Raw genomic sequence first — 51,178 nt, 5'->3', positions numbered from 1 at the left:
AGTTGGCCTCCTTGTCGCAGTTCTAGTCGGTGTCCGAGTTCGAGTAACAGTTGCCGCCGCTAATTCGGAAGCCGATGCGCCACCGAATGAAGCAATGGCAAATGAAAAGGCGGATAGCAGAACAAGAAATACAAACATCTGGCGTTTCAAAGATTTGTGTAACGTGTTCACCTCCAAGCGAAACAAGAATATATGGTGGCGATATCAGCCGCCCAACATGAAGTAGACCGACCGCCTCCGCCTATTCCAGCCAGTACTACGTTAGACGGACAACCATCCGTCTCAACCCGCCCGGTACGGTGTTCGGCCGCCCTTCGTCCGGCTATGCACGCCTGCGCCACATGAGACGGACAACCTCCGTCTCAACCCGCCCGGTACGGTGTTCGGCCGCCATGCGTCCGCCTATGCCCGCGCATGCCCCGATAGACGGATAACCTTCGCTCCTGAAACTCACGTGCGATGAAGCCGCATCGCTTGGGTGCGTTGCGCGGTACATTAGTTGTGATGAGTATAGTTCACTCCATATCCGATGCAAAGGGGTTTCCAGATGTCCTCTTCCGGCCATCCGCCCAGACTGCTCGATCAGGTGCGCGGCGCGCTTCGCCACAAACACGATTTAATCCGCACCGAAGCCGTGCGCTGAGCCTGCCGAAGCGATGCCTATACCGTTTGGGTGCGCCGGTTCATGCACGTTCACCATATGCGTCCTCTGTTGAATGTGGGCAGGCGGCAGGCAGGGGCGCGCCGCCGCGCCCGCGCGGGTGCGCGATACCCGGTGAACGTGGGCAGGCGGCAGGTTGCAGGTGCAAAGGCTGAAGGTGAAGTGAGACAAGAGGCGAGAGGCGAGAGGTGAGAGGTGAGAGGCAAGATGTGAGAGGTGAGAAATCTAACCCCTAACTCCTAACCCCTAACCTCTAACTCCTAATCCCTAACTCCTAACTCCAGGTTCTCGGTTCTCCCTCTGAAACCCGCTCTCTCCCGCTGCGTAGATTCAGTGCTGCAACCAAATCGTCAACGAGTTGATAACTCGCCCTTGATGAGAATAGAGTAGACTGAGGAGCGGAATGCCGTGTAGGAGCAGGAGTGGAATATGCAATCAGTCACGCGCGCCATTGGTATAGGCTATCTGCTGATCTGCCTGCTGGCGTTGCTTGCCACTGCGTTCATCGGTCCTGTCGGTTACGCCCCCTTTCCGCTTCCCATCGGTCCGGCGCAGGAGCCGGTCGTCGTGACCATCTGGTACGGCACCGAAAAGAAACTCTGGCTCGAAGACGCTGCACAACGGTTTGCCGCAACCAACCCGCGCGTCGGCAACCGCCCGATTCAGATCGTGCTGCGCGGCATTGGTTCGCGTGAACTTTCGCTGCGCGCTGCGCGACAGGAGTTCGGCAACTACGGGCAGCCGACCGTCATCAGCCCGGCGAGCAGTATGTGGGTTGAAGTCGCCAAAGCCGACTGGGCGGCGTTTAACCCCGGCAGCCCACCATTCATCATTAATCGTCCCGATCAGGCGGCGCCGCTGGCGCTGACGCCGCTGGTGGCCGTTGTATGGAAGGAGCGCGCCGAAGTGCTCTGGCCCGAAGGTCCCGACAGTTTCTGGCAGAACCTGCACGACGCACTGTCGAACGACGAAGGATGGGTTGGCGTCGCCAAGGCGAATAAATTTGCTCCCGGATCGCCGGAGTATGAGAAAGCGAAATCGTGGGGATTCGTGAAATTCGGGCATACCTCGCCGCTGACCTCGAACAGCGGTCCCCAGGTGCTGATCCTGATGGCGTATGGCTACCACGAAAAGAGCAAAGGGTTGACGAGCGCCGACATCATCGATCCCGGATTTCAGCAATGGATGCGCGAGATCGAGATGGCGGTGCTCGAATTTGGCGACAGCACCGGCACCTTCATGACCAGTATGGTGCAGTTTGGTCCCAGCAAATACGACATCGTGCTCGTCTACGAGAACCTGGCGCTCGAAAACATCGAAGCCGCGCAGCGGCGCTGGGGCGACATCCGCATCTACTATCCGCCGGCGACGATGTTTAGCGACCATCCCTATGCCATTCTGAACACCCCCTGGGTGACGCCGGAGCAACGTCAGGCGGCGGAGACGTTTCGCGATTTTCTGCTGTCGCAGCCAATCCAGGAGATTGCGTTCAAGCAGTATGGATTCCGTCCGGCAAATATAGAAGTTCCTGTATTGACGGATGATCCCGCCAACCCGCTCAACCGATACCGCGCCTATGGCGCACAGAAGGAAACTCCGCCGTCGGTTGAAACCCCGTCGGCTGATGTGGTGACCACGTTGCTCGATCTGTGGCGCCGTCAGATCAACCGATAAAAGAGGCAAGAGACAAGAGGTGAGAGGCGAGAGGGTAAGCGCCCGATCATTCGCTTCTTCTAAACCCGGCGCCTCTATCCTTTGAGATGAGAGGAGATCATTACGTGCGACATCCTTTCCGATGGCTTCTGATCCTGGTTCTGTTGACGCCGCTGCTGGCAGCGTGCGGCGCCGGCGGCGGCGACGGAGGGTTCCTGAGAGGCAATACCGTCGAAGTCAGCATTGCCTACGGCAGCGAAAAGCGCGCATGGCTCGAAGAGGCGGTTCGACAATTCAACGCTGCCGGGCAGAAAACGGCGAGCGGAGCATCCATTCAAGTGGTGGCGACGCCGATGGGTTCAACCGACTCGATGAACCAGATTCTGAGCGGCGCCATCCAGCCGACCGTCTGGAGTCCCGCGAGCAGGATTCTGCTGCCGGTCGCCAACGATGAATGGGGCAAACGCAACAATGGCGCAACGCTCGTCGATGAAAATGCGCCGCTCCTGGTGCTCAGCCCGGTTGTCATCGCCATGTGGAAGCCGATGGCGGAAGCGCTCGGCTGGCCCAACAAACCGCTCGGCTGGTCCGACATCGCCGAACTGTCGGCAAGCGGCAAAACCTGGGCGGACTTCGGTAGACCGGAGTGGGGTCCGTTGCAGTTCGGTCACACCCATCCTGATTATTCGAACAGCGGGGTAGCGACGATTATTGCGATCAGTTATGCCGCCGCCGAAAAAACCCGTGGCTTGACCGTCGCCGATGTGCAGAATCCAAAAACGGCGGAGTTCATGCGGAATATCGAGAGCGGCGTCATTCACTACGGCGAAAGCACCGGCTTTTTCGCCGACCAGATGTTCAACCGGGGACCGGGATACCTCTCGGCGGCGGTGCTGTACGAAAATCTGGTGATCGAAGCCTACAATCGTGATCGCTATCCCTACGTCTCTCTCCCGGTCGTTGCCATTTATCCGAAGGAAGGCACGTTCTGGACTGACCATCCCTACGCGATCCTGAACGCGCCGTGGGTGACCGATGAGCAACGCGAAGCGGCGAATGTCTTTCTCCGCTATCTGCTCGACCGTCCGCAGCAGGAATTGGCGTTGCGCTACGGCTACCGGCCCAGCAACACCGATGTAACGGTCGGCGCGCCGATCACGCCGGAGAATGGCGTCGATCCGCAGCAGCCTCAGACCTTGCTCGAAGTGCCGCGCCCGGATGTGCTGAACGCCATCCGCAGCGTCTGGATGCAGAACAAAAAGCGGGTCGATGTCATGGCGGTGCTCGACGTATCCGGGAGTATGGAAGACGAAGGGCGGCTAGAGCAGGCAAAGGCAGCGCTGCGCATCCTGGTCGAGCAGTTGGAAGACGACGATGGGTTCGGGCTGACGATTTTCAGCGATCAGGCAACGGTGCTGACACCGGTCTCGCCGATTGGTCCCAAGCGCGCCGAGATGCTCAACCGGATTGGCGGACTGACGCCGCGTGGCGGGACGCGCCTGCTCGATACGGTGCTCGAAGTGTACCAGGAACTGAATGCCACTCCGCCTGGACAGCGCATTCGTGCAGTTGTTGTTTTGACCGATGGGCTGGACAACAGAAGCCAGCGCTCGGCTCAAGACGTGCTCGGTCTGCTCAGACAGGACCGGGAAGGATACAGTATCAAAGTGTTCACGGTTGCATTCGGTGGCGATGCCGATGTAAACTTGCTGAATGAGATCGCCGGCGCTACGGGAGCGAAGAGTTACGTTGGCAAGCCCGGCGAGCGTGGCAGCATCGAGCGTATCTACCAGGACATTGCAACATTCTTCTGAGATGAGGGCGTCTGTATGAACACGACAACTCTTCTGCTGGCGGCGCGCCAGTCGCTGGCACTCATTGTCCTGATCGTCGCACTCGCCGCCGGGTTGACCGTAGCAACCTGGCTGCTCCCGCTCGGAGTGCTGGCGTATGTGCTCATGGTCTTCTTCGGTATGCGCGATCCGGTGCTGATCGATGCGGCGCGCCGCCCGCCGCCAACGCCGCGTCCACGCCTCGCCAGCCCTACATTCCGCGCGCAGATTGAAGCCATCGAACGTACCCAGCAGGAGATCTCCCGGAGCGCCGCGCAGTCTGGCGGCCCGCTGGCGCGCCTGCTGCTGCCCATCGCCGATCAGGGGCGCGAACTGGTTGAGGAGGCATACATTCTGGCGGACAAAGGGCAGATCATTGAGCGCTACCTGGCGTCTGTCGACCGCCGTAAACTCGAGCAGGATGTTGCATCCATCGATCAGCAGATGCGCGCGACGCAGGACCCGTATACCCTGTCGCAGTTGGCGGAGACGCGCCGGGCGCGGCTGGAAAAAATCCAGAATGTGCGCGACCTGGACACCTACATCGGGCGTATCAGTGCGCAATTGCAGAATATCAACGCCAGCCTTGACAATGTGCTAGCAGAGACGGTGCGTCTGCGCACTGCCGATGCCGCCAGCGCCGACAGCACCACCAGCCAGGTTGCGCGCCGCCTGGCGGATCTCAAATCGGACATGGACGCCTTCCAGTCGGTGCTCGATACCGCCCTGGCACGCAGCGGAGCAGTGTAACAACGGGCAGAGGCACGTCGCCGACGGATGGATTGGACGGATTGATTGATCGTCGGGGCGGGTCTGTGACCCGCCCGCGTGCCGGTGACGCGCCGCCGATGGATGGATTGTCGGGGCGGGTCTGTGACCCGCCCGCGTGCCGGTGACGCACCCGCGTAGGATTTTTACATGACAAGGAAAAACGATGCGATCCTGCACATCACTCATTCTCCTGATCATTGTCGGATTAGTTGCCTCAGCATGCGGCGACCTGATCGGTGGAGGAGGAGGTGACGCGCCCTCCAATGCGATCACGATCACCATCACCTACAGCCCTGAAAAGGACGACTGGTTGAAGGATCGCATCGCCGCCTTCAACCGTTCACGCACACAGGTTGAGGGACGCCCGATCATGGTCGAAGGTATCAACAAGTCGAGCGGTGAGGCGCGCACCGAGATCCGAAATGGGCGATTGCAGACTACCGTCTGGTCACCTTCGGCTTCCACCTGGCTGGAGGTCTTGAAGTACGAGAGCGGCAACCCGAACGTGGCAGCGTCGAATCAGCCGTTGGTTTTGACGCCGGTGGTCATTTCGATGTGGCGCCCGATGGCGGAGGCAATGGGTTGGCCCGACAAACCGATCGGCTGGTCGGACATGCTGGCGCTGATCGAGAACCCGCAGGGTTGGGGCGCCTATGGGCATCCTGAGTGGGGGCGCTTCAGCTGGGGGCATACCGACCCGGAGATCAGCACAACGGCGCTTTCAACGCTGCTGGCGGAGTTCTACGCTGCTACCGGAAAACAGCGCGACCTGACCGTCGCCGACATTCAGAAGCCGGAGAGCCAGGAGTTTATTCGCAAACTGGGGCGGGGCATCAAGCATTATGGCTACAACACCCTGGTTTTCAGCGAGAATATGCGGAAATTCGGGATGGGATACATCTCGGCGTTTCCGATGGAAGAGATCACGCTCATCGACTTTAATAAGAACAAAAATCCGCCAACGCCGCTGGTGGCGATCTACCCGCGCGAGGGAACCTTCTGGCACGACAACCCGTTCATCATCATGGCGAGCGCCTCGGAGCAGGAGCAGCGCGCTGCGGAGCAGTTCTACGATTTCCTGCTGACCGACGAGAGCCAGCGCCTGGCGATGAGTTACGGCTTTCGTCCTGCGAATGTGAATGTGCCTCTGGCAGATCCGATCAGCCCGGTGTATGGTGTGCAACCGCAGGGGGTGCAGAGTGTGCTGCCCGTGCCGCCGGCCGAGGTGATCGTCGCCGCCAAGAACGCCTGGTCGCTCAACCGCAAACGCGCTGACATTCTGATTGTGGTTGATGTTTCCGGCTCGATGGAGGGCGAAAAACTGGCAGCGGCAAAATCGGGGCTTGGAACCTTCCTGAGCCGCATTCTGCCGGATGATCGCGTCGGTCTGATCGTGTTCTCGACCGAATCTCGCGTGGTTGTGTCGCCGGCGCCGCTGTCGGATGTGCGTCTACAGCTCGACGACGCAATTACGATGATGCAGGCTCAGGGCAAGACGGCATTGTACGATGCGCTGATGGATAGCAAAAAGGTTTTCGATGCCCTGCCGCCAGTTGAAGGTGATCGCATTCGTGCAATTGTGCTGCTCTCGGATGGGCAGGACAATTCCAGCCGCGCGACGCTCGAACAGGTCCGGCAGGTGTTCGAGGAATCGGGCGTCAGCATCTTTCCGGTGGCATACGGCGCTGATGCCGATACCGCCGTCCTGCAGCAGATCGCCACATTCTCGCGCACTATCCTGGTGCAGGGCGATACCGGCGATATCGGTCAGATTTTTGAGAATCTGAGCAGGTATTTCTAGGTGTGAGGTGCGAGACGAGAGGCAAGAGGAACGCAAGGCGAAGATCTTTGTCCTGCGCACGCTTTGAAGACGCGGGCAGGCGCAAATCACCTTGCCTGACGGGTGCGTGGATGGCTCGCGCCTTCCTGATCACTCCTCCGAAAGCAGCAACACCTGCGTGATCTGCTCCCACTCGGCGTCGAGCGACACGCTGACAACCGGTCTGCCCGCCTGGCGATACCAGTACCCGGCATTCGCCAGGTCGCCCTCTTTGCGGTGCAGATAGGCATGCACCCAGGCGCTGTCGATGCTGTCATCGTCCTGTGCGGCGCGATGCGCGGCATGCCAGTCGCCGCGGGCATCGTACCACAGCGCCTGCAACGCGACGCTGAGACCGGGTGGAGGCGCATCGCCGGTCAATGACGCCCGAAATGCCTCAATGTCTCGGATCATTACGTTTTGCTCCTTGCGTTCAGGAAGAGGGCGATGCGCATTGTTTCGCCCTCCTTCCGCCAGGCGAGTCAACCCGCGCTCAGCGAAACTTTGATGCGGTGCATCAAACGCTCTTCGACCTCCCGCGGCAATTCGGCTGGCGCGTCGCGCAATGCACGGTAGATGTGAATGGTACGACTCAAGGTATCGTACACTGTCCGGCAGTCGGGGCATTCTGCGAGGTGCTGTTCCAATTCACGGCAGAGCGACTCGGCGAGTTCGCCGTCGAGGTAGTCGTTCAGTTGCGCCAGAATGTCACGGCAATGTTCGGGATCGTCGTGCTCGTGATGATGAGTGTCCATGGCGGACCTCCACGCGCCAGGGCTGCTGGCGCTCAATATTCCTGCATATATGCGGAGAGCAATTCCCGCAAACGCAACCGTGCCCGGTGCAGCCGCACTTTGACGGCGCTTTCGCCCAGACTGAGCGCAGCAGCGGTTTCTTCGGTGCTCAATCCCTGGATGTCGCGCAGCACAAAGACGACGCGCAGCGTTTCGGGAAGCGCCGCCAGCGCCTGCTCCAGCGTGGCGCGCAGTTCGCTGTTCAGCGCTGCCGCCGCCGGGTCGAACGTCCACGGCGTCAGGCGCTGCGGCATGTCGTCTTCCTGGATCGTCTCGGCAACATCGTCGAGATCGACGCGTGGTGCATGCTGGCGGAGGTGCATGAGCGCTTCATTCGTTGCAATGCGGTAGAGCCAGCTTCCCAACCCGCTGCGCCCTTCGTAGGTGTCAAGTTTGTCGCATGCCTTGATGAAGGTTTGTTGCAACACTCCTTCGGCTTCATCGGCATCGCCGAGCAGCCGCATCGCCTGCGCATAGACCAGCGGCGCAAACCGCTTGATCAGGCACGCGCACGCATCGGGATCACGGCGACGCAACCCGGTAAGCAACGCCTCCTCATTCTCGTAGATCGTCAGGTCGATGATTGGTCCGGGCATGGCACGGCTTTCATAGATTCAGATGCGAACGTCTCGATGCGCGTTACACAGTGCTGTCGTCCGATGTTTGCGGCCGGTTGAGGAATGCCTGGTGCAGACGCTCGAAGAGGGCGTCGCGCTGGCTGGCGGGAATGACACGCTGCCCCTCGTCGTGAACGAGCACAATCAGGCGTTGCGTGGTGTCGAGCACAACGCGACAATTGCGGCAGTGCGCAATATGTTCCTGCACCTCGGCGACCAGGGCGGCATCCATCTCGTGGTCGATGTAACTCGACAGATGAGCAATCAGTTCTTCACACGTCATTGTTGTGCTCCCCGGCAGCCAGCCGTGTTATGGCGCCATCCATTCGCCGAAGTACTCGCTCACCCGTTCGCGCAACGTCAGGCGCGCGCGATGGAGGCGCACCTTCAGCGCCCCTTCGCTGATACCGATGATCTGTGCACAATCAGCGGTCGAAAGCCCTTCAATATCGCGACAGACGAACGCCGCGCGCAGGGTGATCGGCAATGCTGCAATCGCGTTTCGCAGGATCTCCTGCGCCTCACGGCTGAGCAGACGATCCTCCGGCAGCGTGCTCCAGTCGGTCAGCGCCGATGGCATCGGCAGTGCGGCGTCCTCGTCGGGCAGGGACTCTTCGGGTCGTCGTCGGCGCAGGATCATGAGGGCGTGGTTGTAAGCGATGCGGTAGAGCCAGGTGCCGAGGCGAGCATGCTGCTCAAAACGGTCAATGGCTTCCAGCGCCGAAATGAATGTTGCCTGCACCGCTTCTTCGGCGTCGGCCTCATTACCAACGATACCATACGCCAGACGGTACACGCGGTCGGCATACCTCTCGAAGAAGGTCGCAAATGCCTGCGGATCGCGCCGGCGCAGCCCGTCGATCAGGGCAGATTCGTCATTCATACAGGCTCACAAAGGCGACAGATCGCTTCTGGTGCTATTATAGCGCATCGACTGGCACGAGCGAAAACCCTGTGTCATGGTACCTGTTCACGGTTGGGGGAAACGATGCCGCCGGTCGCCCAAAACGGAGGTTCGGCGGCAGCCCCGAAAAGGAGCAGCGGCGGAATGGCCTCAGCAAGCGCCCACGCACGACGCTCCGCCGCTCTGGGGTCCACACATAACGCCTGCGCTCTCAGGAAGAGCGTGAACAGATACGTGTCAGGGGGGGCAGCCATGCATGGACAGGAACCACCGTGTTCCTGAGAGACGGCGCCCGCGCTGAGTGCACGCAGCCCCGCGTCAGCGGGGCTGGTTCCGGGCATGTGTCCATGCCAGGGCGAGGGCGCGGCAGCGCTCTTCGTGCGATCCGCCCGACGGTTTCGCGTCGGGCAGTGCAGCGGGCTACCGCCTGACAAGTCACGCATGTACCCTGATTATAGGACGGAACAAGGAAGGGAGCAGATGCATGACCGACCCGACAACGCGCTTCCAGCGCTTCCAGCAGCGCTACCGTGACGGCGAGATTCCCTGGGATGCCGACCTGCCGCCGCCAGAAGTCATTGCGGTTGCCGACGTTCTTCCGCCGGGGCGGGCGCTCGACCTGGGATGTGGCACAGGGCGCGCCTGCGTCTATCTCGCAGCGCGTGGATGGTCTGTTGATGGCGTCGATTTCGTCCCTGAAGCGATTACACGAGCCGAAGAACGCATCCGACGCGCAGGGGTGACCGACAGGGTGCGCCTCTTTGCCGCATCGGTCACCGACCTGCACTTTTTGCGTGAACCGTATGATCTTGTTCTCGATGTCGGTTGCATGCATGGAATGACTGCAGAAGAACTCCGCGCCTATGCTGGCGAAGTTGCGCGCCTGACGCGCCCTGGCGGCCTGTATCTGCTCTTTGCGCATTTGCACGATGAAACATCGAGCGAGCCGCCGCGCTGGATTGCAAAAGGAGAGGTAGAACAACTATTTGCGCCCGACCTTGAGGTCGAGCGCATCGAATACGGCGTGACTCATGTGTGCGATACGAGCTGGCCCTCAGCGTGGTACTGGCTGAGGCGCAGGGGCTGAGCCGGCTATTCCTCAGCGGAGGCGCGACGTGGCGCAACGCGCGACGTCGAGCGTGTTTCCATCCACTGATGAATACGCTGCTCGATAGATGACTGAAAGGCGATGATGCGCCACGCCAATGTGGCCACAAAAGGCACAGACGAGGAAGCGAGCGAACGAATCGCACGATTCCACAGGGCGCGCGCCATGCGTAACCCACGATCACGCGGGCCGACCAGAATGACGCCTGCAATAACGATAACGAATCCAAATGGGATTGGCGAAATCGAAAGGATCAGACCGCCGATAATGCAGATCCAGCCTGTAATGATGCGTAGAAGCCGCAATGCCTGTCCCAACATGGTCGTGCCTTCCAGTCTGCAAGGATTATCTCATCCTGTTTACCAGTGTACCATATCGACCAGGCAATTGGAAGGGTGATCATTCCCGATCAGGTCGGGAGCGATTCCGTGTCTGCCTCTATACGCCGGGCTGAATTTGTGCTACCATCCGGAGCGAAGGCTGCTGCCCGCTTGTGGTTTGCGTTCCAGCGCGTCATAGACCGGCATGATCGTACTGATCGCATCAGTAACATACAAAGTGGGGTCCATGGACGAGAGCAGGCTCCAGGACATTCTGTTTCGCAGCGCACACGCCCGCGTGCTGGTGGTAGGCGATTTTGTGCTCAACCGGCGCCTGCAGATCGATCCGGCGCATGTTGAGTATTCGGAGGAGACGGGTCTCCCCTCTCATCAGGTTGCTGCTGTGGACATGATTCCTGGCGCAGCGGGGAACATTGCGGTCATCCTGCGCGCACTCGGGGTTGGAGTGACCACTCTTGGCGTGATCGGCGATGATGGTGATGGGTATGAATTGAGGCGAAGTTTGCGTCAGCGTGGTATCGACGAACGCGCAATGGTCGTTGCTGCCAACAGGTATACACCGGCTTCGATCCAGCCGGTGATTTCCAGCGCAATCTCTGTGCCGCAAGAGCTCGAACGGCTCGACATCCGCTCTCGCACTCCTATGGCGCCCTCGACAACAATGGCGCTGATCGAGCGTTTGCGGGCATTAGTGACTCAGGTTCATGCAGTGATCGTCGTCGATCATGTGGCCGAAGAAGAATGCGGCGTCGTCACGAGCCGACTCCGTCTGGAGATCGCTGATCTCTCCGCTCGTCACCGGAATGTCTGGTTTCTGGCAACCTCGCACTATCGTGTTGGACTCTTCCGGCATGTCATGATTGTACCTGATGCCCGCGAATGTGTACGTGCCGTTTACGCGAATGACAGCAGCAATCCGCCGCTGGCGCTGGTGGGGCAGGCTGCCGAGCAACTACGTCAGCGCACCGGCAAACCCGTGATCGTGACGCTCGGTGTGCGTGGGATGCTCGTGGTTCACGAGCAAGGGATGATCCACACGCCTCCTGTTCCAATAACCGGGCCGATCCAGTTGACTGGAGCGAGCGATAGCGCCATAGCAGCCGTGGCGGCGGCTCTGTGCGCAGGCGCTACATTAGACGAAGCAGTGGAACTGAGCAATCTGGCAGCCGCAGCCGTGATGCGCCGAACTGGTACAGACGAAGTGGCGTTGCAGAATCAGATCATCGCGATGTGGTGGGCGTATCATAAGAATGACTGAGCAACTGCCACGCCGGAACCTTCCCACCTTCAACCTGCAACCTTCCTGCCTTCAGTCCCCAGCGTCTCATACGCCTCGATCAGCATGCGCTCGGTCGTTTCCCAGCCGATGCAGGCGTCGGTCACCGATACGCCATAGCGCAGTTGCGAGCGGTCGGCGGGGATCGGCTGTTTCCCTTCGTACAGGTTGCTCTCGACCATCGTGCCAATGACCGCGTTGCTGGCGATGTGCTCCAGGAGCGCCTCACGCCAGACCTGCGGCTGGCGCGTATGGTCGCTGCCGGCATTGGCGTGGCTGCAATCAATCATGATGGCAGGGAGCAAACCTGCCGCCGCCATCGCCTGCTCGGTGCGCGCCACGGTTGCCGCGTCGTAGTTCGGTCCTGTGCTGCTGCCGCGCAGGATGATCATGCCATCCGGGTTGCCGGTGGTGCGCACCACGCAACTTTGCCCATCCTGGTCGATGCCGAGGAACGAGTGCGCCCGGCGCGCCGACAGAAAGGCGTTGACTGCCACCTGCACATTGCCGTCGGTGCTGTTCTTGTAGCCGACCGGCATCGAAAGACCGCTGGCAAGCGCCCGGTGGGTCTGCGACTCAACGGTGCGTGCGCCGATGGCAGTCAGGCTGATCAGGTCGGTGATATACTGCGGGCTGATCGGGTCGAGCATCTCGGTAGCGGTTGGCAGCCCCATATCATTGATGTGCAACAACAATTCGCGTGCGCGCCTCAGACCTTCATTCATATCGAACGAACCGTCGAGGTGCGGGTCGTTGATCAGGCCGCGCCAGCCGACGGTGGTGCGCGGCTTTTCGAAATAGGCGCGCATCACGATGACGATACGGTCACGCATTTCGATGGCGAGACGTACCAGGCGTCGGGCATACTCCAGCGCTGCGTCGGTATCGTGGATCGAACAGGGACCGACGACTGCCAGCAATCGCCGGTCTTCGCGGCGCATAATGCGCTTGATCGCTTCACGGGCTTCGTAGACTGTCAGTGCAGCGGCTTCGGTGATCGGGTAGCGCTCGCGCAGGATGCGCGGCGGAGTGAGCGGTTCAAAGGCAAGAACATGAAGATTATCAACCGGTCGCACAGGCATTACTCCTCGTTGTCATCGAAGTCGTCATCTTCCGGTTCCGGGAACGGTCCGAGCCGGTCGTAACGTTCCCACAATGAGAGTTTCGCATCGTTGGCTATTCTGGATGTCCTGGGCGTCAGGAGCATCTGGCGTGCAACAGCAGCCGACATACTCTCCTGATCGACCGCGCCGGCGCGGTAGCGCGCCATAATATCGCCATACATGTCGGCGAGACCGAGATACGCTATGGCGCGCACAATCCCTGCATTTAGCGCGCGATTATCGCTCTGCATCAATCGCCGGTGCATTTCGGCAATGATCGGTTGGCGCATCGCCTCATCGATGACTGTTACACACGCCAGCGCCAGGAGCGCGCCATCCTGCTCAATAACGCTGTACGCCGGGTTATCGACGTAAGCCCAGAGCGTCGCCACCACCGCCGCGCCGATCCGCCCGATCATTTGCGGCACGTCGTACTGCCAGATTTCGCGCGCAGGACTTATACCATAGGGTTCCATATCGGCGCTCTTCAGCAACGGCTCGACCATGCGCAACGGGCGCAGTTCACCAAGCAGGCGCAGCGCGTGGATGGGCGCATAGGCGACCGGCGGTTCCTCGTAGAAGAGCGAGACGCTGGTCGCCAGGTCGATCAATGGATCAACGGCGGCATCGCCGCAGCGCAGAATGTTGTTGACCAGGCGCTCGGTGGGGCGTAACCCAACGCGGCGCAGATGCCGGACATACTCGTCGGCGCTGAGACTGAGGCTCATGGCTATGCTCCTTCTCCTTCCAATGCAGCGCTCAGAGCCTCGGCGAACGCCATGTCGCACAGCGGACGGAACGTCCGCCGGTGTTGCAGTGTGGGACCGTAGCGACACAGCGCCTGTTGGTGCGCTGCTGTGCCGTATCCTTTGTGGGTTGCAAAACCGTATTCGGGCCAGTATCGCCCAAGCGTCTCCATGAAGCGGTCGCGCGTTACCTTGGCGATGATCGATGCGGCCGCGATCGACAGACAGCGTGCATCACCCTTGATCAGCACGCGCTGCGGGAGGGACCAGCCGTCGAGGTGCACTGCATCGATCAGTAGCGCGTCGGCGGGATGCGGCAGGCGCAGCAATGCCACCTGCATCGCCAGGCGCGTGGCGGGCAGAATACCATGGCTGTCGATAATGTGCGCCGGTGTTGCTCCGACTGCCCACGCCGCTGCCACGCTCGTAATGCGTTCAAAAAGGGTGGCGCGCTGTGCAGGGGTCAGCGTTTTCGAGTCGGCGACGCCGTCGAGCACCTCCGGCGCATCGATCACGGCGTCCGGTAGAACCACTGCTGCCGCAACCACCGGTCCCGCCCAGCAACCGCGTCCGGCTTCGTCAACCCCGGCAATGGCGCGATACCCGGCGGCGCGTAGCGCCCGTTCCTCTTCGACTGTCGGGTGACATCCTTTCATTGCGGAAGCCGGCGCATTCCCAGGACATACTGCACGATACCGCCGGGAGTCGTCGCTTCTCTGAACGAAACGTCCATGCCGGCGCGCTCGAACCGTTCGCCAAAGCGGTGCAGCGCAGCATTCGATACCGTCGTTGCTGGGCGCGGCGATCGCTGGAGCGTCACGCGGTATGCGGCATCGACCAGACGCGCGTAGGGCGAGTCGTCGGCAAAGCGCGCCCATAACGCAACAGCGACGGTTCCGCCAGGGCGAAGCACGCGCCGGATTTCGGCAATGGTTGCATCCTGGGCAATATACTCGCTCGGAAAGGTTGCGATGATCGTGTCGAATGACTCAGAGACGAAGGGAAGGGCGTGGGCATCGGCGCGCACGAGCGGCGTATGAAACCCGGCTTGCGCCAGACGACGCCGGGTGAGCCGAAGCATCTGCGGCGACCGATCCAGACCGGTAAAAAAACCGGTTCGGCGCTGTGCCAGCGCCAGTTGCACATGCCCGGTGCCGCAGCCAAGCTCCAGCGTCGCGCCACGCGCAAACTCCAGCACCGTCAACGTCCAGTCGCGCCACTGACCTGCCGACACTAGCGCGGCCACGGTGTCGTAAGTCCATGCGAACTCCTGGTAGAAGCGCGCAAACGCCCAACGTATCAGGCGCACGTAGAGTGCAGCAGGGGCGCTGACTGCCATAGAAACCAGGCAAATGGGCGACGGTTTAGCGTCGCTCTTTGATCCGCGCCGCTTTGCCAGTCAGACCGCGCAGGTAGAACAGGCGCGCGCGCCGCACCTTGCCGCGGCGAACGACCTGAATGCTCTCGACGCGCGGCGCGTGGACGAGGAATGTGCGCTCGACGCCGATCCCGTGCGATGCAATGCGCCGCACGGTAAAGTTTTCATTGAGTCCGCTCCCCCGCTTGCGGATGACGACCCCCTCGAACTCCTGGATGCGCTCGCGGTTCCCTTCGACAACGCGCACACCGACGCGCACAGTGTCGCCGACGCGGAACTCGGGAACCTCCTGCTTCATATAGCGGCGCTCGATCTCTTCTATAATCTGCTGTGACATTGCTGCCTGACTCCGGTCTACACAAAGAGAGCAGGGCGAACATCGGCGCCCTGCTTGCTTGAACACTGATGCGGATTATAGCATATGCTCGCAGTGGAGGCAAATGGAGTCGTATGAACCAACCGCTCGACATTGGCGTCGTCTTTCCGCAAACGGAAATAGGCGACGATCCCGGCGCGATCTGTGAATACGCACAGGCGGTTGAGGCGCTCGGTTATCGGTACATCCTGGCATACGACCATGTCCTTGGCGCTGATCCGTCGGTCCGCCCCGGCTGGAGCGGACCGTACACCAGCGAGTCGTTGTTCCACGAACCGTTCGTCCTGTTCGGGTACCTGGCCAGCATCACCACGACGATTGGCCTGGTCACCGGGGTGATCATTCTGCCGCAGCGACAGACGGCGCTGGTTGCCAAGCAAGCGGCTGAGGTCGATGTACTGAGCGGCGGACGCCTGCGCCTGGGGATCGGCATTGGCTGGAATGAGGTGGAATACCAGGCATTGGGGGAGAACTTCCACAATCGTGGGATGCGCAGCGAGGAGCAGATCGCCGTGCTGCGCGCCCTCTGGTCTGAGAAGGTCATCACCTTTCGCGGCCGCTGGCATACTATCGAGGCAGCCGGCATCAATCCGCTGCCGCCACGCCGATCCATCCCGATCTGGATCGGCGGGTATGCTGAAGCGACCCTGAAGCGCGTTGCGCGGATCGGTGACGGCTGGATCACCTTCCGCCCGCCGGACGAAACGACCCGCGCCGCGCTCGAACGCCTTGCCGGGTATGCCCGCGATGCAGGGCGAGATCCATCGACGATAGGCATTGAGACGCAGTTGAACCTGCGCTCGGTTGTGGAAGATCGCTGGCAGGCATACGTCGATGCCTGGCGTTCGCTCGGAGCACGCTATCTTTGCCTCAACACTATGGGGATGGGATTGACGAGCGTCGATCAGCACCTGGCGGTGTTACAGCGCGCGGCGTACCTGGTCAGATGACGGTCACCGCCGCCGGGCACGCCGCTGTGGACAGAGGCCGGTGCTGCTGCTCATCCCCCGGTCACGCCCGCGCCTTCGCTGGTGACGGTCATCTGCGCCCCGCGCCCCCGCCGGGAGATGACGGTCACCACTGCCAGCTACCCCGCTGCCGGATGCGCCCGGCAGTGGTCGGGGATTGCTGGGGTATGCCTGCTCACCCAGGTGACAGTCATCTGCGCTATGGGCAGTGGTATAATTCAAAGAGATGCCGCGTTCCACCTATCCATAGCCCAGGAGAGTGCGCATGATCTTCGACGACAACCCCCACGCCTCGATTCGTATTTTGCGGACGCGCATGCCGTATGCGACATTTGATATGCGACCCTGGTCGCCGGCTGTGAATGTCTTCGAGACCGAACAGGCGATGCTGCTGGTCGTCGAACTGGCCGGCGTCGAGTCGTCGAATGTGCAGATCGAAGCGCATCCGCAGTTTGTGCGCATCGCTGGCGTGCGCCAGATTGCCCTGCCCCACGATCTGCGCCGCCTGCATCGAATGGAAATTGCCTCTGGCGCGTTTCAGATAGAAGTGCCCTTTGATCGCCCCATCGATCCGGATCGAACTAGCGCGCGTTTCACCAATGGCTTGCTGGAAATCTGGCTCCCTTTCGCCGGTCGCGGCGTTCGTCAGATCGTCGTCCGTGTCCATCGGGAGGGTGAGGTATGAGCACTCCAACACCAACCCAGGACTCGCCCGATATCCCGGAGGTGCTGCCGATCCTGCCGCTCAACAACGTTGTGCTGTTCCCCGGTATGTTCCTGCCCCTCGTTGTCAGCGGCGACGCATGGGTGAAACTGGTCGATGAGGCGGCGCTTGCAACAAAGATGGTCGGCGTCTTTATGCGCACTCAGCCCGGTGAGGGGTTCGATCCGCTGGCGCTGGCGCGCACCGGCTCTGTGGCCTTGATTATCCGCATGCTGCGACTGCCGCACGGTGCGGTGCAAATTCTGGTGCAGGGGCAGGCGCGCATTCAGATCAGGCAACTGATCGTCACCGAGCCGTATCCGCAGGCGCGCGTCGCCGTTCATCGCGATCCTGCCGTGCTGTCGATGGAGGTCAGTGGTCTGGCGCGCGCGGCGCTTGCCGCCTTCCAGCAGATCATTCAGCTCAGCCCGACGCTCCCCGATGAATTGGCAGTCGTCGCTGCCAACACCGCGCAACCCGGCATGCTGGCGGACCTGATCGCGGCAAATCTGAACCTCAAGCCGGAAGAGCAGCAACTTGTGCTCGATACGCTCGATGTACAGGAACGTTTGCGCCAGGTGCTCAGTTTCCTCGAACGCGAGCGCGAAATCCTGACGATCGGGCGCAAGGCGCAGGAAGAGATGTCGAAAAGCCAGCGCGAATATGTGCTGCGCCAGCAACTCGAGGCAATCAAACGCGAGTTGGGCGAAACCGATGAGCACGCCGCCGAAATCGCCGAGTTGCGCCGTCGCCTGGAGCGCATGCCTCCCGGCGCTGCCGAGTATGTCGTTGCCCGCACATACCTGGACTGGCTCCTTGACCTGCCGTGGAATGTCAGCACGGAGGACAACCTTGATCTGGCGCAGGCGCGCCAGGTGCTCGACGAGGATCACTACGACCTGGAGCGGATCAAAGAGCGGATTGTCGAATATCTGGCGGTGCGCAAACTGCGGCTCGAGCAGGATGCCAGCGGCAGCGCGCGCGGTCCCATCCTCTGCTTCGTCGGTCCCCCCGGCGTCGGGAAGACCAGCCTGGGAGCCTCGATTGCGCGTGCGCTGGGGCGCAAGTTCGTGCGGGTGGCGCTTGGCGGCGTGCGCGACGAGGCGGAGATCCGCGGGCATCGCCGCACCTATATCGGCGCGCTGCCAGGGCGTATCATCCAGGGGATCAACCGCGCCGGCAGCAACAACCCGGTCTTCATGCTCGATGAAGCCGATAAACTCAGTGTCGGTTTTCAGGGCGATCCGGCGGCTGCGTTGCTGGAAGTGCTCGACCCGGAGCAGAACGCAGCGTTTGTTGATCGCTACCTCGATGTGCCGTTCGACCTGAGCCGTGCGCTTTTCATCTGTACTGCCAACCGTTCCGATACGATTCCGCCAGCGCTGCTCGACCGCATGGAACTGCTGGAACTCGCCGGTTACACCGAGATGGAAAAACTGGAGATCTGTCGGCGCTATCTAATCCAGCGCCAGCGGAACGAGCAAGGTTTGGCGGAGCGTGCTCCGACGATTACTAAAGCGGCGCTCCAGCGCCTCATCCGCGAATACACCCACGAGGCGGGCGTGCGCAACCTGGAGCGACGGATCGGCGCCATCTATCGCAAAATGGCGACGCGCGCGGCGGAAGGTCAGCCGTTGCCGGAGCAGGTGGACGCGCCCGACCTCGATGACCTGCTTGGACCGCCGCGCTTCCGCAGCGAAATGCTGCTTGGCGAAGATGAAGTGGGTGTGGTGACCGGGCTGGCATGGACGCCAACCGGCGGTGATATGCTCTTTGTCGAAGCGAGTGTCGTGCCCGGCAACGGTCAGTTGACGTTGACCGGTCAACTTGGCGATGTCATGAAGGAATCGGCGCGCGCTGCGCTGACCTACGCGCGATCACGGGCGCGGTCGCTGAGTATTCCGACCGACTTTGCGCAGATCTGCGATATTCACATCCACGTCCCGGCTGGCGCTGTGCCAAAAGACGGACCATCCGCCGGCATTACGATGGCAAGCGCGCTTATCTCAGCACTGACCGAACGTCCTGCGCACAAACACGTCGCCATGACCGGCGAAATCACACTGCGCGGCAAGGTGCTGCCGATTGGCGGGGTCAAAGAAAAATTGCTGGCGGCGCAGCGTGCTGGCGTGCGCACGGTGCTGCTGCCAAAGGCGAATGCGCCTGACCTGCGTGAATTGCCGGAGGAAACGCGCCAGCAACTCAACATCGTGCTGGTTGAACACATGGACGAGGTGCTGCCGCATGTTTTGCATCCCAAGAGCGAGCCGGTCACTCTGCCTGAACCCGCACCAGCCGATGGGGTCGGCACGGAACAGGTGACATAGGCATGTTCTTCGAGGGAAGTCTTACGGGGTGGGTTTTTTCCGGTGCGCTCTTGTATTGCCCATTACAAGCCTCATACCAGGTGGCGTTCAGTCAGACAAGATGTTCGCGCGTTCGTTGGGCAAGGCGCAACGGTCAACGCGCACCGGCAGGCATGTCGTGGACGCAGACTGTGCCTTGGCATCAGCAGCCCCAGCGGGGCTTGCACATGCGGTGAGCGCCGTCGAACTGCGTCCTCAGCGAGGGCTTTCGCCCGCAGCGGCCCGGCATCCTGCCGCGCGCACCGGCAGTATGGTACAAATGACCGCGATTTAGCGCCTATCCGAAAAATCGCTGACTGAAGTGCGACCGGGTAGGCGAAGGCGATGCCTTCGCCTACCCAACGAGTTTTTTCGAATAGGCTCTTAGTATCAGTATGCGCGCAAGGGCGAGACGCCGCCTTGCGCTCGTCACATTTGAAAAACGCAGTGCCTGAAAGGTCGGAGGAGAGGGCAGCAAGACCTCGTTGTCTAGAAAGGATCCAACAATGTCGTTGAAGGAGCGTGTGGACAGTCTCTTGAGCGCAGCCGCCGAGCGAGGGAATGTTCCTGGGGTCGTGGCAGTCGTCGTAGACCGCGAGGGGGTAGTGTACGAAGGGGCGTTCGGGAAGCGCAATCTGGTGACCGGCGAGCCGATGACGGTCGATACGGTCTGCTGGATTGCGTCGATGACCAAGGCAATCACCGGCGCCTGCACCATGCAGATGGTTGAGCAGGGGAAACTCGACCTCGACACCCCCGCCAGCCAGTGGGTTCCAATGCTGGCGCAAGCGCAGGTACTGGAGGGATGGGACGACGAGGGGAAGCCAAAACTGCGTCCGCCAGCGCGCCCGATCACGCTGCGCCAGTTGTTGACGCACACAGCCGGGTTTTCCTACGAGTTCTGGAGTGCTGACATTCTGCGCTACCAGGAAGTGATGGGCGTGCCTGGCATCGCCAGCGGGAAGATCGCAGCGCTGAGCACGCCGCTCCTCTTCGATCCGGGCGAACGCTGGGAGTACGGCATCAACATCGATTTCGCCGGGCTGGCTGTCGAAGCGGTCAGTGGCAAGCGATTGAGCCAGTACATGCAGGAGCATCTGCTGGGTCCGCTTGGGATGAACGACACTGCCTTCAAGATCCGTCCCGACATGCGCGCGCGTCTGGCGACTGTCCACGCGCGCGGTGACGATGGTTCGCTGGCGCCGATCGAATTCGAGATCCCACAGGACCCGGAGTTCGAGATGGGGGGCGGCGGGTTGTACGGCACGGCGGGGGACTATGCCCGCTTCATTCGGATGGTGCTCAACCACGGTGAACTTGATGGCGTGCGGGTGCTCAACGCCGAAACGGTTCACCTGATGTGCCAGAATGCAATCGGCGATCTGCGGGTGACGTCGATGAAGAGCGTAATGCCGCAATTCTCCAACGATGCCGAATTCTTCCCGGGGTTGCCCAAGGGGTGGGGGATAACCTGGCAGATCAATCTCGAGCCTGCGCCAACCGGTCGTCCGGCGGGCGGTCTACAATGGGCTGGCCTGGCGAACTCGTACTTCTGGATTGACCTCGAGCATGGCATTGGCGGGGTCTACCTGACGCAGATCACGCCGTTCGCCGATACGACGTCGTTGCCGCTATTCGAGGCGTTCGAGACGGCAGTTTACCAGTCGATGTAACGTTGAGAGCGCCGGTGGCATCTCAGGCATAGGCGCCCAAACATGACCACAGGTGTAGGGGCAGGTCTCAGACCTGCCCCGGTCAGAGCCAGTCTGAGGTCGGCCCCGGTCAGGGCCAGTCTGAGGTCGGCCCCGGTCAGGGCCGGTCTGAGACCGGTCCCAACAGGAGACACTATGGCACACATCGAACTCACATGGATTTACGACCGGACATTTCTCGGCGTCGACAGCACCAACCACAGCATCGTTCTTTCCCCCGGCGGCGGCGTGGGGGTCAAGCCGTCGGAAACGATGCTGATTGCGCTGGCATCGTGCTCAGCCGTTGATTTGGTCGAAATACTGAAGAAGCAACGGGCGACGCTGCACCGCCTGGCGATCACCGTCGATGGCGAGCAGGACGCCGATCCGCCATGGCGATACCGCCGGATCCATCTGCGCTACCAGGTGATTGCGACTGACGTAACGCTCGAAAAGGTTCAGCGAGCGGTCGATCTGGCGCTCAACGAGTATTGTTCGGTTCGCTCCTCGCTGCACCCGGAGATCGAGGTGACGTTCGAGATCGATCTCGGCGTTCCGGGTTAAGGAATCGGGAACCGAGAACTGAGAACCGAGAACCGAGAACCGGGAACTAATACGAATGAGAGGCAGACGGTGGCAGAGCCTGTCGCAGTGGACGGTGGCAGAGCCTCTCGTAGCGGACGGTGGCAGAGCCTGTCGAAGCCAGCGTCCGCTTGTTGATGCTAGTTGATCCTATTGCCAGAGCCACGACTGAGGTTGGCTGAGCCTGTCGAAGCCAATGTCCGCCGCTCCAGGTTTTGGTTGTTCGCTCTATCGGGCATCGGGGCGCCCCCCTTCGCTCCGTGTGGGAGAGAGGGGCAGGGGGTGAGGAGCAACCAGGCATCGGAACGCAGGTCAGGGCGCGGCAGCGTCTCACCTCCCTGCCCCACCCCTGCCCTCCCCCCAGGTGGGGAGGGGGTCGCCGTTGCGCTGATTGCGGCGCTCGTCCCGGCTGCCCTCCCCCCAGCGGGGGGAGGGTGTGGGAGGGGGGAGGGGTTGCCGTGTTTCCCCCTCCTGCGTGTAGACGCAGGGCGAGGGGATGAGGGTGTCAACTTCCCCCTGCCCCGCATGTGGGCGAAGGGGGGCAGGGGGGATGAGGAGAAAACGGCAATTCCCAAACCTTCAACCTTCGCCCATACTACGCTGCTCCACCGGTGATCTTGATAACATGGGCAGGCGAGTCGGCGAGCGGCGATGGCAGGGTTACGGTTAGTCCGCTGTCGTGTTGCACAGCCGTGATCGCCTCATAACCAAGAAGGGTCACGCCCCCCGATCCGGCGGGGATGGTCAGATCCAGCAAGGTGACGTCGGATTGCTGCGGCGTGTCGAGCATGATCGCGTACAGGTCGTCGCCCTTGCGGGTGAAGCGTACCCCGACGCCAGCATCAGTTGCGCCCTCGGCGCGTCTCCAGGGGCGCGTGCCGTAGATCGCCTCGCCGTTGACCGCCAGCCACGCGCCGAGCGCTTCAAGCCGCTCCGCCTGCTCCGGCGGGATCGTGCCATCGCTCATCGGACCGACATTGATCAACAAATTGCCATTCTTGCTGACAATGTCGATGAATGATCTGATCAATTCAGCAGGCGAGAGCATCGTATCAACCGTTTCGTTGCGGTTGTAGCCGAACGAATATCCGAGACCCCGGCACGACTCCCACTTCTCGGCTTTGATGTCGGGGAATACCGCATATTCCGGGGTGCGGAAGTCGAAGTGCGGCGGCGTGGGAAGCATGCCCTGCGCCAGCGCCTGCATCATCGCTGCGGGATCAGGCGGACCATCGCCGACCGGCGCCTGGGTGAAGCGGTCGTTGATGACCCCTTCGGGAACGGTGTTGTAATAGTAACTGAACAACTCCGCCAGGTTCGCCGCTGCCGGGTACCCGATGTCATTCCACAGGACGCTGGGCTGGTAGCGGTCGATCAATTCCTTCCAGTGAGCATTGGCGTACTCAACGTAGTCCTGTCGCTGTGGCACACCCATGAACAGGTCGATAATGTCGCCAATTACCCGGTCGTTGAACGTCCAGTCAAGACCGCCGGAGTAGTAGAGACCCATACGCAACCCGGCAGTGCGCACTGCGCCGGTCAAATCGCCGACCAGATCGCGAGTTGCGTGGTATCCTTCGCGGAATGGATTGGCGCGCGCGCTAGGCCAGAGCAGAAAACCATCATGGTGTTTGGTGGTGAGGACGACGTACTGCGCTCCAGCGCGTTTGAACAGGTCCGCCCAGACTGCCGGGTCCCACGTCGCCGTCTCGCGGTTGAACGTCTCGGCGAAGCGCTCATACGGGAAATCGGCGCCGAAATGTTGGGCATGGTACGCTGCTGTCGGACTGCCGGGAATACGCATTGAGTTCATGTACCACTCAGCGTATGGATTGCGTCCAAACCATCCTTGCCACCCTTCTTTTGCCACGACCTCGTGGAGCGGTCCGGTCGTCGGCGCCCAGCCGGGAACCGAGTACAGCCCCCAGTGAATGAAAATCCCCAGTTTGGCGTCGTGAAACCAGTCAGGAACGATGTGCGTACGCACGGATTCGAGGGTTGGTTCGTAGGTCATTGTCGCTCCTTTGTGCTGAAGAACGGGGTTAGGGGTTTAGGGTTAGGAAAATTTTCCACTGCCCGTCTATCCACTTTCCACCTTCCACCTTCGCATTCGCCACCTTTCACCTTCCATCTTCCCGTCCGCCTCGTAGTTCTTGTTCAATATTCAACGCACTCCGGACGCGCTGGCGGCGCGCCCCTGCCATATCGCCTTCTCATAGGAAGATCAACGGGATATGAGACAATCTCGTGATCGGCGTTGGCTTCGACAGGCTCAGCCAACGCCAACCGCTCCAAGGTGCATGCGTGTTTGTCCGGATGGAGATTGATCTTCCTATCAGGTGGACGGTGCTACGGGTCAGACACGCCCTGTACGGATGCGCCAGCAGTGCGCCTCTACCTTTGCCCCTTTAACCTTCCCACCTTCTCTCGCGCCAGGCTGCACCGCTCGGGTATTCGTACATCACCAGCGACGCGGGCTTCATTTCGATGCTGTAGCCAGGCGCCTGCGGCGGCATGTACCGAGCGTTGCGGATGACGACCGGATCGACGAAGTGTTCGTGCAGATGATCAACGTATTCGATAACGCGGTTCTCCAGTGAGGCGGAGACGCAAATATAATCCCAGATCGACAGATGTTGCACGTACTCGCACAGCCCGACACCGCCAGCATGTGGGCAGACCGGCACGCCGAACTTTGCTGCCATGAGGATAACCGCGAGCGCCTCGTTGACTCCGCCGAGACGACATGCGTCGATCTGACAAAAACTGATGGCGTTTGCCTGAAGCAGTTGTTTGAACATAATGCGGTTCTGCACGTGCTCACCGGTTGCGACGCCAACCGGCGCTACTGCACGGGCAATCGCTGCGTGTCCGAGAATATCGTCTGGACTGGTCGGCTCTTCGATCCACCAGAGATCGAATTCGGCAAGATCGCGCATCCAGGCGATTGCCTGGGGCACATCCCACACCTGATTGGCGTCCGCCATCAGTCTACGGTCAGGACCGACGACCTCGCGGATCAGGCGGGCGCGGCGACGGTCGGCGTCGAGATCGCGCCCGACCTTCATCTTGATATGCTGAAAGCCGGCATCAATCGCCTCCTGGCACAGGCGGCGCACCTTATCGTCAGAATAACCGATCCAGCCGGCGGATGTCGTGTAGGCAGGGAACCCGTGCGCGCGCATCTCCGCCTCGCGTTCGGCGCGCGTCGCTTGCTGGCGGCGCAACATCTCATGCGCCTCGTCAAGCGTCAGCGCATCGGAAATGTAGCGAAAATCGATACAGCGCACCAGGTCCTCCGGCGACATATCGACCAGCAGTTTCCAGAGCGGCTTCTGCTCGACCTTTGCCCACAGGTCCCAGACGGCGTTGACGACGGCGGCGGTCGCCAGGTGGATGACCCCTTTCTCCGGTCCAATCCAGCGCAACTGGCTGTCGCCGGTGATCATGCGCCAGAAGGCGCCCATATCGGCAGTGATCGACTCGAGGGAACGGTTCAGCACCATGGGCAACAGCGCCTGACAGGCTGCCACACATAATTCATTGCCGCGCCCGATGGTGAACGTCAGACCATGACCGGTCAGACCGGGCACATTCGTATAGAGGATGACATATGCCGCTGAATAGTCGGGATCGGGGTTCATCGCGTCCGATCCGTCGAGGGTGCGGGAGGTGGGAAAGCGGATGTCGCGCGCTTCAGCGCGGGTAATGGTGATTGCCATACGCACGTGCCCGTCGCAATAAAATATATATGATGCACGTAGTGTACGACGGCGCATACCTGGTGTCAAGTCTGATAGCGCAATCAACCAGATGTTGCACAATACTTGCCCGTGCTGACCGTCTTGCGGCGGACGTTGGCTGAGCCTGTCGAAGCCAACGTCCGCCGCTCCACGTCCTTGATGGTCCAGGTTTAGAGCCTATCCGCAAAATCTGCGCGACGTGCGATCGGGTGGGCGAAGGCATTGCCTTCGCCCGCCCAACGATCTTTTCCGGCTAGGCTCTTAGTCCGATGTTCACGGTCAACCGTATCCAGACTCGCAGGTGCGGGGCGTGATCTGGTTACGAGGCGCCGCATTGCTGCGGGCTGAAGCCCTCGCTTCCGCTTGACAGTGCGAATGGAAATAATATAAAATATTAGTGTCACTCCCTCTTATGGGCAAAAACGCACCATGAACGATATTCCTCAACGTACCATGACCGAGCAAGTCATGGCGCGCCTGCGTGACATGATACTGAGCGGCGAACTTGCGCCAGGGTCGCGCCTTGATCAGAACGAACTGGCGCGGCGCTTCGGCGTCAGCCTGGTGCCGCTGCGCGAGGCGCTGGCGCGCCTGCAATCGAGCGGTCTGGTGCGGATCGTGCCGCACCGCGGCGTTTTCGTCGAGTCGTTGTCGGTCGACGAGTTGCTTGACATTTATCAGATGCGCGAGGCGCTCGAAGAACTGGCGGCGCGGCTGGCAGCGCCGCGCCTGAGCGCCGCCGACCTGACGACCCTCGATCGATTGAAAATCGAGATGGAACAGACCGCAACGATTGATGATTTCGATACATTCCTTGATCTCCACCGTGAGTTTCACTTCACCATCTACCGGGCGACGGGTCGGCGGCATCTGGTGCAGTCGATCACGCACCTCTGGGACCTGAGTGCGCGCTACCGGCGGTTTCAGTTGTACGCCTTTCCAGAGCGGGCGCGCGCGTCGCTGTTCGAGATCCAGGCGATCCTCGATGCATGTCATCGGCGCGACCCCGACGCGCTGGCGTGCATGGTGCGTTATAAAGTGCATCAAACCGTCATCAGTCTGCTCGATGTCATGCGTCGTGAACAAACGGTCGCCGCGCTGGTCAATGGAAAGCATGTCGAGACGCAGTAATACTAATGCGCGGTCATTCGTACCATACTGCCGGGACGCGCAGCGGAGCGCCAGGGCGCTGCGGGCTGAAGCCTGCGCTGAGGACGCGGCTCGACCTTGCTCACCGCACGCGGTTCGACGGCGCTCACCGCACGTGCAAGCTCCGTTGGGTCTGCTGACGCCAAGGCGCAGTCATGCGTCCACGACCGCCAAAGCGCGTTGTGGATTGTTACGCCTATCCGGGAAAGATTGCGGATTAGGTGAAGGCATTGCCTTCGCCTACCCGGTCGTATCTGAGGAAACAACCGTGGTTGTTGACAGGTGATGAGACGACGCGCGCTGATAGCCAACGTATTTGCTGCATTCGCCTTTATCGTCGCGGTTGGATGCGGCGTTGGCGGATGGACGGTCCGTCGCGGCGCTGTTACTCCGCCGCCGTTCGCTATCGACTTTGGCGTCGCGCAGGCGCTCGGTCGCCTCTCGACGGTTCCGGTCTGCTCGTATGCCACGTCATGTCTGCTCGATCCGTCCGGTCGTGATACCACGATCTATACCGTCTGGCTGATTCAGCGCCCAACTCAATCTAAGGCGCCGGTGCGCGCTCTTCGCCTGTTCAGCATTGTGATCGAAGACGGATCTTAAACCTTTTCTTGACAATTCGATCCGAAAATTATAAAATACACATATCTTCTCCATATCCGACGCACCTCGACGTGCATTCGCTTCGATGAGCCTGTGAGTAGAAAGACAGTGACGTCTGTTCCGCTGCCCGGTCTTCAATACTGGCCACGCCCGCCTGACCGGACTGCTGTCGATGACCACGATTACAACGGCGCCACGGGTGCTCTGTTTCGCTTTCTCGGAACCGAAGAGGTGATCTGGGGCGTCGTCGGGTTACTCTAGACTATCCGCATGGCAGACCGGGCTCGTCGCAGTGCCGCTCCACGACAACCGCGCCGGACATCTGGTTCGATATGCGCCTCGAAGATTGCTGGATTCCCGATGCACTGATTTGGTCCGATGGCAGCGTTCATGGACGCGATTTAGACCGATGGGACGCCGCTGACCGGTGCTGTCGGCGCCCTGCACACACTGCGTCTGGCGCGCGCAGCGTACCGCTCCGCCGCCGAACATCGGTCGGTGCGCCCTGACGAGTCATAAACCTGGTTTATGCCACGAAGAAAGGAGGCGCTCGCAGAGTCTTCGGTCAACCTCAGGCATTCAGATGCTTCTCGCACGCGTGCGACTATGGCGCCTGCATCGCAATCCATCGCACTGGCGGCATATCAGTATCAGGCGCAATCATCCCGGCACATGTAGGACAACAATGGAGGGACCCCATGACTACGCATCACGAGGAAGAACTTGCGCAGGAGTTCAAGCGACGCGGTTTGAGCCGACGAGAGATGCTCCAGATCGGCGCGCGCCTGGGGCTGAGCGGCGCAGCCATGGCGGCGGTTCTGGCGGCGTGCGGTCAGGCGCCGCAGCAACCAGGCGCAGGCGCTGCCCCTACCGCGCCTCCCGCACCGGAACCGACGCCGGTATCGCTCTTTGACCCCGAAGAAGGCAACAGCGGTTGGCCCACGAACGCCATTCCCGATCCGACCGAGCGGGTGGAGATCAGTGTAGCGCATTCCTGGGATGCCGTCTTCTTTGAGCGTCAGAAGCAGTTCGATGCGCTCTTCATGCAGCGCCATCCGAATATCGTCGTCAAAGCCGAAAATACCCCGTTCGGCGAGTATCGTCAGAAGTACGTCGCACAGGCGGCTGGCAACGCCCTGCCCGACATCATGTACTGCCAGTTCTCATGGGCGCAGGAGTTCATCAAGAATGGTCTGTTCCGCCCGCTCGACGACTATATCGCCAAAGAGAAGGATTTCAACCTGCAAGACTTCACCCTGCAATCGCTGGTGTCGTACCAGCGTGATGGCAAACTGTGGGGCATCCCGTATGATGAAGGTCCCGCCAATCTGTACTACAACAAGGACATTTTCGATGCCGCCGGCATTCCCTACCCGGACGAAACCTGGGACCTCGAAAAACTGAAGGAAGTCGCGCTGAAACTGACACAGGGCGAAGGTCCGAACAAGATTTTCGGGCTGGGTGAACTCCCCTCCCTGGGCGACTCGCTGGTCGCACCCCCCTACCTCATGCCTTTCGGTGCGCAATATCTGCGCGAACCCAAGGAGGATGAGTGCCTGATCAACCAGCCCGAAGCCGTTGCCGCCCTCGAATGGTGGCAGGAGTTGCGCGACAAGGGCGCGGTTCCCAGCCCGGCGGATTTGCAGAACGTTGCATGGCCCGCCTTCCAGTTCGGCAAGATCGCCATGACGATGCAGGGTTCGTGGGCGACCCCGCCGATCCGCGCTGGTGCAAAGTTCAACTGGGACATCGCCATGTGGCCCAGAGGTCCCAAGGCGCACGTCACCTTCTCCGCCGGCAGCGCCTATATGATCACGCGCGATAGCAAGAACCCCGATGCGGCATGGATCTATCTGAATGAATACCTCTCGACCGCCGGTCAGTCGTATATGTGGGGAATCACCGGGCGCGGCAGCCCGGCGCGCCTCTCGGCATGGCCCTCGTACCTCAATTCGAAGTTTGCCCCTCCTGGCGCGAAGTATGTTGAGCAGGCGATGCGCACGATCGCCAGCCACGACATCATCGACCAGCCGACCGGTCCACAGGTCACTCAGGCGGCGGGACCGATCTGGGATCTGGTGGTGGCGGGCCAGCTGAGTGTGAGGGAAGCGTGTGATCAGGTGTTCGCCGCAGTGGATCCGATTATTGCCATCAATCGGGCGTGAGGCGTCGGTAGTGGACGTGGGCTTCGACAGGCTCAGCCCCCGTCCATTCCGATGGACGAGGCAGGCGGGGGCTTCGACAGGCTCAGCCCCCGTCCATTCCGATGGACGAGGCAGGCGGGGGCTTCGACAGGCTCAGCCCCCGTCCATCCCACGACAGTCCAGGTACGATTTGGACATTGCGAGAACGGTCACGATCATGATTTCACCGTGGCGGGGGGATGCATGGCCATTCAACAGCAGATCGAGCAACCTGCGGCGCGACCGATGGGCAAGCCCAAATTGGGCAAACTGGCGCGTCGTGAAGAGCGTGAGTTCTATCTATTCATTTCGCTCTGGATCGTTGGATTTATCGCGTTCGATGCCGGACCGATCCTGGCGTCGTTTGTCATCAGTTTTACCAACTGGTCGATGATGACGCCGCCCAACTGGACGGGATTGCAGAATTATCAGCGATTGATTGCCGATCCACTCTTTTATACCGCAATGTGGAATTCGCTCTATTTCGGCATCGGCAGCGTCGGTTTCGGTCTGATCATCTCGTTTTTGCTGGCATTGCTACTCAATCAAAAAGTTCTGGGCATTTCGGTCTTTCGCACGATCTTCTATTTACCGTCGGTGGTCAGCGGCATTGCGGTGGCAATTCTGTGGATTATGATTTTGCACCAGGATTTCGGGCTGATCAACACGGTGCTCTCCTGGTTCGGCATCAAGGGACCGGGGTGGCTGGTGCAGCCACAGTGGGCAAAACCGGCGCTTATCCTGATGAGCCTGTGGGGCGCGGGCGGTTCGATGGTGATCTACCTGGCGGGCTTGCAGAGCGTGCCGCAGCACCTGTACGAAGCCGCATCGATCGATGGCGCCGGTCCGTGGATGAAATTCTGGAATGTGACCGTCCCGATGATGTCGCCGGTCATTTTTTATAACCTGATCGTCGGGTTCATTGCGTCGCTCCAGGGGTTTGTGCTGGTGCTGATCATGACCAACGGCGGCCCGGCGAATGCGACATTGATGTTCGGTCTGTACATCTACCGGGTGGCGTTCCAGTTCTTCCAGATGGGGTACGCTTCGGCGCTGGCGTGGATTCTGCTCGTCGTCATTATGGTCATTACGGCGCTGCAATTCCTGGGCGCGAAGTACTGGGTGTTCTACGAGGGTGAGACAGTGCGGTGAGGGTGGTTGACCCATTGGCGTTCGATGACGAGGGAGTTGTAATGAGTGCCAATCTTCAGCAAAGTACGATAACAACAGCGCAGGCGCAGCGTTGCCCTTTCCTCGGCATGCGCCATCAGCGGCTGGCGCAGCGGGTGATGGTCTATGCGCTGCTGTTAGCGCTCTCGGTGTTGTTCATCCTGCCCTTCATGTGGATGGTTTCGACCTCGCTGAAGAACAGCGAGGATGTCTTTACCTATCCGCCGAGTTTCTTTCCAACCACGTTTCTCTGGCAGAACTATCCGCGCGGCTGGACGATCCTGCCGTTCAATACGTTCCTCGTCAACTCGCTGATTGTGACGTTCGCCAATGTGATTGGCAACCTGATCTCCTGCTCGCTGGTAGCGTTCGGGTTTGCGCGCCTGCGCGCCCGCGGGCGGGGCATACTGTTCCTGGCGTTGCTGGCGACTCTCATGATCCCGCGGGAAGTGACCATTGTGCCGCGCTTTCTGCTCTTCAGCCAGATGGGTCTGGTCAACACCCTCTGGCCCCTGATCCTGCCGGCGTGGTTCGGCTATGCGTTCTTCATCTTTCTGCTGCGCCAGTTCTTCATGACAATTCCGACCGAACTGGACGACGCGGCGCGCATCGACGGCGCCTCGTTGCTGCGCATCTTCTTCGAGATCATTCTGCCGCTCTCGAAGCCGGCGCTGGCGACGGTGGCGATCTTTGCCTTTATCGGCAACTGGAGCAACCTGCTCGATCCGTTGATCTACATTCGCTCGCAGGACCTGTACACCCTGGCGCTCGGTCTGAACCTGTTCCGCGGGCAGAACTTTACGCAGTTCAACCTGCTCATGGCAGTGTCGATCATTACCCTGATTCCGGTGTTGACGGTTTTCTTCCTGTCCCAGCGCCTCTTTGTTCAGGGCGTGACCCTGACCGGCATGGGGGGACGGTAACAGGGCTATTCATCCTCAAACACCCAATTCTGCTGGCGCGCAATCTCGCGCAACGCGCGCGCCAGCGCGTCGATCTGCTTGAGCAACAAGCCGATTTTCATCGGCGCATTCTGGTCCTGACGCACCCATTTGATGAGGTCGCCTTCGGCGTGCGCCCGAAACAGCCGATCCGTCTCGTCGATCATCTGGTCGAGCGAGCGGATGCGGAAGACACGCGCTTTGTTCTTCGGCTGATTCTCGATCGTCTCGTCGGTGCTATCGGGGAACGCGGTGTGGTCATCATCCCACAAACCGGCGTCGCTCTCATCGTCGGACAGATCGCCGAGCGCGGCGCCTTTGAGGAGCGGATCGACGGATGGCGGGACGGGGATGCTGCTCGCGCCGTGCGGCATGGTCGCCGCCAGATCGACGCCCTGTTGCAGCGCATGGAGCGCATCGTCGAGCGAGAGATCGGGATTGGCGGCAAAGAAACTGGCCAGGCGGCTGATCTCGGCAGCCGACATACCCTCTTCGACGGCGGCGCGCGCCAGCTCGATCTGCGTGCGCTCGTTGGGGACGCGCCGCAGATGCTGCGCCTGGGTGACGTTCAGTTCGCCTTTGCGCAGATACTCCTGAATTTCGAGCGGCAGGTCGAGCAACCCCAGGTAGCGCCGCACCGTGCGCGGCGACAGCCCGACGAGGCGTGCAGTCATTTCATCGAGCGCGCCGTCGTTGTCAATGCCGCGCTCGATCGCAAGCTGCTCACGCAATTTCTGGAAGGCGCGCGCCTGTTCGAGGTCGTTCAGGTCGCGCCGTTGCAGATTTTCAGTCAACTGGCGCAGCAACACGCGCGGGTCGTCCGGGTCGAGCAGCACGCACGGCACCCGTTCCAGCCCCAGTTTCAACGCCGCCAGCCGTCGGCGGTTGCCGTACACCACGCGATAGCGACTGCGCCCGATGTCGATGACGCCGAGTGGCTGGAGCAACCCATACTCCGCGATAGTCGCTGCAAGCCCATCGATCTCGCCGGGGTCCTCGCGGACGCCCTGCGGATCCGGTTCGAGCGCCCGTGGATCGATCCAGAGAAGCTGCATATGTCCTCCATACAAGCGGCTTCCACCGCGCTCACCGTATGTGAACCTTGCACAAGCCGTCGCACGATTGGCGCGGGCTGAGCCCGTCGAAGCCCATGCGCGCCGTCAGGTGCGAGCATGTGGAGCATCAAGCGCGCGCAGAGGCGCGAAGATATTGCACATGATTTCGTTCAGAGGACGATTTCATCTGTGCCATGCTCGCTGCAAGCAGCGCTGGCGCGCCTCGCAATGACGGCAGCGCACAGTACAGATGTTCGGGGCGAGTATATCAGATGTTGCGCAGGGCGGCAAATCGTTTCATGCTATAATCGCAACTGCGCGCCTTTGCACAACGTCATGTTCTGTAACCGAGCATATGCTCATGCTCGTCTCACGAAGGATCAACGTTTGTGCAGCGACATGGAGGCCCCCCATGACCACACGACCGGCGTTGGTGCAGGAGATCGCCGATGCGCAACGAACGATCAGCGCGCTGACCGAAGAAATCACCGCTACCCGCAGTTATATCAGCGCCAATGAACAGGTTCTCCAGAGCCAGCCGCCGTCGCTGCGCGCCATCACCGAAGAAGGGCTGGCAAAGGCGCGCGCAAACCTGGCGCGCAAAGAGGCGGAATTGCAGATTGCCCAGCAGACCCTGGCAAATGCCCAGCGCACCCTGGCGAAGGTCGAGGAGATTGAGCGCAAACAGGGGGAAATCCGCAAACTCGAACAGGACCTGGCGACGATCAATGCGCTCCTTGAGCGCGCGCGCGGCGAACTCTCCCGCCTCGAAGGCGAATTGCTCGCCATGACCGCTCCGGTCGCGGTTCCTGCGTTTGCCCTGGCGCTGAGTGATGGGCGATCCATTCCGCTGCCGACCGACCGCGCTGAGTTGCTGATCGGGTGCCAGGACGCGGCGGACAGTATCTTTCCCGACGTTGACCTCGCGCCTTTCGATGGGCGCACGAGCGGCGTCAGTCGGCGCCATGCGACTCTGCGCTATGCCGGCGGTCAGTGGACGATCACCGATCTCGGCAGCGCCAATGGGACGTTTGTGAATGATAAGGCGCTGACGCCGCATACGCCGACGGTTCTGCCCGAAGGTTCGGTTATTCGCCTTGGCGCTTTCGTCGTCACCTTTCGCTCGCTGGCGCCGAATAAAACGGTACGGCTCTCATGACTGCGCTTTCACTCGCTGCACTTGTTGGTCTGGAATTGGCGCAGCAGGCGCTGCTCCTGCTGGCGGTCGAGCCGCGCCTGCGCGGCATCGCCGTCGGCGCGCCGGCGGGCGCGGGAAAGAGCAGCCTGGCGCGCGGCATGCGCGATCTGCTCTGCACTGGCGAGCGGTCGGTTCCGTTCGTGGAACTGCCGCTCGGCGTGGACGAAGCCGGATTGCTTGGCGGACTCGACATTGAGGCGACGCTGCGCGCCGGAAGGCGGGTGGCGCGCGCGGGGGCGCTGGCGCGCGCCGATGGCGGCATTCTCTATGCCGATCAGGTCAATCTGCTGCCCGACGCAATTATCAATCCGCTGATCGCCGCCATCGATACAGGCGAGGTGCGGCTCGAACGCGAGGGTCTCAGCATTCAGGCGCCGGCGCGCTTCGTTTTCATCGGCTCCTACGACCCCGCCGAAGGTCTGCCGCGCCGTCATCTGCTCGACCGGTTAGGGTTGTTGCTGGTGTTGCCGCGCGCGATGAATGAACAGGCGCGCACCGAGGTGGTGCGGCGCAACCTGGACCCGGCAGCGACGCAGGCGTATGCCGACGACCTCGATCTGCTGCGCGGGCTGGTGCAGGCGGCGCGTGAACAGTTGCCGCAGGTGCGGATCGAGGACGAGCAGATCGAACAGTTGGTGGCGATGGCGGCGCTCTGCGGCGTTGAGGGGCACCGCGCCGACGCTTTTGCGGTGTATGCCGCATGTGCTGCGGCAGCCCTCGGCCTGCGCGACCATGTTGAACAGGAAGACCTGGAACTGGCAGTGCGGCTGGTCATCCTGCCACGCGCGACACGTCTGCCGCCTCCGCCGGAACCGCTGCCGGACGAAGAACCACCGCCTCCGCCGCCTCCCTCCGACGCCGAGAACGATACCGCTGACGCGCCGCCTGAGCCGCCGTCGGAAGATGAGTTGACCATTCCGCCCGAACAGGTGCTCAGCGCGCTGGCTGCCGAACTGCCGGTCGAACTGGAGCAGTTGCCATTCCGTGCGCTACGCCGTGGGAAGACCGGGTCGCGCGGCACGGTGGCGGGGAAGCGGGGACGGCACATTCGCAGCATTCCCGGTGATCCGCGACGTGGACGGATCGACGTATCCGCCACGCTACGCGCGGCTGCGCCATTCCAGCCGTTGCGCCGCGCTCAGGCGGACGCAAACGCCGCGTCCGCCAGGGTGCTGTTGCGCGGCGACGATCTCCGCATCAAGCAGTACCGCAGCAAGGCGGGGGCGCTGTTCCTCTTTGCAGTCGATGCCAGCGGCAGCATGGCGCTGCACCGCATGCGTCAGGCGAAAGGGGCGGTGCACGCGCTTCTTCAGCGAGCGTATGTCCACCGCGACCGTGTGGCGCTGCTGGCGTTTCGTGGACAAAACGCCGAATTGCTGCTGCCGCCGTCGCAGAGTGTCGAACTCGCGCGCCGCGCCCTCGATCTGCTGCCGACCGGCGGCGGCACGCCGCTGGCAGCGGCGCTCCTGGCAGCCATCGAGGTGGCGCAGCAGGCGCGCGCGCGCGGCATTATGCAGACGGTGCTGGTGCTGCTCACCGATGGGCGGGCGAATGTCGGGCTGCGCGTCGGGCGCGAAGGGGTTGCCGACGAACTGCAAACCATCGGGCGCGCAGTGGCGGCGGCGGGCATTCAGACGATTGTGGTCGATACGCAGCGCACCTACCTGAGCCGCGGCGAAGCGCGCAAACTGGCGGAATGGCTTGCTGGCGAGTATGTCTACCTTCCCAATGCGCAGGGTGAACAGATCGCCGCGCTGGCGGTTGATCAGGTGGAGCGGTAAGGCGCGTTTCTTCTGTTTTACCTCGCCACAACCGGCAGGAATGCCCTCGGTGTCAGCGGCGTCAGCGACTCGATGGCGGCAAACACGTCGATACGCGGCTTCGTCAACCTGTTGCGCGTATCGGTGATGGGCTTGCCGGTGCTGATCAGCGCGGCCACATATCTATCCGGCGTATAGCCAGGGCGCGCGCTGCGCAGCAGCGCGAGCGCCCCGGCGACGTGCGGCGCTGCCATTGATGTCCCCGATTTGGGCGCAAACCCGCCCCCCGGCACAGACGATGTGATCGCCACTCCTGGCGCCAGCAGGGTCAGGAACGACGCGCTGTTCGAGAACGACGCCACCTGCTCCGGCGTTGTCTTGGTCGTTGCGCCAACGCTGACGACGTTCGACAGACATGCGGGCAGGCTGAGGGCGCTGGCGCTGCCGCCGTTCCCCGAAGAGGCGACAGTGATGATCCCCCGATTGCGCAGGACGGCAATGGCAGATTTCAGGGCGGCGCCAACCTCGCTGCTTTCACACGTCGCAACACTGCCGAACGTGCCCGCGCCTATGCTCAGGTTCACTGCTGCCAGCGGCGAGGTGAAGGACGTTGACGCCAGCCAGTCGAGCGCGCGCAGTTGGTCGGAGACGTAGCTCAATACGCACGGCGAAGGGAGCGAGAATGCCGAGCAGTTGGCGATCTTCGAAAAGATCTGCACGGCAATGATCGATGCTCCCGGCGCAACGCCGTCGTTCCCGGCGGCAATCCCGGCGACGTGTGTGCCGTGGTCGCATCCTGTAAACGCGCAAGATGCCGCTGCGCCAGGACCGATAACCTCGGTTCCTCCGCCGGGGCAAAGTGATGTTGCGCCATCACCGGAATTGTTGGTCGAGAAACATGCTTCGGCGACCACGCGCCCGCCAAGAAAGGGGTGCGCGGCATCGACGCCGGTGTCGAGAATGGCAATCGCAACGCCAGAGCCGGTGGTCTCGGCATGCGCCTGATCGGCGTGGATCAGGGCAGTGCTGCCCGTCAGATGCGGCACAGCCAGCATATCCTCTACGACAGAGGCGACCTGCGGATGATCGTCCAGCCGCTCGATTGCAGTGCGCGGCGCTTCCAGCACGATGACCGGAAGCGTGCGCAAACGGGCAACCTCGCGCGCGCCGGCGGCGGTTGCAGCGGCGGCAACATCCTCCTGTGCCTGGGCAATGCCGGGGAGCGCCGTACTCGCATCACCCTCCGCCGCCGGCGCGCGCAGCACGACGATCACCCGCGTGCTGCCGGCGGTCTCTGCTCGCCCTGAGTCAATCGGGAGGATCAGCGAGCCAGTCAGCAGAAGGATCAGAAGAAGGATTGAACGTAAGGAGCGACGACAGGAAGAAATCAACATATGTGCTATACCTTCTTGCGGTTGGCAGCCAGAACGCTGGTATCATGATACATGAACGCGAGGCGCAAGGAGATGTTGCATTCCTGGGGGCTATCGACATAACCTGCTCGCCGTCATTTCCAGCCCGTGAAGGCGGTCTTCGCTTTCCATAGCCCGCGGCGTATGGAGTTTGAATAATTATTCCGCTATCCGTTCGTCCGCCCGGCGGCTGAAGCCGCAGGCTCATGCTGCAAAGCCCGCCTACGCGGGCTAGATCTGGCGATATCGGATTATGTGCCCAACAACAGTATTTATTGGACAATCTCGTGATCGGCGCCAGCTGAGCCGGTCGAAGCCAACGCCAGCTGAGCCGGTCGAAGCCAACGCCAACCGTTCCACAGGTGCAAACGTGATTGTCCAGGTTGAGGTTGATCGTCCTATCAGAAGGAGAATCCCTTGATCATCGCACGATATGGCGCAGCGCTCTTGATCATCCTCCTGATGGCGCAGGTGTGGTTTATCGCGCCTCCCGCTCACGCCGCCGCCTCGAGCGGCGTGTTTCAGCCCGGTGCGTGTATGTTCGAACTTCCTGCTGGTGTGGTCGAAGGGCGTGATCTGGAATGCGGCTGGCTGCAGGTGCCGGAACGCCACGCGCAGCCGGAAGGTCCCGTCATTCGCCTGGCGGTTGCGATCATCAAATCGCGCGCCAGCGACCGTAAACCTGACCCGCTGGTGATGCTGCAGGGCGGTCCCGGCGGTTCGACGATCGACACCTACACCCAGATCCTCTTTGGTCCAGGCAGCCGCCTGCGTGATCTCCTCAACCGCGACATTGTGCTGTTCGACCAGCGCGGCGCGCTCTATTCCGAGCCGTCGCTCGTCTGCCAGGAGCAGCTGGAACTGGTCGAGCGCACCATCGAGCAGCGATTGACCTACGAAGAGTCGGATCGGCTGTCGCTCGAGGCGACAACCGCGTGTCGCCAGCGGTTGGCGGGTGAGGGGATCGATCTTTCGGCGTTCAACAGCATCGAGAATGCTGCGGATGTCGCTGCGCTGGCGCGTGCGCTGGGGTATGAGAAGATCAATCTCTATGGCGTTTCCTATGGCACATTGCTGGCGCAACACGTCATGCGCGACCATCCCGACGTTCTGCGCAGTGTGGCGCTCGATGCGGTCGTGCCGACCAGCGTCAATTATCTGCTCGAGGCGCCGCGCTCGCAAGACCGCGCCTACACGGAACTGTTCAATGCCTGCGCCGCCGATGCGGGGTGCCGGGCAGCCTACCCGAACCTGGAACAATCGCTGGTGACTGTGATCGATCGACTTAACCGCGAACCGGCGCGCGTGCCGATCACCGACAACAAAACCGGCAAAACGTACAACGCCGTCCTCGATGGCGACAGTTTCGCCAGCGTCCTTTTCCAGATCATGTACGTATCGAGTTTCATCCCGGCAGTCCCGCGGATCATCGATGACGCGACGCGCAACGATTTCCGTGTGCTGGGGCAGGTGCTGCCGATCATCGTTTTCGACCGCACGTTTAGCCTGGGGATGCACTATGCAGTGATCTGCGCCGAGGATGCCGACTTTTCACCCGAAGACGCGCGGCTGGAAGGGGTGCGTCCATTCATTGCACTCGATGGACGGCGCAGCCTCGACGGCTATCTGGAACGCTGCAATGTCTGGCAGGTTGATCAACTCGATCCGCTCGTCGATGAGCCGGTGTCCGGCGACATCCCGACACTCGTGCTCTCTGGCAAGTTCGACCCGATTACGCCGCCGGAGTTTGGTGATGTTGTGGCGCGCACCTTGAGCCGGGCATATGTCTACACCTTTCCCGATACAGGGCATGGCGCCGTCGGATCAAGCGCCTGCGCCGACGCCATGCTGAAGGCGTTTCTCGATAATCCATCACAGCCGCCGGACTCTTCCTGCATCGCTGAGAGTGCAGGTCCACGCTTTATCTCGCCGGAAACGGTCATTTTCACGCCGGTGACGTTTGCACTGGCGACACTCGACGCCGCCGGGCTGGCGCCGCTCGGCGCCTTCGTCGGCGCGCTGCTCCTGTTGCTCTCGGCGTGGATCGTCTGGCCCCTCGGCTGGTTGTTCCGCCTGATCACCGGCGGAAAAGCGCCGGAACCGTCCGTCGGCGCCGCCATTGCGCGCTGGCTGGTCGTGCTGGCGGGAGCAACGGGGGCGGTATTTGTCGGTATCACGCTCACCGCCATCGTGCAAATGGCAGTCGCCAATGATGCAACGATCTTCTACGGACTGCCGCGTTCTACGATGCTGGTCGCAACAATCTGGGGCATACCCGCGCTGGCGCTGGCGATTGTCGTCTGCGTGGCGCTCTCCTGGGCGCGCGGGTGGTGGTCGGGCATCGGGCGCGTTTATTATGCCCTGCTTGCGCTCTTCGCCATCGGGTGCGCAGCGGCGCTGGCATGGATGGGGGTGTATGGATAGAACCCGAAGAGTCTCCGCTCAGTTTCTCGTTTCCGGTTGGCGGTGCGCTCGATGGCCGGTAACGACCATCGCACGGTCGCCGGTCTGTTGCGGCATACGATGCAACACGCCTCACCGTGCGCGAAGTGCGGGCGTCTGAGTCAGGAGAATGCGGCAAGCATTGGCAGATAATGGGCAATCATCTCGCTCCCCCGGAAGAAACAGGAGAGGTTTAGTTTTTCGTTCGGCGCGTGCATATTGTCGTCGGGCAGTCCGAAACCGGTAATTACCAGCGGCGCACCCAGGGCTTCCTGAAAATCGGCAGCAATTGGCAGTGTTCCGCCGCCGATCATGCAGGCAGCGGGTGCGCCGAACGCCTGTTCAAACGCCTGTGACGCCGCCTGAACCGCTGCTGCGCGGTAATCGACGAGCACCGGACGCGATGCGCTCAGGACGCGCACATTGAGCGATACGGTCGGCGGCGCCCGATGGTGCAGAAAGTCGGTAACGCGCTGCGCAATATCCTGCGGGTCCTGATAAGGGACGAGCCGCATGGAGAGTTTTGCCGTCGCCTGCGCCGGAATGACGGTTTTCTTCCCCGGACCGGTAAATCCGCCGCTGATGCCATGAATGTCCAGCGTGGGTCGGATAGTGGCGCGCTCGATAGCGGAAAAGCCCGCCTCTCCCGCCAGTGCAGGCGCGCCGGTCATTGCCAGCAGAACGGCGTCGCTGAGCGGCAATGATGCCATCAGGCGTCGCTCAGCGTCATCCATTGCACGCACCCGGTCGTAGAAGCCAGGAACCTTCACCCGGCGCGTCTCGCCATCCTGTAACGATGCCAGCAATCGGACAAGAACGTTGAACGGATTCTCTACTGCGCCGCCAAACGTTCCTGAGTGCAGATCGCTGGCCGGTCCGCGCACTGTGATCTCCAGGTAACAGTTTCCCCGCGTTCCGTAAAGAATAAGCGGATGCTGCGGCGTCAGCATCGACGAATCGACCATCAACACGGCGTCGCATCGCAGACGATCCGCTTCGCTGTGGACAAAATGCCGCAATCCGACGCTCGATGTCTCCTCTTCCCCTTCGACGATCAGCCTGACGTTGATCGGCAGCCGTCCTGTGGCGTGCAGCCAGGCATCCAGCGCCGCAACTGCCGCCATGACCTGCCCTTTGTCGTCGGAGGCGCCGCGTGCGTAGAGGTTGCCATTGCTGGCAGTGGGTGCAAACGGAGGTGTGTGCCAGGCATCTACCGGATCGGCGGGTTGGACGTCGTAATGCCCGTAGATGAGGAGTGTCGGTGCAGTTGGTCCGGCATCCAGCCATTCGCTGAGGACGATGGGATGCCCGGATGTCGGAATGATCGCAGTGTGGCTCATGCCGGCGCCCCGCAGGCGGTCAGCCAGCCAGCGTGCAGCCATCGCCATATCCGCTGTGTGCGCCGGGTCCATGCTGATGCTGGGGATGGCAAGAAACTCGCACAACTCTGCCAGATGCGCATGCTGGCGATCACGCAGATGCGCAATGACTGTCGTTGACATCTTTGATCCGGCTAAACCAGGCATCGCGTTCTCCTTCACTCGACAATCCACGGCAGTCCCGTTACCGCAGCGCTGCGCTGTTCCGGGTCGGTGCGCACGTCAATGATCGCCGGCAATCCTGAATCGAACGCGCGCCGGATCGCCGGCGCAACGTCTTCCGGTCGTTCGACATGCTCGCCGTAGCCGCCGAGCGCTCGCGCCAGCTCGTCGTAGCGCGTCGGTCCCAGGTTCGTGCCGATCACGGCGGCGTCACCCCAGCGTCGCCGCTGACCATCGCGCGTCTCGCCCCAGCCGGCGTCATTGGCGATCACCACAACGATCGGCAGACGATGCCGCACGGCGGTGTCGAATTCCATGCCGCACAGTCCAAACGCGCCGTCCCCCATAATTGCCACAACCGGAGTGTTTGGGTGCGCCAGTTGTGCAGCGATTGCGAATCCCAACCCCACGCCGATGTGCCCGGTGCTGCCGACCCACGTCACACCGCCGGGGATGCAGGCGTCGAGATACTGAATGGCGAACGCTGCACTGTACCCGCCATCCACAACCTTGATCGCTTCGCGTGGCAGACACTTCGCCAGCGCCTGCATCAACTGAATTGAGTGCATCGGTCGTGCAGGATCGCGCGCCGCCAGATCGGCGGCGGTCTCTGCGCGCATGGCGGCGATGCTGCCGTGCGCCCGTGCGGGCCATTCCGTCTCCATCGCCCAACTGCCGCCCCCGGCGACCAGTTCGTTCAGTTGACGCAGCACCTGTGCTGCATCGCCAACGATGCCGACATTAATCGGGCGTGTCTTGCCGATGCTTTCAGGATGAATGTCCACCTGCACCACCGGCGCATCCATAGCGAAAAGTGGAAAGCGCCCATAGCCAATCGTCCAATCGAGTCGCGTACCGATCACCAGGAAGGCGTCCGCCATGGCTGCCGGAGCAGGATAGAACCCCGCCGAGAGTGGATGATCATCGGGAATGATGCCGCGCGCCAGGTTGCGACTCAAGACCGGTATACCGGTCGCCGCGACAAAACGGCGCAGTTCCTCTTCGCCGTGCGCCCACCAGACGCCGCTGCCAGCGATCAGGAGCGGTCTGCGCGCCTTTCGGAGGATGTCGAGCACTCGCCGCACCAGCGCCGGGTCGCCTGGCGGTCCCACAGTCACCCGGTAGTTCTGCGGAAAGGTGATGGCATCTTCATCGACAAGCGTGTGCATCACCTCCAGCGGAAAATCCAGGAACGCCGGACCAGGACGTCCAGTGGTGGCATGACGCATGGCGGCTGCCGTGTATTCGGGCAGCCGCCGGACATCGAAACATGTGCGCTGCCATTTGGTAATCGGGCGTACCAGGCGCACCTGATCGATCGCCTGCATCACGCCGATGTCGCGCCCCGCCAGCGACCCCTGCGCGCAGGCGATGATCATGGGAACCTGCGCTTCATACGCCACCTCGATGCCGGCCACCGCATTGACCAGACCTGGCGCAGCATCCACTGTGAGCAACGCAGGTCGGCGTGTGAACCGCGCAAACGCATCCGCCATGTGCGCGGCGTGCATCTCGTTGCGCACGTCAATCACTCGGATGCCCTCGTCGCGGCAGGCGTTGACCAGGTGGTAGTTGTGCCCGCCAACAATCGTAAAGGCATGGGTCACCCCCGCTTCGCGCAGGGTGCGCACTATGAGTCGTCCGCCATCGACACGACCTTTGGGTATGGCGGGACGTGTGGCGTTATCGCTGGTGATACTGGCAATAAATCTGACGAACTCCTCGTGCGGTATGCGATGGCGCAAACCAACCAACCCGGTGCGATCGGGCGGTCCGACGCGGCGACGCAGCGGCGGCGGGTCAGCGTCAGCCGTCTCGATAATGGCATCAACCACCTCCTGTGGGTCACTGCTCTGTTCCCAGGCAACGGCCAGCGCTTCCGCCATGCGCATGGCGCGCGCGTAGTACGGGCTGTCCGGTCGAATGGCAGACCGGGCAGCGGCAATGGCGCCAGCGGGCATGTCGGTTTTGAACATACCGCACGGCTGAATGACCGACACGTGAATGCCGAACGGCGCCACCTCGTGGTAAAGACAGTCGGAAAATCCCTCGACCGCGTGTTTGGTCGCAGTATAGACCGCCTGAAACGGAAACCCGACAACGCCGCTATCGGACGACAGATTGATGATATGCCCGCGACCAGCATTGCGCATATGAGGAAGAACCGCCTGGGTTACGAGGATCATCCCGATGATATTGACATCGAACAGGCGGCGGATGTCGTCCAGGTACGCTTCTTCCAGCGGACCGCCGTGCCCCAGGCCGGCATTGTTGACCAGTATATCGATGCGCTGGAAGTGCGTCGCCGCCGTTTCGACAGCGCGCCGGATCGCGGCAGGGTCTGTCACGTCCATTGCCAGGCGCAGCAACCGCGCAGGGTCGTCCGCATGCAGATGGGTAAGGAGATCCGTGCTACGGTCAGTGGCGACGACACGCTCGCCGCGTTCGATCAGGCGTTGCGCCAGGCGTGCGCCGAATCCGCTCGCGCAACCGGTGATCAGCCAGGTGCGTTGTGAACGGGTCATACGATTCATCGTCGCCTCCTTGCGACTCAACTGAGCAGACGAGTGATCGGCATTGCCCACAGGTTCGGGTCCAGCCGCTCCAGTCGTTCGCCGGGGTATGCGACAAGTCCGCCGCGCCAGCGCCCCCCGAACTCCGCCGCCAGTCGCCGCAATGCCGTTGCCTGAGACAGCCGGACTTCTGGTGAGGATTTGACCTCTACACCCCATATGCCAGAGGTTGTTGTCAGCAACAGGTCAACCTCCAATCCGCTATGGGTGCGGTAGAACCAGCAATCCGCCTGCACGCCAGTGGTGCGCAGCCACTTCAAGCATTCGCCCACGACATAACCTTCGAGCAGCGCTCCGCTGGCTTCGCCCCAGTACCCCGTCTGGTAGCGCCACAATCCGGGATCGATCCAGTAGAGTTTCGGGGATTTCACCAGGCGCTTGCCGGGACTCTCGAAATAGGGCGGGAGCACAAAGACCTGATACGATAGTTGCAGGTAGTTCAGATAGTTGCGCGCCGTGCCAGGGCTGATATCCGCATCGCGCGCCAGATCGGCGTAAGAAAGCGTTTGACCGGATCGCAACGCCGCCAGGCGCATAAACCGTCGGAATGGCAGGAGTTCGTCCAGTCGCGCCAGATCTGCCAGGTCGCGCTCCAGATACGTGTTGGCGTAGGATGCCAGCCAGTCCCGTCGATCGCTGTCTGTCAGTTCCAGCAATCCCGGCATGCCGCCCCAACGCAGTCCATAGTCGAACCAGAAAGCGCGCCGGTACGCTTCATCACCGAGCAGAACCAGCGGCTGATCGCTCAGGAGCGCGTCGGCATCTCCTTCTTCCTCGATCAACCGCGCCAGGAGCGGCGGCGCCGACGGATGCTCGCCGCCGACCAGCTCCGACAGCATCAGGGGCCATAATTCGTAAATGAACACGCGACCAGCCAGCGTCTCCCGGATGCGCTGGAGCATGACTATCTGCGACGATCCGAGGAGGACGCTGAAGTTGATCTCTCTCTGGTCATACGCGAACTTGATCTTCTCGAAAATGGCGGGTTCTTTTTGGGCTTCATCGAGCACCGCCTCGCCAACGGTTGCACCCCAGGCGCGTGTGGGAAGTTCGCGCAATCGGACGCGCTCCTCGGCTTCATCGAGCGATACATACCGCAACTGCGCATAAAGGCGACGCGCCAGCGTAGTTTTGCCCGTCTGCCGCGCTCCGGTGATCATCACCAGGCGACGCGTCGTCGGTCCGGGCAGGCGATGCTGAATTTGACGGAAAATCGTCATTGGCGTTGTTGATTTTCCTGGAAAATCGACAACAACAGTATATCATATTCAATACAGATGGTTGAAGAAATCAATCAATACCGCATTTGCTGCCGCATCCGGCAGGGTATCGAGCACCTCGTTGATCAACGCCATCTCCTGCGGCAACGCACCCGGCTGCAACCCGACCGCTGCCAGCAACCCCTCGACAACCGCTGGCGACGGGTCCTGCGCAAGTGTCTCAATGATCGAATGCACCAGCGCCGGATCAATCGGCGGCATCTGCCGCACCTCTTCCACGCAGGCGGCGATGTCGGCGAGTAACGCTTCGACATTGTGCGCTACGCCATAGGTGACCGAGATGTGCAGGTTACGCGGCGAGCGCGGCGTCGAGAACTGTGGCTGAAGATACCACCCGCGGCGGCGTAGCGCATCCGCCAGTTGAAAGACATTGATCGCGTTCGAGGCGAAAGAAAACATGCTCATCGCCGGATGTCCCAGCACATACAGACTGTCAATCGCATTGATGCCCGCCATCAACCGCTCTGTCGCCTGCTGCACAGTCGCAACCATCTCGCGGTACCCCGCCTCGCCCAAATAGTGCAGAATTGCCCACGCCCCCGCGATTGGTCCCGCCGAACGCGAACTGAGCGCCGTGGGATTGATGATCGTATAAGCCGTTGTGTCGGTCGAGGCAAAGATCTGATACCGCCGCAGGCTGCGATCACGGTAAAGCACGACTGAGACACCTTTCGCAGAATACCCGTATTTGTGCAGGTCAACCGAGATCGACGTAACGCCGGGAACGCTGAAGTCGAACGGCGGGATCGTGCGACCAATCTGGCGCAGAAAGGGGAGATACATCCCGCCGACGCACGCATCGACGTGGCAGAGCGCGCCGTGCTCCTGCGCCAGCGTCGCGATGACAGGCACGGGATCGATCACGCCCTGCGAGTAGCACGGCGCCGACGCAACCAGCAGAATGGTATTTTCGGTGATTGCCGCGCGCATTGCTGCAATATCCGCCTCGAACGTCGCCGGGTCGAACTCGACGACCACCGGTTTGACGCCGAGGTAGTGCCCTGCCTTGTGAAAGGCAGCGTGCGCAGTACGTGCCAGAACCATTTCTGGCTGTGCGATCTGCGGTCGGTGCGCCCGCGCCCAATCGCGCGCCGTTTTGACCGCCAGCAGAATGCTCTCTGTGCCGCCGCTCGTCACGTTGCCTGCCACATGCTCGTCGCCTTGCAGCAACCCGGCGACCATGCGCACAACATCGCTCTCCAGTTGCGCCACGCTTGGAAAGGTCGTCGGGTCCAGACAGTTTTCACTGAGATAGAGCACATACGCATCATTGACCACTGTGACAGCAGTGGCATCCGGCTGATAGACATACGCAAAGACTCGACCGGATCGCCAGTCCATATCGTATGCCTTGAAACTGCGCAACATCGCCATAATTTCGTCTGGCGTCCTGCCATCAGGTGGAATGTTCACGAAGGCGTCCTTTCCAGCGCAAGGTCGCGCCCGACGGCGCGTTCCAGCGGATATTTCCACATGAAGAAGGCGATGAGCAGCGCTGCAATAATCGGCGTTCCGCCGATCAGAAAGCGCACTCCCCATGCGGCGCTTGCGGGTTGCACGTCGCTGCCCGCAATATACCCCGACAGTGACAGCACCGAGGCGAAGAGCACCCCCTGCGCTGAAAATGCCAGTTTGGTGATGCCGCCGTTGATGCCGAAGAAGATCCCCTCGCGCCGGTAGCCGTGCCGCGTGGCATCATCGTCGATAACCTCCGAAATCAGCGGAAATGGCATGATCATCGAACCCGCCAGTCCAGGCACGACCAGCAGCGTGCCGATCAATCCGGTGGAGAAATCATTCGCCAGGATCATCGCAATGAATCCGGGGATGAAACAGAAACTGGTGATGATCCACGCCCGCCGCGGTCCGATCCGTGCGACCATCGGGCGCCAGATCAGCAGCATCGGAATGGTCAGCAGGATTGGGACGCCGAGCAGAATTGCTTCGGCATCGCCGCCGCTCAGTCGCACACCGAAGACCTCGATCTGCCCCTGAATACCAAGTGCGTATTTGCGCCAGAAGGGAAGCATTGCCGCCAGCACCAGCCAGATATATTCCTTGGCAATGTTGGCGCCGATGAACCAGCGGAACGGACGACTGGAGAGCGCAATGCGCAGCGAGTCGATCAACCCGATGCGATCATCTTTGATCTTGCCGAGGTCTTCGCGGACGCCGGTCATCGAGATCAGGTAGCCTATCGCCACCAATGCGCCCATTATGGCGCCCATCCAGACGTACCCAACCCCTTCCGCCAGGATTGGCGCAAGGATGAAGGAGAGGAGGAGCGCAATTGTCGCGAGCACTTCCCGCACGGCGGAAAGATCGATGCGCGCTTGCAGGTGTGGCGCCACTTCCGGGAAGAGTGCGTTGTAGGCAATGATCGTCAGGCTGTAGAGGGTATCGAAGATGAACAGGATGATCAGAAAGTAGGCGGCGAGTATCCATGGCGACTGCCCCGGCGGCGTCCAGAGAAAGAAGAACGAGAGGCCGAGCGGCACTGCTCCGAAGAGCACATATGGCACACGTCGCCCGATCGGTGTGCGCGTGCGGTCGGACAGTTGTCCCATAAGCGGGTCGTTGATCGCGTTCCACAAGCCGTAGATTGTCCAGATCACGCCCGCCGCAGCCGCATTCAACCCCAGCACATCGACATAGTAGAACTGAATGCGGTTCCCAAACACCTGATAGGCGATCGTATTGGCGAAGTTGCCCATGGCATAGGTGATGTAGCGGAACAGTCTGCCCATGCCTGCGTTCCTCCTTGAACCTGTTGATCGATAACACCGGCGTTATAACCCGCGTATGCGTTTCTCGAACAGGTTGGCGCGAACACACCAGGATGCAAAGTTTGCGAGCAATTCAACCAACACCTCTTTGCGTCTTCGCGCTTGTGCGCCAGCCTGTCTAAAAATCTTTCAGGTTTTCTGATCGCCTGCGGAATCGTCCGGCAAGCCAAGCATACGCGCTGTATAGGCATGCATGAAACGTCTGAATACCGCTACCTGTTCGGGAGTCGTCGGATCGACGCGCGCGCCGGCTGCGTCGAGAGGGCTGCCGGCAAAGTAGCCATAGAGCATCCAGACAAAACCGGTCAGGATGAGGCGCAGATCGACATCTGCCGACGCGATCGTCCCGGCTGCCTGCGCACGTTTCAGCAGTGCGAGCGCCATATCGTACAGCGGCAACGAAACTTCCGCCTCAAGCGCGACCGGCGACTCGTCTCGCTCCAACCAGCGACGCAACCATAGACGCGGTGTTTCCGGCTGTTCGAGGGTCAGATCGACCAGTGCGTCAACCAGGGCGTTCAATCGTCTTCGAAGCGCATCGGGATCGGCGATGTCGTCGTCTGTCACGTGTTGCGTGTACACCGCGATGATCGCACGCTCCCGCTCCGCCAGGCGCCGGAAGACAGCGCGGTAGAGTTCCGATTTGCTGCCGATATGGTAGTGGATCGTGGCAACATTCAGCCCAACCGCTGCCGCGAGCGTGCGCATCGAAAGGCCGTGGTAGCCGTGTTCGGCAAAGAGAGTGGCGGCAACGCTCAAAATGCGCTCGACGGCGCTGCCATCTGTTTCGTGCGACGCTGCATCCATACGGAGAAGTGTTTCGCTATGAAGACACCCTGCAACCTGTTGTGCGAATGCACAGACAGGACGGAGAACAGGGATTGCCGCCTGCTATGGATGGTCAATCAAGCGTTTGATGGAATACATAGAGTATATTCAACCCCGGTGACCTTTGTCAAGATGCAATACATCCAATCGGTCTGAGATCGTCTCGATCCGTGCGAATCTGCGTTCGATCACACGCTATGCTGGTGGGATCTCTGCGCGCTCGATAGCATAGGGGCAAGAATGGGCGCTCAACTGCCGACTGTGATAACGACGCAACCTTGAACGTCCTCTCTTCGTCTCACCAGCGGATGTGTGTTGAGGAGTTCCCCATATGCTGAGACCTCGTTGGCGCAAAGTGTTCGCCGATGTCTGGAGCAATAAGACGCGCACCATGCTCGTGGTGCTGTCGATTGCCGTCGGCGTGTTCGCAATTGGCGCGATTGCCGGCGCCAATGCGCTGCTGACCCGCGAAATGACCGCAGCGTACCTGGCGGTCAATCCTGCCGACATCTCGATCTATCCTGATGCGTTCGACGATGAGTTGGTGCGCACGGTGCGCCGAATCCCTGGCGTGGCGGATGCCGACGGCAGGCGCACGATCAGCGTGCGTCTCCAGACCGGACCCGACCAGTGGCGCGATATGACGATCTATATCGTGCGCGACTTCGAGGATATGCGGATCAACAAAATCTTGCCCGTCGAGGGCGCCTGGCCCCCGCCACCCCGCACCCTGCTGGTTGAACGCGCGTCACTGCCGCTTACCGGCGCCAGTATTGGCGATACGGTGACCATCCGATTACCTGATGAGACCCTGCGTCGGATGCAGATTGTCGGGACGGTCGCCACGCCAAATCTTCCCCCGGCCATGCTGTCGAACCAGACGTATGCCTTTGCGTCCTTTGGAAATCTCGAGTGGCTCGGTCAACCGGAGTTTTATGATGAATTGAACATCACCGTGACCGGTGACCGCTTCGATAAGGAGCATATCGCCGACGTTGCTGCGCTGGTGCGGAACAAAATCGAGAGCAGCGGTCGCACGGTCTACTTTACCTATCTCCCCGAACCGGGGCGGCACCCGGCTCACCAGGTGCTGCAACCGCTCTTCCTGTTGCTCGGTTTTCTCGGCGCTCTTTCGTTGTTTGCCAGTTGTTTCCTGGTTGTCAACACGATCTCGGCGCTGCTGACCCAGCAGGTGCGGCAGATCGGCGTGATGAAAGCCGTCGGCGCGCGCACGAGCGATGTGGTCGTCATGTACCTGATGAGTGTTCTGCTGCTGGGGGTTATGGCGCTGCTGCTGGCGATGCCGCTGGCATACCTGGTCGCCGCCGGTCTGACGATCCTTATTTCGGGACTGATGAACACCGATGTGACCAGCCTGGCGATGCCGCTGGAAGTCTGGCTGATCATGATTGCCGTAGGGCTGGTTGTACCGTTACTGGCAGGGATCTTCCCGGTCTTCGGCGGCGCGCGCGTAACGGTGCACGAAGCGATCAGCGGCTATGGCCTGGGGAAAGGCCGCTTTGGGCGCGGTCGCATCGATCATCTGCTGCAACGCATCCATGGGCTTTCTCGCCCGCTGATGTTGTCGCTTCGTAACACGTTCCGGCGCAAAGGGCGGCTGGCGTTGACCATGGTGACGCTCACCCTCTCCGGGATCATCTTCATGTCGGTGTTCAGTGTACGCGACTCGATGCAGTTGACGCTCGACGATGCATTGAAATACTTCAATTTCCACATCCTGGGCGTCTTCAGCGGCTTCTACCGCACCGAGCAGATTGAACGCGAGGCGCTGGCGGTCCCCGGCGTCATCGCCGCCGAAAGCTGGGGCTTCGATACCGTGCGCCGGGTGCGCCCCAATGACACCGAGAGCGACTCGCTCACCATGTACGCCGTTCCTGCCGAAACGCGCATGATCATCCCGACGGTTCTCGAAGGGCGCTGGCTGCTTCCCGAGGATGAAAATGCGCTGGTGATCAACTCAAGCGTACTTGGCCTCGAGCCCGACATTAAGGTCGGCGATACGGTGACGCTGAAGATCAACCGGCGCGAAACGGAATGGAAAGTCGTCGGTATCGTGCGCGGCATTGGCGGGCAGGCGATTCTGTATACCCACTATCCGTACTTTGCTCGCATTCGCGGCTTTACCGGGCGCGCCGCTGCCGTGACTTTGCAGATCAATCCTTCTGACGCAGCAAACCAGGAGCGGATAGCAAAGGAACTGGAAGCGCACTACAAATCGGTCGGCATCCGCCTGGGCGGAACCCTGACTCTTTCGTTGCTCCGGCAGCAGAATGAACTCTTCTTCAATATTCTGATCGCGTTTCTGCTGGCAATGGCGTTGCTGTTGGCAATTGTCGGCGGGTTGGGCTTGATGGGAACAATGAGCATTAATGTGCTTGAACGCACCCGCGAGATTGGCGTGCTTCGCGCGATTGGCGCCTCGAACGGCGCGGTGCAACGCATCGTCGTCACAGAAGGCATCATCATCGGGGCGCTGAGCTGGGCGCTGGCAATGATCGTTGCTGTGCCGCTGGCAAAGGTGATTTCCGATAGTGTGGGCATGGCGTTCTTCCAGACGCCGCTCAGTTTCTCGTTCTCGATCAGTGGTGCGCTCATCTGGCTGGCGCTCGTAACGATCATCGCCGCGATCGCCAGCCTGCTGCCGGCATACAACGCGACGCGCCTCACCGTCCGCGAAGTGCTGGCGTATGAGTAATTCCGAAAAGCCGGGTAGGCGAAGGCATTGCCTTCGCCTACCCGTTGACAATGGCATTGCCTTCGCCTACCCGTTGACAATGGCATTGCCTTCGCCTACCCGTTGACAATGGCATTGCCTTCGCCTACCC

44 protein-coding genes are annotated in these 51,178 nt (G+C 61.2%); 22 read left to right on the top strand and 22 right to left on the bottom strand.

Going from position 1 to position 51,178, the window contains the following annotated elements:
• From AC3EA7_RS04100 to AC3EA7_RS04080, 5 genes are all read left to right on the top strand, one after another.
• Positions 1-226 (top strand): hypothetical protein (locus AC3EA7_RS04100; RefSeq protein ID WP_488612759.1); only part of this gene is annotated, 226 nt, incomplete at its 5' end.
• An 864-nt stretch (positions 227-1,090) separates the two neighbouring features.
• Entirely contained in the window at positions 1,091-2,335 is a 1,245-nt protein-coding gene (locus tag AC3EA7_RS04095) for a substrate-binding domain-containing protein (RefSeq protein ID WP_488612758.1), read from the top strand.
• 104 nt (positions 2,336-2,439) lie between these two features.
• Complete coding sequence (locus tag AC3EA7_RS04090; RefSeq protein ID WP_488612757.1) at positions 2,440-4,128, top strand: substrate-binding and vWA domain-containing protein; 1,689 nt, start codon at positions 2,440-2,442, stop codon at positions 4,126-4,128.
• A gap of 15 nt (positions 4,129-4,143) precedes the next feature.
• Positions 4,144-4,896 (top strand): hypothetical protein, encoded by a 753-nt coding sequence (locus AC3EA7_RS04085; RefSeq protein WP_488612756.1) that lies wholly within the window; start codon positions 4,144-4,146, stop codon positions 4,894-4,896.
• Positions 4,897-5,080: 184 nt separating this feature from the next.
• Positions 5,081-6,718, top strand: a complete 1,638-nt coding sequence (locus tag AC3EA7_RS04080; RefSeq protein WP_488612755.1) for an extracellular solute-binding protein — start codon at positions 5,081-5,083, stop codon at positions 6,716-6,718.
• 129 nt (positions 6,719-6,847) lie between these two features.
• On the opposite strand, the gene AC3EA7_RS04075 is transcribed toward AC3EA7_RS04080, so the two are convergent.
• From AC3EA7_RS04075 to AC3EA7_RS04050, 6 genes are all read right to left on the bottom strand, one after another.
• On the bottom strand, positions 6,848-7,150 hold the full coding sequence (locus AC3EA7_RS04075; protein ID WP_488612754.1) for a hypothetical protein: 303 nt from the start codon (positions 7,148-7,150) through the stop codon (positions 6,848-6,850).
• Between the two features lie 68 nt (positions 7,151-7,218).
• Positions 7,219-7,491, bottom strand: a complete 273-nt coding sequence (locus tag AC3EA7_RS04070; protein WP_488612753.1) for an anti-sigma factor family protein — start codon at positions 7,489-7,491, stop codon at positions 7,219-7,221.
• 32 nt (positions 7,492-7,523) lie between these two features.
• Positions 7,524-8,126: an RNA polymerase sigma factor gene (locus AC3EA7_RS04065; protein WP_488612752.1), complete on the bottom strand. Its 603-nt coding sequence runs from the start codon at positions 8,124-8,126 to the stop codon at positions 7,524-7,526.
• A 43-nt stretch (positions 8,127-8,169) separates the two neighbouring features.
• Positions 8,170-8,430 carry an anti-sigma factor family protein gene (locus tag AC3EA7_RS04060; RefSeq protein WP_488612751.1) on the bottom strand — a complete coding sequence of 87 codons (261 nt, stop codon included), beginning with the start codon at positions 8,428-8,430 and terminating at the stop codon, positions 8,170-8,172.
• A gap of 27 nt (positions 8,431-8,457) precedes the next feature.
• Positions 8,458-9,030 carry an RNA polymerase sigma factor gene (locus AC3EA7_RS04055; protein ID WP_488612750.1) on the bottom strand — a complete coding sequence of 191 codons (573 nt, stop codon included), beginning with the start codon at positions 9,028-9,030 and terminating at the stop codon, positions 8,458-8,460.
• A gap of 74 nt (positions 9,031-9,104) precedes the next feature.
• Entirely contained in the window at positions 9,105-9,245 is a 141-nt protein-coding gene (locus tag AC3EA7_RS04050) for a hypothetical protein (RefSeq protein ID WP_488612749.1), read from the bottom strand.
• A gap of 290 nt (positions 9,246-9,535) precedes the next feature.
• Between AC3EA7_RS04050 and AC3EA7_RS04045 the strand changes: the two genes are divergently transcribed.
• Entirely contained in the window at positions 9,536-10,138 is a 603-nt protein-coding gene (locus AC3EA7_RS04045; protein ID WP_488612748.1) for an SAM-dependent methyltransferase, read from the top strand.
• A 5-nt stretch (positions 10,139-10,143) separates the two neighbouring features.
• Here the strand turns inward: AC3EA7_RS04045 and AC3EA7_RS04040 are convergent, their stop codons facing one another.
• A complete protein-coding gene (locus AC3EA7_RS04040) occupies positions 10,144-10,479 on the bottom strand; it encodes a hypothetical protein (RefSeq protein WP_488612747.1) in 336 nt (111 codons plus the stop codon).
• Positions 10,480-10,726: 247 nt separating this feature from the next.
• Here AC3EA7_RS04040 and AC3EA7_RS04035 point away from each other — a divergent pair, with 247 nt between their 5' ends.
• The gene (locus AC3EA7_RS04035) at positions 10,727-11,758 is read left to right on the top strand and encodes a bifunctional heptose 7-phosphate kinase/heptose 1-phosphate adenyltransferase (protein WP_488612746.1); all 1,032 of its coding nucleotides are present in this window, start codon (positions 10,727-10,729) and stop codon (positions 11,756-11,758) included.
• A 29-nt stretch (positions 11,759-11,787) separates the two neighbouring features.
• Here the strand turns inward: AC3EA7_RS04035 and AC3EA7_RS04030 are convergent, their stop codons facing one another.
• From AC3EA7_RS04030 to rplS, 5 genes are read right to left on the bottom strand one after another with little or no spacing between them, the layout of a single operon-like run.
• Positions 11,788-12,852, bottom strand: coding sequence for a 3-deoxy-7-phosphoheptulonate synthase (locus tag AC3EA7_RS04030; RefSeq protein WP_488612745.1), 1,065 nt, complete (start codon positions 12,850-12,852; stop codon positions 11,788-11,790).
• A 5-nt stretch (positions 12,853-12,857) separates the two neighbouring features.
• The gene (locus AC3EA7_RS04025) at positions 12,858-13,607 is read right to left on the bottom strand and encodes a hypothetical protein (protein WP_488612744.1); all 750 of its coding nucleotides are present in this window, start codon (positions 13,605-13,607) and stop codon (positions 12,858-12,860) included.
• Positions 13,608-13,609: 2 nt separating this feature from the next.
• Entirely contained in the window at positions 13,610-14,281 is a 672-nt protein-coding gene (gene rnhB / locus AC3EA7_RS04020) for a ribonuclease HII (RefSeq protein ID WP_488612743.1), read from the bottom strand.
• Positions 14,278-14,964, bottom strand: coding sequence for a class I SAM-dependent methyltransferase (locus AC3EA7_RS04015; protein ID WP_488612742.1), 687 nt, complete (start codon positions 14,962-14,964; stop codon positions 14,278-14,280). The genes rnhB and AC3EA7_RS04015 overlap by 4 nt, the downstream gene beginning before the upstream one ends.
• Before the next feature lie 25 nt (positions 14,965-14,989).
• Positions 14,990-15,340, bottom strand: coding sequence for a 50S ribosomal protein L19 (gene rplS / locus AC3EA7_RS04010; protein WP_488612741.1), 351 nt, complete (start codon positions 15,338-15,340; stop codon positions 14,990-14,992).
• A gap of 113 nt (positions 15,341-15,453) precedes the next feature.
• Between rplS and AC3EA7_RS04005 the strand changes: the two genes are divergently transcribed.
• The 5 genes from AC3EA7_RS04005 to AC3EA7_RS03985 all read left to right on the top strand — a co-directional run bounded on the left by AC3EA7_RS04005 (position 15,454) and on the right by AC3EA7_RS03985 (position 21,650).
• Entirely contained in the window at positions 15,454-16,329 is an 876-nt protein-coding gene (locus AC3EA7_RS04005; protein ID WP_488612740.1) for an LLM class F420-dependent oxidoreductase, read from the top strand.
• 283 nt (positions 16,330-16,612) lie between these two features.
• Entirely contained in the window at positions 16,613-17,032 is a 420-nt protein-coding gene (locus AC3EA7_RS04000) for an Hsp20/alpha crystallin family protein (protein ID WP_488612739.1), read from the top strand.
• Complete coding sequence (gene lon, locus AC3EA7_RS03995) at positions 17,029-19,377, top strand: endopeptidase La (protein ID WP_488612738.1); 2,349 nt, start codon at positions 17,029-17,031, stop codon at positions 19,375-19,377. Before AC3EA7_RS04000 ends, lon begins: the two co-directional genes overlap by 4 nt.
• Before the next feature lie 542 nt (positions 19,378-19,919).
• Entirely contained in the window at positions 19,920-21,068 is a 1,149-nt protein-coding gene (locus AC3EA7_RS03990; protein ID WP_488612737.1) for a serine hydrolase domain-containing protein, read from the top strand.
• Between the two features lie 174 nt (positions 21,069-21,242).
• On the top strand, positions 21,243-21,650 hold the full coding sequence (locus AC3EA7_RS03985) for an OsmC family protein (RefSeq protein ID WP_488612736.1): 408 nt from the start codon (positions 21,243-21,245) through the stop codon (positions 21,648-21,650).
• A gap of 613 nt (positions 21,651-22,263) precedes the next feature.
• Here the strand turns inward: AC3EA7_RS03985 and AC3EA7_RS03980 are convergent.
• Positions 22,264-23,682: an alpha-L-fucosidase gene (locus AC3EA7_RS03980; protein WP_488612735.1), complete on the bottom strand. Its 1,419-nt coding sequence runs from the start codon at positions 23,680-23,682 to the stop codon at positions 22,264-22,266.
• A gap of 394 nt (positions 23,683-24,076) precedes the next feature.
• On the bottom strand, positions 24,077-25,390 hold the full coding sequence (locus AC3EA7_RS03975; RefSeq protein WP_488612734.1) for an L-fuconate dehydratase: 1,314 nt from the start codon (positions 25,388-25,390) through the stop codon (positions 24,077-24,079).
• A 474-nt stretch (positions 25,391-25,864) separates the two neighbouring features.
• On the opposite strand from AC3EA7_RS03975, the gene AC3EA7_RS03970 reads away from it, so the two are divergent.
• The 6 genes from AC3EA7_RS03970 (at position 25,865) to AC3EA7_RS03945 (ending at position 31,439) form a co-directional block, all read left to right on the top strand.
• Positions 25,865-26,542 (top strand): GntR family transcriptional regulator, encoded by a 678-nt coding sequence (locus tag AC3EA7_RS03970; protein ID WP_488612733.1) that lies wholly within the window; start codon positions 25,865-25,867, stop codon positions 26,540-26,542.
• Between the two features lie 303 nt (positions 26,543-26,845).
• Positions 26,846-27,163: a hypothetical protein gene (locus tag AC3EA7_RS03965; RefSeq protein ID WP_488612760.1), complete on the top strand. Its 318-nt coding sequence runs from the start codon at positions 26,846-26,848 to the stop codon at positions 27,161-27,163.
• Between the two features lie 93 nt (positions 27,164-27,256).
• The gene (locus AC3EA7_RS03960; RefSeq protein ID WP_488612732.1) at positions 27,257-27,424 is read left to right on the top strand and encodes a hypothetical protein; all 168 of its coding nucleotides are present in this window, start codon (positions 27,257-27,259) and stop codon (positions 27,422-27,424) included.
• 437 nt (positions 27,425-27,861) lie between these two features.
• Entirely contained in the window at positions 27,862-29,328 is a 1,467-nt protein-coding gene (locus AC3EA7_RS03955; RefSeq protein WP_488612731.1) for an ABC transporter substrate-binding protein, read from the top strand.
• A 222-nt stretch (positions 29,329-29,550) separates the two neighbouring features.
• Complete coding sequence (locus AC3EA7_RS03950; protein ID WP_488612730.1) at positions 29,551-30,498, top strand: carbohydrate ABC transporter permease; 948 nt, start codon at positions 29,551-29,553, stop codon at positions 30,496-30,498.
• Positions 30,499-30,539: 41 nt separating this feature from the next.
• The gene (locus tag AC3EA7_RS03945) at positions 30,540-31,439 is read left to right on the top strand and encodes a carbohydrate ABC transporter permease (RefSeq protein WP_488612729.1); all 900 of its coding nucleotides are present in this window, start codon (positions 30,540-30,542) and stop codon (positions 31,437-31,439) included.
• Positions 31,440-31,444: 5 nt separating this feature from the next.
• On the opposite strand, the gene AC3EA7_RS03940 is transcribed toward AC3EA7_RS03945, so the two are convergent.
• The gene (locus tag AC3EA7_RS03940; protein WP_488612728.1) at positions 31,445-32,512 is read right to left on the bottom strand and encodes a ParB/RepB/Spo0J family partition protein; all 1,068 of its coding nucleotides are present in this window, start codon (positions 32,510-32,512) and stop codon (positions 31,445-31,447) included.
• Between the two features lie 412 nt (positions 32,513-32,924).
• Between AC3EA7_RS03940 and AC3EA7_RS03935 the strand changes: the two genes are divergently transcribed.
• Positions 32,925-33,671 carry an FHA domain-containing protein gene (locus AC3EA7_RS03935; protein ID WP_488612727.1) on the top strand — a complete coding sequence of 249 codons (747 nt, stop codon included), beginning with the start codon at positions 32,925-32,927 and terminating at the stop codon, positions 33,669-33,671.
• Complete coding sequence (gene bchD, locus AC3EA7_RS03930) at positions 33,668-35,491, top strand: magnesium chelatase ATPase subunit D (protein WP_488612726.1); 1,824 nt, start codon at positions 33,668-33,670, stop codon at positions 35,489-35,491. Before AC3EA7_RS03935 ends, bchD begins: the two co-directional genes overlap by 4 nt.
• A gap of 17 nt (positions 35,492-35,508) precedes the next feature.
• Here the strand turns inward: bchD and AC3EA7_RS03925 are convergent, their stop codons facing one another.
• Entirely contained in the window at positions 35,509-36,864 is a 1,356-nt protein-coding gene (locus tag AC3EA7_RS03925; protein ID WP_488612725.1) for a S8 family peptidase, read from the bottom strand.
• A 435-nt stretch (positions 36,865-37,299) separates the two neighbouring features.
• Between AC3EA7_RS03925 and AC3EA7_RS03920 the strand changes: the two genes are divergently transcribed.
• Complete coding sequence (locus AC3EA7_RS03920; RefSeq protein WP_488612724.1) at positions 37,300-39,306, top strand: alpha/beta hydrolase; 2,007 nt, start codon at positions 37,300-37,302, stop codon at positions 39,304-39,306.
• A 140-nt stretch (positions 39,307-39,446) separates the two neighbouring features.
• Here AC3EA7_RS03920 and AC3EA7_RS03915 read toward each other — a convergent pair whose 3' ends face one another.
• The 6 genes from AC3EA7_RS03915 to AC3EA7_RS03890 all read right to left on the bottom strand — a co-directional run bounded on the left by AC3EA7_RS03915 (position 39,447) and on the right by AC3EA7_RS03890 (position 48,311).
• Entirely contained in the window at positions 39,447-40,826 is a 1,380-nt protein-coding gene (locus AC3EA7_RS03915; RefSeq protein ID WP_488612723.1) for a dipeptidase, read from the bottom strand.
• Between the two features lie 35 nt (positions 40,827-40,861).
• On the bottom strand, positions 40,862-43,399 hold the full coding sequence (locus tag AC3EA7_RS03910; RefSeq protein WP_488612722.1) for an SDR family NAD(P)-dependent oxidoreductase: 2,538 nt from the start codon (positions 43,397-43,399) through the stop codon (positions 40,862-40,864).
• Between the two features lie 17 nt (positions 43,400-43,416).
• On the bottom strand, positions 43,417-44,658 hold the full coding sequence (locus tag AC3EA7_RS03905) for an ATP-binding protein (RefSeq protein WP_488612721.1): 1,242 nt from the start codon (positions 44,656-44,658) through the stop codon (positions 43,417-43,419).
• 48 nt (positions 44,659-44,706) lie between these two features.
• Positions 44,707-46,131: a pyridoxal phosphate-dependent decarboxylase family protein gene (locus AC3EA7_RS03900; RefSeq protein ID WP_488612720.1), complete on the bottom strand. Its 1,425-nt coding sequence runs from the start codon at positions 46,129-46,131 to the stop codon at positions 44,707-44,709.
• Complete coding sequence (locus tag AC3EA7_RS03895; RefSeq protein WP_488612719.1) at positions 46,128-47,465, bottom strand: MFS transporter; 1,338 nt, start codon at positions 47,463-47,465, stop codon at positions 46,128-46,130. The genes AC3EA7_RS03900 and AC3EA7_RS03895 overlap by 4 nt, the downstream gene beginning before the upstream one ends.
• Positions 47,466-47,633: 168 nt before the next feature.
• Positions 47,634-48,311, bottom strand: coding sequence for a TetR/AcrR family transcriptional regulator (locus AC3EA7_RS03890; RefSeq protein WP_488612718.1), 678 nt, complete (start codon positions 48,309-48,311; stop codon positions 47,634-47,636).
• Positions 48,312-48,663: 352 nt separating this feature from the next.
• On the opposite strand from AC3EA7_RS03890, the gene AC3EA7_RS03885 reads away from it, so the two are divergent.
• Positions 48,664-51,048 carry an FtsX-like permease family protein gene (locus AC3EA7_RS03885; RefSeq protein ID WP_488612717.1) on the top strand — a complete coding sequence of 795 codons (2,385 nt, stop codon included), beginning with the start codon at positions 48,664-48,666 and terminating at the stop codon, positions 51,046-51,048.
• The last annotated feature ends 130 nt before the right edge of the window (positions 51,049-51,178 follow it).

The sequence above is a fragment of the Roseiflexus sp. genome, assembly GCF_057785375.1.
Note: the sequence above shows the minus strand (reverse complement) of the source record. Positions and strands in the feature narration are given on the sequence as shown.

Bases quoted from the DNA above. Each gene is read 5' to 3' on its own strand.
- AC3EA7_RS04095 (WP_488612758.1), top strand. From the start codon at position 1,091: ATGCAATCAGTCACGCGCGCCATTGGTATAGGCTATCTGCTGATCTGC.
- AC3EA7_RS04085 (WP_488612756.1), top strand. From the start codon at position 4,144: ATGAACACGACAACTCTTCTGCTGGCGGCGCGCCAGTCGCTGGCACTC.
- AC3EA7_RS04080 (WP_488612755.1), top strand. From the start codon at position 5,081: ATGCGATCCTGCACATCACTCATTCTCCTGATCATTGTCGGATTAGTT.
- AC3EA7_RS04075 (WP_488612754.1), bottom strand. From the start codon at position 7,150: ATGATCCGAGACATTGAGGCATTTCGGGCGTCATTGACCGGCGATGCG.
- AC3EA7_RS04070 (WP_488612753.1), bottom strand. From the start codon at position 7,491: ATGGACACTCATCATCACGAGCACGACGATCCCGAACATTGCCGTGAC.
- AC3EA7_RS04065 (WP_488612752.1), bottom strand. From the start codon at position 8,126: ATGCCCGGACCAATCATCGACCTGACGATCTACGAGAATGAGGAGGCG.
- AC3EA7_RS04060 (WP_488612751.1), bottom strand. From the start codon at position 8,430: ATGACGTGTGAAGAACTGATTGCTCATCTGTCGAGTTACATCGACCAC.
- AC3EA7_RS04055 (WP_488612750.1), bottom strand. From the start codon at position 9,030: ATGAATGACGAATCTGCCCTGATCGACGGGCTGCGCCGGCGCGATCCG.
- AC3EA7_RS04045 (WP_488612748.1), top strand. From the start codon at position 9,536: ATGACCGACCCGACAACGCGCTTCCAGCGCTTCCAGCAGCGCTACCGT.
- AC3EA7_RS04040 (WP_488612747.1), bottom strand. From the start codon at position 10,479: ATGTTGGGACAGGCATTGCGGCTTCTACGCATCATTACAGGCTGGATC.
- AC3EA7_RS04035 (WP_488612746.1), top strand. From the start codon at position 10,727: ATGGACGAGAGCAGGCTCCAGGACATTCTGTTTCGCAGCGCACACGCC.
- AC3EA7_RS04025 (WP_488612744.1), bottom strand. From the start codon at position 13,607: ATGAGCCTCAGTCTCAGCGCCGACGAGTATGTCCGGCATCTGCGCCGC.
- rnhB (WP_488612743.1), bottom strand. From the start codon at position 14,281: ATGAAAGGATGTCACCCGACAGTCGAAGAGGAACGGGCGCTACGCGCC.
- AC3EA7_RS04015 (WP_488612742.1), bottom strand. From the start codon at position 14,964: ATGGCAGTCAGCGCCCCTGCTGCACTCTACGTGCGCCTGATACGTTGG.
- rplS (WP_488612741.1), bottom strand. From the start codon at position 15,340: ATGTCACAGCAGATTATAGAAGAGATCGAGCGCCGCTATATGAAGCAG.
- AC3EA7_RS04005 (WP_488612740.1), top strand. From the start codon at position 15,454: ATGAACCAACCGCTCGACATTGGCGTCGTCTTTCCGCAAACGGAAATA.
- AC3EA7_RS04000 (WP_488612739.1), top strand. From the start codon at position 16,613: ATGATCTTCGACGACAACCCCCACGCCTCGATTCGTATTTTGCGGACG.
- lon (WP_488612738.1), top strand. From the start codon at position 17,029: ATGAGCACTCCAACACCAACCCAGGACTCGCCCGATATCCCGGAGGTG.
- AC3EA7_RS03985 (WP_488612736.1), top strand. From the start codon at position 21,243: ATGGCACACATCGAACTCACATGGATTTACGACCGGACATTTCTCGGC.
- AC3EA7_RS03980 (WP_488612735.1), bottom strand. From the start codon at position 23,682: ATGACCTACGAACCAACCCTCGAATCCGTGCGTACGCACATCGTTCCT.
- AC3EA7_RS03975 (WP_488612734.1), bottom strand. From the start codon at position 25,390: ATGGCAATCACCATTACCCGCGCTGAAGCGCGCGACATCCGCTTTCCC.
- AC3EA7_RS03970 (WP_488612733.1), top strand. From the start codon at position 25,865: ATGACCGAGCAAGTCATGGCGCGCCTGCGTGACATGATACTGAGCGGC.
- AC3EA7_RS03965 (WP_488612760.1), top strand. From the start codon at position 26,846: ATGAGACGACGCGCGCTGATAGCCAACGTATTTGCTGCATTCGCCTTT.
- AC3EA7_RS03955 (WP_488612731.1), top strand. From the start codon at position 27,862: ATGACTACGCATCACGAGGAAGAACTTGCGCAGGAGTTCAAGCGACGC.
- AC3EA7_RS03950 (WP_488612730.1), top strand. From the start codon at position 29,551: ATGGCCATTCAACAGCAGATCGAGCAACCTGCGGCGCGACCGATGGGC.
- AC3EA7_RS03945 (WP_488612729.1), top strand. From the start codon at position 30,540: ATGAGTGCCAATCTTCAGCAAAGTACGATAACAACAGCGCAGGCGCAG.
- AC3EA7_RS03940 (WP_488612728.1), bottom strand. From the start codon at position 32,512: ATGCAGCTTCTCTGGATCGATCCACGGGCGCTCGAACCGGATCCGCAG.
- AC3EA7_RS03935 (WP_488612727.1), top strand. From the start codon at position 32,925: ATGACCACACGACCGGCGTTGGTGCAGGAGATCGCCGATGCGCAACGA.
- bchD (WP_488612726.1), top strand. From the start codon at position 33,668: ATGACTGCGCTTTCACTCGCTGCACTTGTTGGTCTGGAATTGGCGCAG.
- AC3EA7_RS03925 (WP_488612725.1), bottom strand. From the start codon at position 36,864: ATGTTGATTTCTTCCTGTCGTCGCTCCTTACGTTCAATCCTTCTTCTG.
- AC3EA7_RS03915 (WP_488612723.1), bottom strand. From the start codon at position 40,826: ATGTCAACGACAGTCATTGCGCATCTGCGTGATCGCCAGCATGCGCAT.
- AC3EA7_RS03910 (WP_488612722.1), bottom strand. From the start codon at position 43,399: ATGAATCGTATGACCCGTTCACAACGCACCTGGCTGATCACCGGTTGC.
- AC3EA7_RS03905 (WP_488612721.1), bottom strand. From the start codon at position 44,658: ATGACGATTTTCCGTCAAATTCAGCATCGCCTGCCCGGACCGACGACG.
- AC3EA7_RS03895 (WP_488612719.1), bottom strand. From the start codon at position 47,465: ATGGGCAGACTGTTCCGCTACATCACCTATGCCATGGGCAACTTCGCC.
- AC3EA7_RS03890 (WP_488612718.1), bottom strand. From the start codon at position 48,311: ATGGATGCAGCGTCGCACGAAACAGATGGCAGCGCCGTCGAGCGCATT.
- AC3EA7_RS03885 (WP_488612717.1), top strand. From the start codon at position 48,664: ATGCTGAGACCTCGTTGGCGCAAAGTGTTCGCCGATGTCTGGAGCAAT.